The sequence below is a fragment of the Iningainema tapete BLCC-T55 genome (assembly GCF_014698965.1).
Lineage (GTDB): Bacteria > Cyanobacteriota > Cyanobacteriia > Cyanobacteriales > Nostocaceae > Iningainema > Iningainema tapete.
This window is the reverse complement of the sequence record NZ_JACXAE010000013.1, coordinates 223,311-264,967: the sequence shown is the minus strand read 5'-3', so window position 1 is coordinate 264,967 and position 41,657 is coordinate 223,311. Positions and strand designations below refer to the sequence as shown.

Here is a 41,657-nt window from a genome sequence, read left to right as displayed (position 1 = left end):
CCGTTCGACTTGCATGTGTTAAGCATACCGCCAGCGTTCATCCTGAGCCAGGATCAAACTCTCCGTTTTGATTCTGGTGTAAACACGTTCCGGAGGAACAGATCTACATTTCTTTTGCTGATTACCTCAGCAACGGTTTAATTTTTTTTACGCTAGCTACTTTACTTACTAGTAACTTTCAAACTATAATTTTGTCATGGTTCGGCGTCCTTTTGTTTGGCGCTGTGTTTTGCGCTCGCTCATCAGGCACTTTTTTATAGTAGCGAGTTCGCACAAGAGTGTCAACCCTTTTTTCCACTTTTTTGAAAAATTTTTTGAGATATTTCTAAAAGCCTGACAAAACAAGGGTTTTGGGCTAGAGTGTTTCTAGAAGTTGAGATATGACAATAAAGTTGTGAGCAATTTTGGAGTTTTGCCGCCAAAGCTAGTCTTAGATCCGATGTTGCGAGGTTGGTTGTTGGAAGATTTGGGTAGAGGCGATCGCACAACGCAAACCCTACTAAACCACAATGCAACAGATGGACTAGCCTTGTGGGTAGCCAAAGCAAACGGCGTAATTGCGGGTTTAGCAGTCGCGGCTAGAGTATTTGAGCTTTTAAATGAAAAAGTCAGCTTTGTGCCGAGGGTGCCGGAAGGTGCATGGTGTCAGCGGCAAGAGGTAGTCGCAGAAATTCATGGTTCACTAGACACGCTGCTCATGGGAGAAAGAGTTGCTCTTAATATAGTTATGCGCCTAAGTGGCATCGCTACACTGACGCGGAAATATGTGGAGCAAATTAGTGACGTATCCGCTAAATTAGTTGATACCCGTAAAACAACACCAGGGCTGAGACTTTTAGAAAAGTACGCCACCCAAGTAGGAGGAGCGATCAATCACCGCATGGGACTAGACGATGCAGTAATGATTAAGGATAATCATATTGCAGCAGCAGGGGGAATCGGCAAAGCGATCGCCCGCATTCGTGCCCAAATTCCATATCCCTTAACAATAGAAGTAGAGACAGAAAGTTTAGAGCAAGTGCAAGAAGCACTACAGCACAAAGCTGACATTATTATGTTGGACAATATGCCCCTAGACTTAATGCGCGAAGCTGTGCAAATAATCCGTCACTATGATCACCACGTCAAAATCGAAGCTTCAGGCAACATTACCTTGGAAACAATTCGGGCTGTAGCAGAAACTGGTGTGGACTATATTTCCAGTAGTGCGCCGATTACTCAGTCTACTTGGTTAGATTTGAGTATGAGAATCAGTGGGTAAAACATTAGTAACTTTGCCCTGAATTTTAGTTACACTTTTAATACTTTAAGTCAAGGGCTAAACTAACAAAGATACTGTAATTTTAAATATTACTAAATAGATAAATAGTTATGAAAGCTACACAAGAAGAACTAAGAATAAAATTTAAAAAGGCTTTAGGCGAGGCTTTTGGGGATAAGTATACCGCAATAGACCCAATTTTAGTCCCTGCTAGCAATCCTAAATTTGGTGATTATCAGTCAAACGTTGCTTTATCACTAAGCAAACAATTAAAACAGCAACCAAAAGCGATCGCACAACAAATCGTTGAAAAACTAGATTTAAGTGATATTTGCGAACCACCAGAAGTAGCAGGTGCTGGATTTATCAATCTCAAACTGAAAACAGCATACCTAGAAGCACTACTCAAGACAATTCAAGAAGATCCCAGACTAGGAGTCGCAACAGCTAAAATACCAAAGCGCGAGATTGTCGATTTCTCCAGCCCCAACATTGCGAAAGAAATGCACGTTGGACACTTGCGCTCCACCATTATAGGAGATAGTATCGCCCGGATTTTAGAATTTCTGGGTCATGACGTACTGCGACTAAATCACGTTGGTGACTGGGGTACACAATTTGGGATGTTAATTACTTACCTACGAGAAGTTTACCCAGAAGCCCTCACCACCGCTAACGCTTTAGATATTGGTGACTTAGTATCCTTTTACCGCAAAGCAAAACAGCGGTTTGACGAAGATGAAACTTTCCAAGAAACAGCGCGGCAAGAAGTAGTAAGATTACAAGCAGGTGCAGAAGATACACTTCATGCTTGGAAACTCCTTTGTGAACAATCAAGGCAAGAATTCCAAGTAATTTACAACTTGCTAGACGTTAAGTTGATAGAACGAGGCGAATCTTTCTACAACCCCTTACTACCACAAGTTGTGGAAGATTTAGAAAAAACTGGTTTACTGGTAGAAGACGCAGGAGCAAAGTGTGTTTTCTTAGAAGGGTTTACCAACAGAGAAGGTGAACCGCAACCTCTAATTGTGCAGAAATCCGATGGCGGTTACAACTATGCTACAACCGATTTAGCAGCAATCCGCTACCGGATTCAACAAGATGAAGCAAAGCGGATAATTTATGTTACAGATGCTGGACAAGCAAATCACTTTGCCCAAGTAATTCAAGTAGCACGCAAAGCAGGGTGGATTCCCGATGATGTAGAACTCGTCCATGTCCCCTTTGGCTTGGTACTAGGGGAAGACGGTAAAAAATTCAAAACTCGTTCCGGAGAAACAGTGCGGTTGCGGGATTTATTAGATGAAGCAGTTTCTCGCACCCGTGCTGATTTAGAAACCAGATTACAACAAGAAGGGCGCTCTGAAACAGAAGAATTTAAGGAACATGCTGCCCAAGTAGTTGGAATTAGTGCAGTTAAGTACGCTGACTTAAGCCAAAACCGCACCAGCAACTACATCTTTAGCTACGACAAGATGCTATCGCTTAAAGGCAATACAGCACCCTACATGCTTTATGCTTACGTCAGAACTCAAGGAATTAGTCGTGAAGGTAACATAGACTTTGACAAATTGGGAGCAAATGCCAATATTCTGCTACGAGAAGAAACAGAATTAACTTTGGCAAAGCATTTGTTACAGCTAGACGAAGTTATTAGTGATGTTGAACAAAACTTGCTACCCAATCGTTTGTGCGACTACTTGTATCAACTAAGCGATAAATTTAATAAGTTTTACGAGAATTGCCCTGTTCTCAAATCTGAGGAACCAGTGCGAACATCTCGGCTAGCACTATGCGACTTAACAGCTAGAACTCTCAAACTAGGACTCTCCTTACTAGGAATTCAGGTAATTGAGAGGATGTAGAAACAAATTTATTTCTTCGCGTCCTTTGCGTCTTGATAACTAAATGACACAATTTGATCAACAACTACAACTTGCACCTGCTACCAAATTAGAGCGAACCAGCGAGCAAATTAAGGCAGAAATTGAGGCCAAATTTGGTTTTGTCCCACCTTTTTTTGAACCTGCAGAACAAACTCCACAGGTATTGGAAAATCTTTGGCAACAGACACTAAGTGCCTACGTGAATAATCCGCTGCCAACTCTATTCAAGGAAAAACTTTCCGCGTACCTCTCGCGCTTCTGTGCTGTTCCTTACTGCATGATCTGCCATAGTTGTACCTTGCGTCCACTAGGAATGAGTGCAACAGAAGTATTAGAGATGCTTGAAGCACCTCTGCCAGCAGCAACATACGTTGAAGAACACCTCAAGTTGCTGGCTGCGGAGTCTGATTTTTTCACGGTTTGGGCAGAGTCAAACTCGAAACTTGAAGAGAGTCTGCTTTACTGTTCAATCTTTATTAGCTTAACAGATTCTTCCGAGTACTATCGTCAGGAACTACGCCGGATTCTGGGACCAGTAAATTACCAGCACCTGGTCGCATTTGTTGCTTACGTCAAAACTTGTCATGTGTGGATGGAAGCTCACCCGGAAGTGGCGTATGAAGCAGATCGGCGAGTACAGGACCATCTTGGTGCTTTACTTGAGGAAGAGCCTGGTTTGGCTGACTTCTTCTGTAACTACAGAGATAGGGTTAAGCGTGAATGCCAGAGTCGGGCAGAACAACTGGCTGAGCTAGCAGAGCGCCAACGTCAGCAGGAAGCACTGCGACAGCAAGCTGAGCGAGAGCGACTGGTGGTGGAGATGTCCCAGCGTATCCGCCAGTCTCTTAACCTTGAAGAGATTCTTTGCACTACAGTGTCTGAAGTCCGGCAGTTTCTTCAAACAGAGCGGGTATTCATTTACCGTTTTGAACCAGATTGGAGCGGTTTTGTGGCAGTAGAATCTGTAGCTCCTGAATGGTTGCCTATTTTAGGAACAAAAATCAAAGACTCTTTCTTTAAAAAAAAATCTAGTCGCAATTTATACAAAAAATATGTACTCCAAGCTGTGGAGGATATCTACACAGCTGGTTTCTCAAAATGTCACGTCGATTTACTAGCTCGGCTTCAGATCAGAGCCAACTTGGTGATACCCATTGTACAAGGGGAATTGTGGGGACTGCTAGTGGCTAACCACTGTTCGTCCCCCCGACAGTGGCAGCAGTTGGAAATCGATTTGCTCAAAAAATTGGCAACACAGGTGGAGATCGCAATTCAGCAATCTACACTTTTTGAGCAAGTTCAAACCGAACTTAATGAACGCAAGCGATCGCAAGAGAAAATCCGAGAACAGTCCGCTCTGCTTGATGTTACCACCGATGCTATTAACGTGCAAGCTTTAGACAACCAAATCGTATTTTGGAATAAAGGTGCCGAGCATTTATATGGCTGGAAGGCTATTGAAGCTCTTGATCGGAATGCCAATCAACTTCTGTACAAAGAGACATCGCCAGAGATACAAAAAGTTTGGGAAGTTGTGGTTGAAACTGGCTCATGGCAAGGTGAGTTACATCAAGTCACGAAATCCGACAAGGAAATTGTTGTCTCAAGTCGGTGGACACTTATGCGTGACAAGCAGGGGCAACCCAAATCAATTCTCGTCGTTAACACTGACATCACTGAGAAGAAACAACTCGAAGCCCAGTTTCTGCGTACCCAGCGGCTGGAAAGCATCGGCACCCTCGCCAGCGGCATTGCCCATGACTTGAATAATGTACTCGGACCAATTCTGATGGTAGCTCAACTGTTGCAGGAAACAATCCCCGATTTACCGAGTCAGCGATTGCTTGCGGAAATAGAAGCTAGCACGAAACGAGGAGCGTCTTTAGTCAAGCAGGTGCTGTCGTTTGCGCGAGGAATTGAAGGTAAACGCACTATTCTTCAAGTTAAGCACTTACTTTTAGAAATCGAGCAAATTGCCAAGCAGACATTTCCCAAATCTATCAAAATTTACACAGATGTATCGCCAAATCTTTGGACTGTCTGTGCAGACGCTACTCAACTGCATCAGGTACTAATGAACTTAGTAGTTAACGCTCGTGATGCAATGCCAATTGGTGGAACTTTAAGTATTTGTGCTGAAAATCTGTTTATTGATGAACACTACGCCCAAATGAATCTTGATGCCAAAGTAGGTCCTTACATTGCGCTAACTATTTCAGATACGGGAACTGGCATTCCACCCAAAATATTAGAAAGAATCTTTGAGCCATTTTTCACGACCAAAGAAGTTGGCAAAGGCACAGGGCTTGGTCTTTCAACAGTTATGGGTATCATCAAAAATCATGGCGGTTTCGTGAATGTGTACAGCGAGGTTGGACGAGGTACCCAATTCAAGGTGTACTTAAAAGCGGTGGAAGGCAGCCAACAGCAGCAAGCAGAAGACTTGGAACTGCCAAAAGGACACGGAGAATTAATTCTTGTTGTGGATGACGAACTTTCTATTCGGGAAATTACCAAAATATCGCTTTTAATTAATAACTATCAGGTGCTTACAGCTAGTGATGGTATTGAGGCGATCGCGCTGTACGCCCAGCATAAAGCTAAAATTAGTTTGGTATTGATGGATATGATGATGCCGGAAATGGATGGTCAAACCACCATCCGCACATTACAAAAAATCAACCCGCAGATCAAAATTATTGCCACAAGTGGACTGGCATCAAACGATAGAATAGCTCAAGCTGCTGGTGTTGGTGTCAAAGCATTTTTATCGAAGCCCTACACAGCACCGGAATTACTGAAAACTTTATCTTCGGTACTGAATTGACACAACAAAATAAATAATGTGTATGCTAAAAACTAGTAGCAATGTTTAGGTTATATCTTTTATTAACAAAGCTAATAAATTTGAATTTTACTTACCACTTTTGGCAGCAAGTGTTAGTAAATTGTTAGTTAAAAGTTAGAAGTAAATGTGAATTTAATCAATTTGATGGGATTAATAGCACATGCAAACCTAAAATAAACTATTGAGTAAGTCGGAAATCATAAAACTATTAAGATTGTCAAATTATTGTTTATAATAAACAATAAGAAATACTACAAAACATAATTGCAATGACTGATCAAGAACTGAAACAACTTGTAGAAAGTAATGCTAGAACAGATCAAGCCATTTTAGATGCAATGGTTGAAGATCGTCTGGAAAGGCAGCAACTGCGAGAAGGAATGATACGTCTGGAAAATGTAGTGGAACGATTGACTAACATACAACAGGGAGTAAACAATCTGCTAGCTTCTTTGGATAGCGATAGCCCCACCATTCTTAGGAAACTCACAGCAATTGAGAATAAAGTTGATCGGCTGTTAGAGCGAGAGCAAGAAAATTAGTGTAATTAAGTACACATGTACTATGAGGAAGCGCAAAGGATTAACAACAAATTCTTAACGAGTAAGATAGTCTTATTCCCGCATTTACATCATCGCCCTCATGAACCCAACTCCTACCTTACCCAACTATATTAACGGTCAATGGTGTGCATCTAGCGCTACAGAATACCTTGAGGTGATTAACCCCGCGACAACAGAGGTACTGGCTAGGGTACCCTTATCACCAGCAACTGAGGTAAATCAAGCAGCACAAGCAGCAGCAGAGGCTTTTGTGAGTTGGCGACGCACTCCACCTACAGAAAGAGTGCAGTATTTATTTAAACTCAAGAATTTGCTAGAAGAACATTTTGAGGATTTAGCTCGCACTATAACGTTGGAATGTGGTAAGACGTTGGCTGAGTCAAAGGGAGAGATGCGCCGCGCTGTTGAAAACGTGGAAGTAGCTTGCGGTATTCCGATGATGATGCAAGGGACAAACTTGGAAGACATTGCTAAGGGCATTGATGAAATGATGATTCGGCAACCGTTGGGAGTTGCAGCGGTAATTGCCCCATTCAACTTTCCAGGAATGATTCCCTTCTGGTTTTTGCCCTATGCCATTGCCTGTGGTAATACCTACATTGTTAAACCTTCGGAAAAAGTGCCACTGACAATGCAAAAAATCTTCCAGTTGTTTGAAAAAACTGGATTACCCAAAGGCGTTGTCAATTTAGTCAATGGTGCAAAAGAAGCTGTAGATGCCATTTTAGATCATCCAAACATCCGGGCGATTAGCTTTGTTGGCTCAACTCCTGTAGCTAGATATATATATAGTAGGGCAGCGGCAAATGGCAAGCGCGTGCAATGCCAAGGCGGTGCGAAAAATCCACTGATTGTTTTGCCAGATGCCAATTTGGAGATGACGACACGCATTGCTGCTGATAGTGCCTTTGGTTGTGCAGGGCAACGTTGTCTGGCGGCTTCGGTAGCACTAACTGTAGGGGAAGCGCGTCACAGTTTTACAGAAGCGATCGCACAAACTGCCTCCAAGCGAGTAGTAGGTAATGGTTTAGACCAAAATGTAGAAATGGGACCAGTCATTTCTACTCAAAGTAAAGCACGAATTGAGGACTTGATTCAAAAAGGCGCAGATGAAGGTGCAACGGTATTAGTAGACGGACGCAACCCGAAAATTTCCGGGTATGAAAGAGGTAGTTTTATCCGACCAACAATTCTGCAAAACGTCAATCCATCTGGAGAAATAGCCCGCACGGAAATTTTTGGTCCAGTGTTGAGTTTGATACACCTGGATACTATTGAGCAGGCGATCGCCCTGGTGAACAGTGGTCAATACGGTAACATGGCTTGTTTGTTCACTAGTAGTGGCGCGGCTGCCCGTAAATTCCGCTATGAAGCCGAGGCAGGTAATATCGGCATTAATATTGGTGTCGCCGCACCAATGGCATTTTTCCCCTTTAGCGGTTGGAAAGAAAGCTTTTTTGGTGATTTACACGGTCAAAGTAATCACGCGGTAGAGTTTTTTACCCAAACTAAAGTAGTGGTTGAACGCTGGCCCAGCGAATGGACACGTCAATTTTGAATTTTTGCAGGCACTCTTAGTCACACGCAACTGAAACCAAACCCACACAAGGCAACTCGGTAATCCCAATTTGATGTTTTGACATCATATATTTGATGCGCTAGCATCATTTTAGCGGATAGCCACGTTAACGGTGATTGAACGGAGCAAGATATGCGTACAACACTCGATCTCGAAGAAGATGTACTCCTTGCAGTGAAGGAAATTGCCCGACATCGGGGTGTTTCGATTGGCAAAGTGCTTTCGGATTTAGCACGACTTGCTCTATCTCGACAAAACCTCGGGACAGTACGCAATGGTGTGCCCCTCTTTCCAATTCAGTCTGGGGCTGGTGTCGTCACACTCGAACTCGTCAACCAACTACGAGACGAAGCGTTATGACTACCTTTCTTTTGGATGTGAATGTGTTGCTTGCCTTGAGCGATCCGATGCATATTCATCACGAAGCTGCTCATCGGTGGTTTGTCGCCAAGGGACAGTCTGCGTGGGCTACTTGTCCAATTACAGAAAATGGTTTTGTCCGTATTGCCAGCCATCCCAACTACCCGAATCGTCCAGGAGATGTCCCGGCTGTGCTGGTCATCCTGCGTCAATTCTGTGCAACAGCAGGTCATTATTTTTGGAGCGAAGATGTGAGCATTCGTGAGTTGCTTCAACCCGGTGCGCTCATTCCTCATTCCCAGATCACTGATGTTTTTCTGTTAGGTCTTGCTATTTATAAGGGAGGTAAGTTAGCTACCTTCGATCAGCGGATTTCCACCTCCGCTGTTCAGGGAGGTGCTGAAGCATTGGAGCTAATTGCTCCTAAGGTTGTAACTTGATCGGACACGTCAATTTTGAACACTATAGTTCATGGTTTGTGCTGAGAGTGTGCCACTTAATAAAGTGTACATATTTACCTGATTTATTAGCCTTATACTGGCACTTAAGTGAGGATAACTCCGTCACTTTTTGTCACACCTACAATGTGGCTCTTAACGGAGGAGAACGTGAAAACAGCAGTTATTGTAAAAACACTGGTTGCCTCAGTAAGCTTATTAACTCTATTTGCTCCACTTCGGGCTAGTGCGCAAATAGTACCCCAACCTTGGGTATCAGTCGGTAGTAATGAAGGTGATGTTACTTATTCTGTAGGGGCAAAAGCTTTAGGTTTCGGCGTTGAGTTTGGATTTGGTCCTGATAGTTCTAAAGGTGTAGATGTTCTCAAATTTATCAACTTGCCCATAATTTCACCTTATGTGGGACTTGGATATTATTCAGAAGATAAGGGTGTTGCAGTTTCAGGAGGAGTTCAGGCTGCTGCTACTAGAAATGTTTTCGTGGGTGTAGGTTATAACTCTGTACGCGGAGTCAACGGACAACTAGGAGTAAAATTCTAACCTTAATTGAACGAAGAAAATGTCGTTGGTGTAGGAGAAGAACGTGAAAACAGCAGTTACTGCAAAATCACTGATTGCGTCAGTAAGCTTATTAACTCTATTTGCTCCACTTCAGGCTAATGCGCAAAAATTACCCCAACCTTGGGTTTCTGTTGGTAGTAAAGAAGGCGAGATGACTTACTCTGTAGGCGCTAAGGCTTCGACTCTTGGCGTAGAGTATGGAGTAGGTCCTGATAAAGCTCAGGGTATAGATGTTCTGGAATTTATCAAATTGCCAATTTTTTCATCTGGTAGCATTACAGGTGGATTGATTCGGAAAATTATCAGTTTCCCTGACATTACACCTTATGTAGGGCTGGGACTGTATTCTCAAAATAAAGGTCTTGCACTTTCAGGAGGGGTGCATGTCAGCACTAGCAAGAAAGTATTTGCTGGTGTTGGTTATAACACCGTTCGCGGACTCAACGGTCAATTGGGAGTAAAATTCTAGTTTTTGCTCTGTCTTGCTGAGAAAAATTTCAACTGATACCCTCTTAATAGGTAGGAGCACAATCTCAGTAGTGCTCCTACTTTATTTGTAGCAGATAGTTACGATTAAAAATCGGGGGAAACTCTTCAACTTGAACGCAACACAAAGCGATTGTTTCGCGGTTGCACAGGTCTGGCATCAATAGATATTAAGTTAGCAAATTTTTGGATCTGATCTTGTGAGATTTCAATGGGCTGTTGCATCACAATCCAGTTCACTCCTTGAGAGCAAGGTGGTGTCGTCAAAGAGCCAAAGTAGCGGTAAAACTTTTGGTTTTTTGGTAAAAATTGCCCTGCATTTACCTTCACTGTCTTCACTACTTGCTCCGGCTCATTGCGATTTGGGAATGCGTCCCAGATTGGTTGTAGGGCAGCATTGTGTTGTCCCTGCTTCAATAACACTCCAATCACCGCTAGCGCACCAGCCTCGCTACGGTGTACTAGATGCAGTTCCATGTCAAATGGTTTTTTATTAATAGTGTGTTCGCTGGGATCGTGAAAGTGAAATTGCACCAAGTTAAAAGTTTCACCGTCCAGTTTAATTGAGCTTCCCGATTCATAGTTCACTTGGATAGTATGACCATTATTGACGATGCGTAGAGGACTATCCTGATAATCAAATTCTATCGCGGAGAGTTGGGCTGCGATCGCTCCTTGCAAATCAATTGGCGATTGCTGGAGTCCCGTTTTACAAAGTTGAAATTCGGCAGACAAGTTCCCCCAATTTTGGGAGCCGCTTTCTCCGATATAGCCCCAATGAACTTTTTGTCCAACAGCAGACGCCAATGATGGGAAACTGACACCGAACGAAATTTCCAGCGCCCCAAATCCAAAGAGTTTAAGTAAGGTTCGTCTATCCATTTCCGTTTGCCCTACCTCACAAATTATTTATTACCGAATTTACTGATTTTCACCCATGATAAAATCGGTTCCCGCCAAGGGTAACTTTGCCATAGCCGAAGCTTCCAGGGTTAATGCCACCAAGTCTTCTCGTTCCAAATTGTGGACGTTTGACTTACCGCAAGCGCGGGCTAAAGCTTGGGTTTCCATCACCATTGCTTGCAAATAATTAGCAACCGAGATGGTGGCTTGTTCTACAGGTAAGCGTGCCATCAAATCTTCATCTTGGGTAGTAATTCCCACCGGACACAACCCTGTATGGCAGTGGTGACAATGATACGGTTCTGTACCTAACTTGTGGTAGTCTTCTATGTAAATCGGCTTATTGCAACCCATTGCAATTAAACTAGCTGTACCAATACTCACTGCATCCGCTCCCAATGCCAGGGCTTTGGCAACATCCGCCCCAGAGCGAATCCCACCGGAAATAATTAGCTGTACTTCGCCATACACCCCGCTTTCTTTTAAAGCCTCTACTGCCTGTACAAGCGCCGGGAGGGTGGGTATACCGACATTTTCTTGAAAAATGCTCTGAGTTGCGGCAGTACCACCTTCCATGCCATCTAACACAATTACATCAGCACCCGCTTTGACGGCAAGTTTCACATCATCTTTAACACGGGTTGCGCCCATTTTGACGTAGATGGGGATTTCCCAATCGGTGGCTTCCCGCAATTCCTCAATTTTAATCCGCAAGTCGTCCGGACCGATCCAGTCCGGGTGACGGCAGGGCGATCGCTGATCCACTCCCTCCGGCAATGTCCGCATTCCTGCTACTGTAGAGTTAACTTTCTGACCCAATAATAAACCACCGCCACCAGGTTTTGCTCCTTGACCAACGACTATTTCAATAGCATCTGCTTTTTTCAAATCTTTGGGATTAAATCCGTAACGAGAAGGCAAACATTGATACACCAACATTTTTGAAGCTTCTCGTTCTTCTGGCAGCATACCACCATCTCCAGTTGTGGTGGATGTACCCATACTCGTAGCAGCTTGTCCCAAAGCTACTTTAGCGTTGCGTGAGAGTGCGCCAAAACTCATACCAGCGATCGTAATCGGAATCTCCAACTCCATTGGACGTTTAGCGTAGCGCTTCCCCAGTACAGTTTTGGTATCGCACTTTTCCCGGTAGCCCTCTAAGGGAAGGCGAGTTAGGGAAGCAGTTAAAAAAACTAAGTCGTCAAACCTGGGAACATGACGAAATGCACCAAAGCCCCGAATTGCATAACGTCCCAATTCTGCCCGTTCCTGAATCGCATGAATGACTTCAGGAGTAAAAGTGCTACTATTGCTTAATATGCGTCTTTCCATTTGGCAAAATCCTTGGCTTTAAAGTGATAAAGCTCTTGAGCGCAAACAATCTTTTTAAAGTCATAATCAACAGCAGCAATGCCCCACGGCTTTAACTCAGTGCTGAGAAATTGCCAATCTTCATCGGTCATCATCTCATGCCTTGCATCTGCTCCCAAAGAGCCAATTTTGCCACCGACAAAAATTGCTCCATCATACATTGAGTCACCCAAATTCGCTCCAGTATCACCGCAAATAATCAAGCGCCCTTGCTGCATCATAAAAGCGCTACTATGACCAACGTTTCCCGTCACAATCAAAGTTGCTCCCTTAAGAGCAATTCCAGCACGAGAACCAGCATTGCCCAGAATACATATCTTACCACCGTGTGCCGATGCCGCCGCATTTGCAGAAGCATTGCCACGCACTACAATCTCTCCAGACATTAAATTTTCACCCACAGACCAACCGCAGGAACCTTCAACTTCAATGTAAATTCCATCTCCTAAACCACCACAGTAGTATCCGACAGAACCATGAAAGCGAATTTTGATTGAATGCTCCAATCCCACAGCCAAATTGTGCCGTCCTGCGGGGTTGAAAACATCTATTTCCTCAATGCCATTAACAGCTAGGGCTTTTAGCTGTTGATTAATTTGACGAGTTGTTAATTCGGCACAATCTAAATGCGTATAATTATCAATCTGCTGTTGCATATGTTAATTATCATCTTTAAGTAAGTAGGTGAAATTAAACATAAAATACACGCTTATGTTCGTAGTACCGTGAGAGCGCTCAAGGCAAAGGTTTTAAGCGCTTAAGCGCTTACTACAAACTTCTATTTATTTATGCTTTGTTATTTACAACGCATCTTGTAGAGACGCGAAATTTCGCGTCTCTACATTGGTTATCTGTACAACAGACCAAATATTAATTTCTCCCGCATCTGGCTCACGAATGGTAGCAGTGGGGTCAAAATTATTTAAGTTCAATAACGCTCGGTACTCTGAAGCAATTGCGATCGTATTAGATGATTCGTAAACCACCGCCGGCTTTGCCGCAAATCGATCTCGCACTAAAGCAACTTTGTCAGGAGTCGCGACTAAAAAAGTATAAGTACCATCAACATCATTTAGTAGCTGCTTCAAAGCTGCTTCTAAAGATTTACCTTGAAATAATTGATAGTAAATATAGTGAGCGATCGCTTCACTATCATTATTAGTTACAAACACCGCCCCCATCCGTTCTAATTGATAGCGCAACCTATAATAATTAGATAATTGACCATTATGGACAATCGATAAATCCCCACTAGCAGTAAAAGGATGAGAATGGTTTGTATCCACCACCGACTCAGTAGCCATCCGAGTATGACCAATTCCATGAGTACCAGAAAAACCCAACAACTCATACTTTCGAGTTAAACTTTCCACACCTCCAACTTCCTTATAAACCTCCACTTGCCCCACTATCCCTGCCTCATTATAATTCCCATATAAAGCCACACCACAAGAATCAGGACCACGGCTACAAAGAGGCTGAATCAGCGAAAGTAAATCCCGACCAAGATTACCATATAACTCTGGTACTCGATAAACAATCCCAGCAACACCGCACATCTTCCCCTCCTCTGTTTACTTCGCGTACTTCTCTTCTCCTGTCGGAGACGCTGCGCGAACGAGACGCCTAACGGCGAACGCGTCTTTGCGGTTCATTAAATAGATATTCTTCAGATAGCAAGCAGTAAACCATTAACATCTAACAATTAACATACTGCTCAATCTCCCAAGGAGTCACAGTAGAATTATAGCTATCCCATTCCTGATACTTAAACTCCAGAAACGTCTTTGCTCCCTCCAAACCCAAAGCCCCCATCAACAAAGCATCCTGTTCCAAACACTGCAGCGCTTCTAATAAACTAGTCGGCAGTTTTTTCAAATCCGAAAACTCTTCACCCCGAACAAACATATTTTCATCAATTCGCTTACCAGGGTTGAGATGCTTCGCCATTCCTTCCAACCCAGATGCCAAAATCCCTGCTTGAGCAAGATAGAGGTTAGCAGAACCATCCACCAGACGACATTCAAAACGTCCCCCCTCCGGAATGCGAATCATGTGAGTGCGGTTATTACCCCCGTAAGACAGGTAGCGAGGACTCCAAGTACTTCCAGAATTAGTGTTGCTGGCTCCTAAACGTTTATAAGATGTTACCGTAGGACTACACAGTGCCGACAACCCACGGGCATGAGCGAGAACACCGCCCATAAATTCGTAAGCTATAGCACTTAATCCCATCTCATCCGTCCGATCCAAAAAAGCATTGCTACCATCATTCCACAGGCTCATGTGGATGTGTCCACCATTCCCAGTTAGGTGGCTAAAGGGCTTGGGCATAAAAGTGGCAGTCAAACCGCGTTGCTCTGCTAAAGTTTTCACCATATACTTAAAGAACACATGGCGATCGGCAGTTGTAAGCGCATTACTGTAAGTCCAGTTGAGTTCAAATTGACCGTTAGCGTCTTCGTGATCGCACTGGTAAGGTTCCCAGCCCAACTCTTCCATGTAGCGAACAATCGTCGAAATCAAATCAAACTGCCGCATTAAGTTCAACTGGTCGTAGCAAGGTCGGGCGGCTGTATCCATTGCATCAGCAATCTCATAACCCTGGACACCCTTCTTGAGCAAAAAAAACTCAGCTTCTACACCAGTTTTATAACCATAGCCCAGATCAGCGCACTGCTCAAGAACTTTCTTAAAAATTACACGAGGAGACGCTGCAAACAATTCTCCATCTAGGTAAACATCACTAGCTAACCAAGCGACATTTTTCTGCCAAGGTAGAACAATTAAAGAATTCGCGTCAGGAATAGCAGCAATATCGTGAGCATCTGGTCCTAAACCTAAATTACAAGCGAAAGGAGCAAAGAAAGCACCATCAGATGCTACTGTAGCAATTTTCGCTGCCGGAACTAATTTGGCACGAGTCGCTCCCAAAATATCTGTGAAGGATACTAGGAAGAACTCCAGCTTTAACTCTTTTGCCACCTCTACCAGGGATTTAGTCTGTTCAGGCACAGTTCCAACCATTGCAATTTCTCCCAAAGTGCTGCGCTGTAGTTAGTTAGTTTTTTATCATATAGCAGTCGGGATTTTTTTAAACATATAATTCCAATTTGAATGACTCATGACTGAAATAGCAGATATTGTAGTAATTGGTGGCGGGTGTATAGGGGCTTCTCTTGCTTTACACCTAGCAGAAAAAAAAGCAGGCAAAGTTATTTTACTTGAACAAAAAGACTTAGCGAATGGAGCATCAGGAAAAGGAATTGGGATTATTCGTACCCATTATACTCACCCTGTTTTAACTAAACTTGCTCAGTCATCGCTGAAGTTATTTCATAATTTTAGAGAAAGATTTGGTGGTTATGATTCCGGCTTTAATAATTGTGGATATTTTGTTTTAGTTGGGGAAGCAGATGTTCAAACTCTAAAAAGCATTGTTTTGATGCACCAACAACTTAATATTAATGTAGAGTTAGTTGAACAGGGGACAGTAAAAGCTCAAGTTCCCTTATTAAATATTAATGATATTGCTGCGGTGGCTTACGAACCAGATTCTGGTTACGGTAGCCCCCCGAAAACAACAATTGCCTTCGCCAACAGGGCTATTGATTTGGGTGTAGAGGTGCGTACTCAAACTCCAGTGTTGGAAGTTAAATTAGATGAAGGTAAGGTAAAAGCAGTCAAAACACCCACAGGTGAAATTATGACCCGCACTGTGGTAGACTGTGTAGGACCGTGGGCAAGAAAGTTTACACAACACTTGGGTTTAGATTTTCCTGTTATGGCAGTTGTCGAACATGTGGTTGTGCAGGAGCGTCCCAAGGAATTTTCTCAACCTCATCCAGTGATTTCAGACTTAGTGAATTTATGCTATTTTCGCTCTGATTTAGAGCAGCCCTATACTCGCATTGGTAACTCTAATCCCAAGTATCATTCAAAGTTTTCTTTGGCAGATGCGGATGACTTTAATGGGCAAATTTTTCCAAATATTTGTGAAGAATTACATCAAAAATTAATCAATCGCTGCCCTAGTTTAAAACAAGGTAAACTTGTAGAAACTTATTCGGGAATTTGGGGAGTTACACCAGACTATCAACCTATTATTGACCAATTATTGCCAGGATTATATTGTGCTGTCGGGTTTAGCGGACACGGTTACAAACTTAGCCCCATAATTGGTGATTTGATGAGTAGCTTGATTTTAGGAGAAACTAATGAATTGGTTGATTTGTTAAAGCTGTTTCGATTTAGTCGTTTTCAGGAAAATGATTTAGTTAAGTCTCCCTATAGTTATTCTCAAGCAAGGGGATTACGTTAGTTGTTGTTAATAGGTAATATCATGTCCGGTAGTTGTTATAATATCTTTGAGGTTGTTAATAGTTAATGGTTAATTGCAATTAACCATTAACAATCACAGTTTTGTTATTTTGTCAAGGCGTAAGTTTTGTTAACAATCTCTTTTGAGTGGATGTGTTCAAACAACTGATTGAGACTAGCGATAAACTCCGATATCTGCTTAGGCTCCATTTCGCGCCAGCCGTTTGCGCCCAGCAATGAAGTTACGATGTGTTGGCTGATGGGATAAAAATTAGCGATCGCATCTTTATCCAACCACAAACGAACTTTACCGTCAGTTGTGGGCAACGCTGACAAAATCAACAGCGATTGAGTCCGATTGAGATTATTCGCTCTTACCAACTGACGCGATGGACTGAACGTCAAGTTAGTAGGCCACGGATGAAGGGTGAAACCGTTTTCCTTGCCCGCTTGCAGGATTTGTTCAAATTCAGAGCCAATACCTTTCGATCTTGCAAGAGCTATCAGCGCTTCAACACTAAATCGTTTTTCTTTTTCTGTTTGCAATTGTCTTTCACTCGAAGGCATTAATTTTAGTTGTGTTTTCAGCTCGAGTTTAGCGTTCGCCTTCTCCTGACGGAGACGCTGCGCGAACGGCACTGCGCTCTGCGCAATCGCCTGCTCTTGTTCTAACACCCGCTGTTGCAGTAGAGTAACGCTGTCTGACAATGATTCAATTCGATTGCCATCAAGCAGTTTTAGCGATTGCAGTTGTGCTTGAGTCTGTTGAATTTCTTGCTCTAGCTGTTGGATGTATTGGGGACGTGCATATAATTGCTGTTGCACATCAGCGGTAAGAAGCTGTAATTTTTGAATCTGTTCTAATTCAGGACGTTGATTAAACTGCTCGTTTAACGCAAAAACAGAATTTTGCACTTGCTGAATCTGTTGCTCTAAATGGCTGGCATCGAAGGGCTGGATATTTGCCACCACCTGCTTTAACGCAAAAACAGAATTTTGCACTTGCTGAATCTGTTGCTCTAAATGGCTGGCATCGAAGGGCTGGATATTCGCCACCACCTGCTTTAACGCAGAAATAGAGTTTTGCACTTGCTGAATCTGTTGCTCTAAATGGCTGGCATCGAAGGGCTGGATATTTGCCACTACCTGCTTTAACTCTTCAAGCTGCTGTATATTGGGACGCTGATTCAATTGAAGAGCCTGTTCCTTAATCTGGATATGCAATTGCTGAAATCTCTGTTCTAAATCATTAGCATAAAAAGATTGAATATTTGTTGTAATTGAGTGCAATTCTTTGATTTGCTCTAATTCCGGGCGGCTTAAAAATTCCTTGCTAAGTGATGAGAGCGAACTTTTGTTAAGCTGAATTTGTTGTTCGAGATAACTTGGATCGAAGGCAGGAGGAACTGTTGAAAGTTGCTGTTGCAGATTGGCTGTCCTCAGCTTTAATTCTTCGATTTGCCTCGGTTCCGGACGGTGATTAAAATTATCTGTTAATGAAGAAAGCTTAGATTGTAGTTGTTGAAGAACCAGATCTATCTGTTCGATTTCCTGCTTTGTAGCGGTTGGCTTGGTGTCGCTTATTACAGTTTTCAGTTCTTCTATTTTTTTGTCTACCAGAGAAATGTCTGACTTAATGCCACTTAAATTAACAGGTTTACTAGCAGCAGACAACGCTTGAACATCGGCACGTACTGCTTGCATTTCCCCTAACATTTGTTGGTTGGTGACACTACCGTTAATTAAAGCCGCGCTCATATCCTCTTGCAGCTTTTGTTCTAATCGGCGACGGTTAATTAAGTTGAGCGAGAAGGCTAGACTCATGGGAGCAGCCACATAAATCAGTTGCTGGGAAAAAACTGCAGCAATTGTTCCCGCAATTGAACCAGCCACTGAGATAGACTCCGTGATTTCCCATCGATTGCTGTTCGTGGCATATTTCATAGAGCACACCTTCGATTTTTTCTACACTCTTAAGGTAAAACTATCACATCCAGTGCCACTAAGTAGTTGTAGAGTTTTTATGGATCGAATACATTTGGCTTATATTTGCTTAAGCACAGAAGATGTTACCATCTCTCGTACCTTAGCAGCGGAACCTTGTTGCAGCGCTGATGTAGCGAACGCTTGAGCTTGAGCCATTGTCAACTGTGCGACGCGAGACTTAAATGCAGGAATAGCTTGGGGATTAAGACTAACTTCATCCAGTCCTAAACCTAGTAAAATTGGTACAGCGTCACGATCAGCAGCTAGTTCACCACATAACCCAACCCATATCCCAGCTTGATGAGCAGCTTGAACAGTTTGCTCAATCATCCGCAACACTGCTGGGTGCAATGCATCAGCTAAAGAAGCCACCCTTGGGTTTGTGCGATCGCACGCCATTACATACTGGCACAGATCGTTTGTACCTATACTAAAAAAGTTAACTTCTGTTGCTAACTGTTCAGCTATCGCCACAGCCGATGGTACTTCTACCATAATACCAACGGACATTGCTTCATCAAATGGAATACCTGCTTGGCGTAATTCACCCTGTACTTCAGCTAAAATTGCCTTAGCTGTTTGTACTTCTTCCACAGTAGCAATCATGGGAAACATCACCTTAATCTGGTGTCCAAAACTAGCTCGGCAAATTGCCCGTAACTGAGTTTTGAAAATATCTGGACGAGCTAGACACATACGAATTCCCCGCCAACCCAAAAATGGGTTAGTTTCCGACTGCATATCCAGGTAAGGAAGAGGCTTGTCGCCACCAACATCCAAAGTGCGAATAATCAACGGACGAGTTTCCAAAACCGAGGCAATTTCTTGATAAATTGCCAATTGTTCTTCTTCAGAAGGTGCATTTGCTTGCTGTAGATAAAGGAATTCTGTACGGAAAAGTCCTACACCTTCTGCACCATTGTTTAAAGCCACCTTAACGTCTAATATACTGCCAATATTAGCAAATACATTGATTTGTCTACCATCACTGGTAATTGCTGGCTCATGTACTGCTGCAAACGTTTGCTGTTGCTTAACTTGCCTTGCTTCTCGCTTAGCTTCGAGTGCAGCTAAAACATCTGGTTGTGGCTCTATCCATACTTCACCCGTTTCACCATCAAGCGCTACAAGAGTACCATTTGCTAACTGTAATATCCCAGTTGGTAAGCCAACAACTTCTGGTATACCTAAAGAACGGGCAATAATAACACTGTGAGAAGTGACACTGCCAGAAGTAGTACAAATACCGAGTACTTTTGTTGGATCTAGCATAGCAGTGTTAGAAGGAGTTAGGTCAGATGCAACTAAAATCACTGGTTCACTAAAGTTCATTTGCACAGAGGCATTACTAACTAACAGTCGCAGCACTCTTTGCCCCACGTCAACTACATCAGCAACACGCTCTTGCAGGTATGAGTCTTCCAAGCTGCGGTAGTTATTTGCCAGCTCATCAATCACCTCTTGCCAAGCACCTTCCGCATTCAACTGCCGTTCTAAAATGCGCCTCTGCACCGCCTCCATCAGCACTGGATCTTCTAAAAATAGCAGATGAGCATCAAAAATTGCTGCTTCTGCGTCACCAATTTGAGTAGAAGATTGTGAGAGTAAAGCTTGAGTTTCCTGTTGAGCGGCTTGTATAGCATTTAGTAATCTTTGTAACTGTGGTTCAATATTATTTACGTGATATTGCTGAATAGGTATGGGCGAGGAGTGATACTGGAAAATAGGTGCGATCGCCACCCCGAGACATGCTGGAATTCCTTGTAAATGATCAACTGAGGAACACAAGTGCGGGAATGTATTCTTCTCCTGTGCTCCCCCACTCACAGGCTCCCCCACTTCCCTACTTCCCCACTCCCCTACTTCCCCATCTTCGCCAAAATTGTTTTCAAATAATGCTTGTAAAGCAGCTAATGCCTCATCTGCATCAGAGCCAGTAGCAGTAATAGCAAGTTGGTGTCCTTGACGCACACCCAAGGTTGTTACCTGGTTAATACTATCACCACGAACTGTTCCAGTACCTTTAGTTAAATTGCGTACTTTAATTTGGGATTGAAACCGGGCTGCTGTGGCTACAAACTGAGCAGATGGACGAGCGTGTAGTCCTAGCCGATTACTGACGAAAAGACGAATTTCTTTTGTCGTCTGTGTTTTTTGTCCTTCACCAATCACAAATGACGGATCACCAATAACTATACCTAATTGGGTAGCTTTTGCTACTAACGCTCCTCTTGCTTCAGCTATCACCTGCTCAATATTACTGCCAGATGCGGCGGCAACTGTGGCTGCCATAGTACCTTCTACTAGAGGTGCTTCACACAAATGCACTTTGTCTCGCTGTTCTTGTGCGAGAAATTCTAGCGCCATTTCTGCACTCAGCAAAGCGCTACCAAGATCCATTAAGACGAGAACACCATCATCGCTGTAAACGGAGGCGATCGCCTGATAAACTTGCATAGCATCAGTACCCAGGGGATTGTCTGGATCATCAATTCCAGCTGCAACGGCTAAGGAGACTTTACCCTGAACCATTTGCACTGCAAGTTCCCGCACTCCTTGGGCTAATTGAAAGCTGTGAGAGACAATGACAATTCCAACCACGGCACACCGTCCACTTTGTTAAGAAGCTTCTACTCACTCACTTACTTTATGCTGTGATTTGCTCCTCAATTACTTGGGAGTTTATAGTTAATTGAGAAGCAAGTTATTCTTGTAGCGCTTCGCCTTGAGGCTCATCAGAGGTAGCATCTGTTTCAGGTTCTACGACTTTAGGTTGAGACTTAACAGGTTTTGGTCCACGCGCTAGGGCAGGATTCACCTGTTGCCTGGATTCGTCCACAACTGCGGCTTTTTTGCCTCTACCCGATGAGTTGTCATCACGTTTTTTGATGATTTTTGGGGTGGATTCAACAGGAGGCGTCGAATCGACGTTTTCGGGATTATTGTCAGTAGCAATTTTTGCCTGACGATCAGATTTCTTGATTGGGCGTTCTACCATTGTTAAGGTCCATTAATTTATTTATATGGTAAACCGCTTTGGTGCTGACCCTACTATAGAGTCAGCATTTTTTAGGGCAGTTCAGTCCACATAATTGAATTTATAGCACAAGCCTTAACCAGAAAGGCTTGCGACAAGCGCTAAGGGTACTGTACCTCAATTTTAGGTTGCAGTAAGCAGCTGTATATAATATAGTCCAGAAAAAATTTACTTGTGGAAAAAAAGCCAGTAAAAATACAACCAGGCAAAAATACCTGGAAATCATCCGGAATGGTGTAACCGGATTTTGAAGTAAAAAGTGTTCCTAAAGACAAAGGAACAAACAAAAATTGCATAAGTCAGTAAGAATCAACCGTATATATAAAGTGAAAGTTCAACCTCAAACATTACAGGAGAGCGATTATGACTTCCTTTACTCAAATCCAGCGACAAAACGATATCCTGCAACCAATCCGCCAGTGGATGGAATCTATGGAAATCCATAACGCCAAACTAGCTCATTTCTTGTGCAAGCTCATTCCAGCCCAATGTCCTTTTGAGCGTGATATTGTAGTCTTTGGTCGCAAGCTATTTCACATTCCGCCAATGTGTAAGCTCAATCCTCTCTACGAAGAAGTAGTGAGTCTGCGTTTCAAAGCTTTATGTTATCTTGCTGATCAATGCGGTGAAGATGTCACTGTCTATTGCTAAGAACAGGCAGCCATAGGTAATCGCACGCTTACCGTAGTTCCTTCCGTTTGATTTGATCGAATCAACAATTCTCCATCATGAGCCTCAACAATACGTTTCACAATGGCTAATCCCAGCCCAGTTCCAGAGGATTTTGTAGAATAGAAAGGCTGAGTTAGCTTAGGTATCATTGCTAGAGGAATTGGTTCACCGCCATTGTGAATATCAAGGCATACTTGATTGAGATTAACGTCCCTACAAAGTTGCAACTTAACTGGATCTAATTCTGGACTTGCTTCACAAGCATTGCGCACCAGATTAATCAATACTTGTTTCAATTTATCTTTGTCGCCTAGTACTCTAACCGCAGTTATTACTGGATAGAAAATAATCTGGTGTCCTACTGCTTCTGGCATATATTGTAATGATGGCAGTATTTCGGTAATTAATTCGTTAAAATCTATCAACTCTTGCTGTAATGACTGCGGTTTGGCATAAAGCAATATTTCTTTTAACAATCTTTCTAATCGTTTAGCTTCGTCTATTGCCAAAGATAACCGTTCTTGTGCTGAAGCAGGTAAATCAAGTTTTTGAAAAAAGTTCAACCCCATTTTCATAGTTGTCAAAGGGTTGCGTATTTCGTGGATAATACCAGCAGCAAATTCACCAATTGCTGCTAAACGTTCTTGTTCCACAAGTTTAGCTTGTGCTGCCCGCAATTCTTCTGTTCTTCGCGCTACCTCTGCTTCTAATGTTTGATTAAATTTTAGTTGTTGCTGGTAAAGAAAATAATTATCAATAGCTGTGGCTGCACGTTCAGCAAATAACTCAGCAATGTTAACTTCTTCAAGACTAAACTGACGCGGTTGTTTGTGAAACGAACAAATTGTCCCTACCACTTCTCCCTCAGGAGTGCGTAAAGGTACACCCAAGTAAGCTTCATATCCTTGTGGCGGCTTGTCATAGTCATTACAGGTTTTGATATCTGGTACGACAAGACTTCTTCCAGTCTCCACTACCGTGCCAGTTAAAGTACCATGTAATAAGTAAGCTTGCTCCCCGCCATCACCCAAGTCTATACTACTAGCTAGTACCCTCTCATAACCGTTCTGGCATAAAGTGACGACTGACCAATCTAGCCCTAGTAATTGAGACACTCCCAAGGTTATTTCTTGTAAATAACCTCTGAGTTCGCCTCTACGGTAACTTAGAGAAGATAAAACTTCTAGCGCTTGTCTTTCTCTGTGCCAATCCCCTGATTTAAAGGACATATGATTCTCCTTACTGATAAAAAATTTCTAATTGTACCGCAGAAGCTATAATTACTTGTATGGTCGAATTAACATACAAAAAGTAGTAACAATTCTTATCAGTATTTTATAAGCATTATTTGTATAATATAAGCACAAAAATATCTACAGAAAAAATAAGTTATTGTAAACAAACATGACTTAAATGACATCGCACATTTTACTAGTAGAAGATGAAGTCAAACTAGCTCGCTTTGTAGAATTGGAGCTAAGTTATGAAGGGTATAAAGTTAGTGTGGCAAACGATGGATTATCCGGACTAACCGCAGCACGGGAGTCTCATCCTGATTTATTAATTGTAGACTGGATGTTGCCCGGTTTATCAGGGTTGGAAATTTGCCGTCGCTTGCGCAGTACTGGCGATCAAGTGCCTATTATACTTTTAACCGCGAAAGATGAAGTGAGCGATCGCGTAGCCGGATTAGACGCAGGAGCAGATGATTACGTAGTCAAACCCTTCAGCATTGAAGAATTACTAGCAAGAATCCGCGCCCACTTACGCCGAAACCAAGAACCCGACACAGATAGCTTACAATTTGAAGACCTAAATTTAAATCGGCGCACGCGGGAAGTATTTCGAGGTGGGCGCTTAATAGAGTTAACCGCCAAAGAATTTGATTTACTAGAATACCTACTCAACCATCCACGACAAGTAATTACACGCGATCGCATCTTAGAACAAGTTTGGGGCTACGACTTCATGGGCGACTCCAACATCATCGAAGTTTACATCCGCTACCTGCGCCTCAAACTCGAAGCCAACAACGAAAAGCGCCTCATCCAAACAGTACGCGGTGTCGGCTACGTGCTGCGGGAATAAATTCAGTAACGCACCTTAAATCTCACGCAAGACGCAAAATAATTATCGTGCAATATACCATAGGAGGTGCGTTACACTTCGTTAAAGCACCCTACACTTAAAACGGTAGACAACCAAACAGGAGTGCAATGACTTACCTCGAAACAGCAGCGCAATTTTACAGCGAAGTCGCCCAAACACCAGAAGTTGGACTTTGTTGCGTGCAAAGCGCACCCCTGCAATTCCCTGGATTGAAAATTCCTCTCCAAATGCAGGAAATGAACTACGGTTGCGGCACTACCGTTCACCCGAATGAACTCGTCAACCAACCCACTGTACTGTACGTTGGTGTAGGTGGTGGCTTAGAAGCCTTGCAATTTGCTTACTTTTCCCGTCGCCCTGGTGCTGTAATTGCCGTCGATCCCGTCGCCAAGATGCGCGAAGCAGCTGCACGTAACCTAGAAATTGCGGCTCGTGAAAATTCTTGGTTTGACACCAGCTTTGTGGAAATTAGAGAAGGTGACGCTTTCAACTTACCAATTGCTGACGCTTCTGTTGATATTGTCGCACAGAATTGCCTGTTCAACATATTTGAACCAGAGGATTTAACTCGCGCCTTAAAAGAAGCCTATCGAGTATTAAAACCAGGTGGACGTTTGCAGATGAGCGATCCAATTGCTACTCGTCCTATTCCCCAACATCTACAACAAGATGAGCGACTACGTGCCATGTGTTTATCTGGCGCTCTCACCTATGAGGAGTATATTCAACGTATCATCAATGCTGGCTTTGGGCAAGTAGAAATTCGCGCTCGTCGCCCCTACCGATTGCTAGATGCTCATACCTACAAATTAGAAACACATCTACTTTTAGAAAGTCTAGATTCTGTAGCTTTCAAAGTTCCCATTCCAGAAGATGGTGCTTGTGTTTTTACTGGAAAGACAGCAATTTATGCAGGTGCTGAACCATATTTTGATGATAACGCAGGTCACATTCTTCAACAGGGTATACCAGCAGCAGTATGTGATAAAACTGCTAATAAATTAGCGACTTTCTCGCCAGATAAAATTATCGTGACAGATTCAACATGGCACTATGATGGCGGTGGTTGTTGTTAATTTTTACTCGTTTAGCACAGAAATATTATTTATGAATGAACCGCATAGCCTGGGGTTTAAACCCCTCTTAAACGCAGAGGAAATGAGAGCGGAGAGTTCGTAGGTTGGGCTTACACACACGGTAAGCCCAACCATTCATCCGGTTTACTGGCAAGTTGGGTTGAGTAACGAACACCCAACTTTCATGCTTTATAGAACATTTAAAATAAGTTATGATTCAAACAGCGACAATACCTTTTCAACAAAAACTCAATTCACCTTTAACTAAAAAGGGAATTAGTGTATTGCAAATTAATCTGGGTAAACGCTGCAACCTTGCTTGCACTCATTGCCATGTAGAAGCAGGACCAAAACGTACAGAAGAACTTTCTTTTGAAATTTGCCAACAGTTGATAGAATTAATCTACAGATTCCCTCAAATTCAAATTGTAGATTTGACTGGTGGCGCACCAGAAATGAATTATGGATTTAAGGCTTTGGTAGAGGCGGCAAGAGCTACTGGTAAACAGGTAATTGTCCGTTCTAATTTGACAATTTATTTTGTAGATGGGTTTGGTGATTTACCAGAATATTTTGCTCAACACAAAGTTAGGGTTGTTGCCTCTTTGCCTTGCTACTTGGCAGATAATGTGGATAAAATGCGGGGTACTGGTGTCTTTGACGATTCCATTAAGGCGTTGCAACTGCTCAATCAACAAGGTTACGGAAAAGAACCAGATTTAATTGTCGATTTAGTGTATAATCCGCAACTACCTCAAAGTGAAAAATTTTCTTTAACACCAGAACAAAGCAAACTAGAACGAGATTACAAAGTGTTTTTGCAAGAAAATTTTGGTATTGTTTTTAACAACTTATTCACCATCACTAACATACCAGTTGGTAGAACTAAAATGTACTTGGAGCGAAAGAAACTGTACGCTCCTTATTTACAGTTTTTAGAGTCGCATTTCAATTCCGGTACAGTTGAAAATTTGATGTGTCGCGATGAGCTTTCGATTGATTACTTGGGTAATGTGTATGATTGCGACTTTAACCAAATGATGAATTTACCCGCAAAAACTCGCGACGGGCAAAACCTTACAGTAGCTAAGTTGCTAGAAGCTGGTAGTTTAGATTTGATTGATGAGGTACAAACTGCAGCTTATTGTTATGGTTGTACTGCTGGTTGTGGTTCGAGTTGTGGGGGCGCTTTGGTGTAAACAGCGGTAGAATGCATTTGTGTAGCGTTTTGGTAAAGCTGTTACAGAAATTGTTACGAGCGCCTTACTAATAATGAGATGAGTTTATGATGTAAGTAAGTTAAGTCTCCTCACACTATTTTAAAAACCGTGGTAGCTCAGCAGAGTCCACGGTTTTTATTTTCTATTAATAGAAACATAGTACAATACGATTACCAGCCTTCTACCTGTGGTGTCGAGCAGTACCCGACACTTGCGTAAATTCAAAAGTAAGTATAGACGAGATGCCCAATCAAGCGAACAAACTCTTTCGTGAAGAAGCGCTAGAACAACTGTCCTCACCAGAACAGCTAGATAGACTGGTGCAGCTAACAAGCCGCCAAGCTTGGATGCCCTTGGTTTCTATGGGCTTGTTAGTAGTTGTGGCTGCCATCTGGAGTGTAGTTGGGCGAATTCCACTTACTGTCACAGGTTCTGGCGTATTAATCCGACCTCGTCATGTGGTACAATTCCAATCTGTTGGTGGTGGTCAATTGTTGACCTTGAATATCAAGCCAGGAGATGTAGTTAGTCAAGGTCAAGTACTCGCTACAATCGACCAATCTAAAATCAGGCAACAATTGCAACAACAGAACGCAAAATTAATCCAGTTGCAAGAGCAAAACCAAAATACTGATAGATTGCAAAAGCAGCAAATAGTACTGCAAGAAAGAGCGCTTTCTCAGCAGCAAAAAGATTTTGAAGAAACCCTACGTCGAGAGTCAGTAGCACCAGTACTGCACGCGGAAAGACTTAAGGCGTTAGAGCAAAAACGCCAAAGTCTTGAGCAAAGCCTGTTCAGAGAAAAAGTAGTACCTACTTTGTATAACCAAACTCTCACCGCGCTAGCAGAAAAACGTAAAAGTCTTGAACAACGTTCAGCACAAATTACCTCATTGCAGCAAACTTTGCAACAACGAGTAGAAACTCGTCGCGATTTGTTAAACCAAAAGGTTATTAGCCAAGATGTGTTACTGCAATCCCAGCAGGAATTATTGAACGCGCAGACGCAAGTGTCAGATATTCAAACACAACTCAAAGATTTAGATGTGCAAAAAACATCTAGCGATCGCGAATATCTACAAAACCTCAATAGACTTGATGATATTAAGAACAATATTCAAGACATTAAAGTTCAAAAAACCAATGCAGAACGAGACTACTTACAAAATCTAAATAAACTAGATGAAATCAAAACCAAAATTAAAGATATTGAAGCGCAAAAAACCAAACTTATTCAACAAGATTTAGAAAGATCAATCAACAAATTAAATCAAATTCAGGAAGTTAAACGCCAGATTGCCCAGTTAAAACTGCAATTATCTCAATCGAGCCAAATTATCAGCAAATTTGATGGTCGTATTTTAGAAGTTGGTGTCCTTCCCGGTCAAGTTATTAGTGCTGGCACTCGGATTGGGACTATCGAAACTGAAGATCGTAATACCAAACTAGAAAGTCTTGTTTACTTTGCTGACGCAGATGGCAAGCAAATTAAACCAGGCATGATTGTACAGGTTACACCCAGCGTTGTCAAGCGCGATCGCTTCGGTGGAATTGTTGGAGTGGTAACAAAAGTTTCTCCCTTCCCTGTGACAACTCAAGACATCACAGCACAAGTAGGCAACGAAGACGTAGCTCGTAGCCTTGCCAATAGTAGCGCAACTCGCGTGCAAGTTTTTGTCGAACTACAAAAAGACTCAAACACTGTCAGTGGTTATAAATGGTCTTCTTCTAATGGACCTGCGCTAAACATCTCATCTGGTACGACTGCGCAAGTCCGGGTCAAAGTAGGAGAAGTTGCTCCTATCTCTTATATTATTCCAATATTTCGCTCTTGGACAGGTGTATATTGATATAAAATATGCTCACCTTCATTAAAAATATTCTACAGCGATCGCAAACTAGTCGCGTCCGTACCCCCACGCTGCTGCAAATCGAAGCAACCGAATGCGGCGCTGCTGCTTTGGGAATTATTCTCGGTTATTACAGTCGCATTGTCCCCTTAGCAGAATTACGGCGTGAATGTGGTGTCTCACGAGATGGTAGCAGCGCCTTTAATATCATCAAAGCAGCTCGCAACTATGGCTTAAATGCCAAAGGTTTCAAACCGTCTCTGGAAAACCTCAAAATCCTTCCTCCCCCCTACATTGTCTTTTGGAAGTTCAACCACTTTCTTGTGGTGGAAGGGTTTGCCAAAAACCAAGTCTACCTCAACGATCCTGCCACAGGACGTCGGACAGTTTCCCTAGAAGAGTTTAACCGCGCCTACACTGGAGTCGTTCTGGCTATGCAGCCAGGAGCGGAATTTCAAAAAAAAGGTAAAAAAAATAACATTGTTTCTGCCTTAGCCTCACGCTTGCAACACTCGCAAAGCACCATTTTATTCTGTCTCCTAGCAGGACTGTTACTGACTTTTCCCAGGTTAGCGGTGCCAGCTTTTACTCAGGTGTTTGTTGATGAAATTCTCGTCACTGAGCGTTCTGACTGGATACGTCCCTTGGTATTAGGAATGGTTCTTACCGCTGTAGCTAGGAGCTTCCTTGCGTGGCTGCGGCTCACCTACTTGCGGAAGCTGATGCTGAAGTTGTCGGTGACAATGTCGGCGCAGTTTCTTTGGCACATTCTTCGCTTACCAGTTGATTTTTATGCTCAACGCTTTGCAGGTGAAATTAGCAGCCGGGTGCAACTGAATAACAAAGTTGCTAATCTACTTTCAGGTACGCTAGCCACCACGGTTATTGACGCGGTGATGATGGTGTTTTACTTTCTGATTATGCTCCAGTACGATTGGGTGCTGACAAGTGTTGCTCTCAGTTTTGCTGGTATAAATTTTTTCGCTCTACAGTTTTTAGCGCGAACAAGAGTGGATGCCAACATGAAGTTGGCACAGGAATATGGTAAGGTCAATGGAGTGACGATCGCGGGTATTCAAACAATCGAAACAATCAAAGCCAACGGGCTTGAGTCTGACTCATTTGCTAAATTTGCCGGAAACTATGCTCAAGCCCTCAACGCATACCGGGAATTAGCTCTACAAACTCAAATTCTGGCAGTATTACCCACATTTTTGACGAACCTCACAACCACCTCTATTTTATTTCTCGGCGGTTATCGGGTAATGAACGGTAACTTGAGTATTGGGATGTTGGTTGCTTACCAAAGTTTGACGGCTAGCTTCCTTGAGCCAATCAACAGTTTGATTAATTTTGGCAGTTTGTTGCAAGATTTAGAAGCTGACTTGAATCGCCTTGATGATGTCCTGCAAAACTCCGTCGATGTAGAAGCTCAGAGGAGCATGGGGAGCAGGGGAGCAGGGGGAGTAGGGGGAGCTCTTGAGAATTACCAATTACCAATATCCTTTCGGTTACAGGGCTATGTTGAGTTACGAAATATCACCTTTGGCTATAGCCGAGTGGACAACCCTTTAATTGAGAACTTTAGCTTAATTTTGCAGCCGGGACAACGAGTGGCGATCATTGGGGGGAGTGGTTCTGGTAAGTCTACAATAGCCAAGCTAGTTTGCGGTTTATATGAACCTTGGGCAGGAGAAATTTGCTTTGATGGCGTACCTAGAACTCAGATTCATCGTTCTATACTGGCGAACTCTGTGGCAATGGTAGAACAGGATATTTTTCTGTTTGCTGGGACAGTGAGAGAAAATCTTACCCTCTGGGATTCGACAGTACCACAAACTGACTTAGTGCGGGCTTGCTCTGATGCAGCCATTCACGATTTAATTGTCTCTTTGCCTGGGGGATATGATGCCAAGTTGATTGAAGGAGGAATGAACTTAAGTGGTGGGCAGCGCCAGCGTTTAGAAATTGCCCGCGCTTTGGTTAGAAATCCGGCAGTGTTGGTAATGGATGAAGCGACTTCTGCACTGGATGCTCAAACAGAATTGATGATTGATCGGAATTTGCGGCGACGCGGTTGCTCTTGTATTGTCATCGCTCACCGACTCAGTACAATTCGCGATTGTGATGAAATTATCGTGCTGGAGCAAGGTAAAGTCGTGCAAAGAGGTACTCATGAACAGTTGTGGCACTCAGGGGGAAATTATGTTAGATTGCTGCGCTCTGAAGAATGATTTTATATTTGCCTAAGTAAGTAGGTAAAATTAAATATAAAATACACTAGCATAACACAATCAGCGCTCTTTCTAGCTAGTATTGAATAAAGTTCAATATATTAAGGAAATACTGATAGTGTATGACACTTGAAATTGAAATAACTCCGGAACTCGAACAGCAGTTACAGCAGGCTGCAGAGAAAGCAGGTGTTACGCCAGATGCTTATATCGTTCGCCTTTTGCAGCAAAACCTCAAACCAACTCACTCCCTGCCAGAAAACGAGGTAGAATTGCTTCAAAGAATTGATCGCAGCCTGTCTCACATTGAGTGGCAACGCTATAGTGATTTACTCTCAAAACGAGACGCCCAGACATTGACCCCAACTGAACATAACGAATTAATAGCTGTATCCGAGCAAATTGAACTTGCTAATGCTCACCGCATAGAAGCATTGGGGGAGCTATCTCGAATTCGCAACACAAGCATCAACGACCTGATCGCAGAACTGGGTTTGGGACAAATAGTCTATGCCTGAAGCCCGTGTCACACTCAAACAGCGAGCAGCTGTAGCCGAACGGGCACGCCACTGTTGTGAGTATTGTCGCTCTCAAGAGCGATACTCTCCCGATTCATTCAGTGTTGAACACATCATACCATTAGCTAAAGAAGGAATAAGTAATCTAGATAATCTTGCTTTTTCTTGTCAGGGTTGCAACAACCGAAAGTACATCAGTGTTGAAGCACTTGATCCAGTAACGCAAGTAAAAGTTTCTCTCTACCATCCACGCCAAGAACTATGGATTGCTCATTTTGCTTGGAATAAAGATTGTAGTTTAGTGATTGGACTAACACCTACCGGACGTGCAACAATCCAGAAATTACAACTTAACCGCATGGGTTTAGTCAACCTTCGGCGGGTTCTGTTTGAATTTGGCGAACACCCACCTAATTTCTAATTTCAGAGCGACTGACGCTCGATACGATAGTGACTAGTAGTATTACTGAGGATGGGCAGGGGATCTCCGTCTCGAAGCAAGTCAATCTCTACTAAATGAGTTAAACTGTCTAACACCTGCTGCCGTTTAGATTCGTACTTTTGCCGCCCATACCCCCTTTTGTTGGCTGGGGAGAGAATTTCAATTGCTGTCACTACTTCCTTTGTCGCTGCATCTTTCACCTCAATATAAGATTGTCGTACTCCTTCAAGTAGGGGAATGCCAACTTTAATCGGCAGTTGCAGATCTGAGGTAGTGACAGTAGTAGTGACTGGTTCGCATGTTCGACGCTGCTGAACGGTTAAGTCAGGTATGCCTATGGCGCTCGCCAAATCGCTGCTCACTTTATACACCCACTTATCCGTTACCACCCGATATTTTTGCAGCAGTTTGGGAACCAAGTCAAGAGCTAGCGCCGCAATTAGGTGATTGTGGAAGTCCGACCAGTAATCTGACTGTTCGAGATAGGGATTCATGCCGGTCCAGGGGTTAGGCATATCTAAACGCGACAGGTATAGAGAGCAAATAGTTAGGTCGTATTGTCTTTCTTTGAAGCTTCTTTTTATGTTAACAACATCCCCACTGCATTGCCATCGGCGTGGCAATAACAATCCCTGTGTTTGTTTAATCACAAGCCTTTAAGGGTCATTCGCTAGATTTGCACGGGGTAAGTTAAGCTCTCACAACCAAAAATTTGAAAATTTCCTCCTCCTATGGATAGTTTTTATCTCAGTATTACTTAGTTATTATATTTTTTGTCAGCGGTGGATTTACTTAAGTGTATGAAGTCGTTATACCTAAGCCAAACCAACATCAAGCGTTGTTATAAGGGTTGTAAACAACGCACAATTCAATTCTGTTGATGTTTATTAATGTGAATGATCGTGGAATTAATAGTAGCAGTAAAAGTAGCAATAGAACATCAACATAGCTGATAAAGGTTTTGGTCGGGACAAAATACTGAACCACGTAATTTTGAGGCAAAATTAGTTCGCTTCATATTATTTAGTTTTGCTATTTGCAATTCAATCATTATTACTGAATCACTGATTAAGTTATTCATTAAGCCCCTAGCTTGAATAGGGGCTTATCTATTTGTTGACAGTGAATAATCACTTTAGAAATTACGCATTAAGTACTACCTCAAGTTTATCCCTTTTCTCCTATAACCTTTCCCCTAGCTTATTTTGAACATTCAATAAAAGTAGGAAAAGTAGGTAAATTTAGTCCTATAAATAATAAAAAGTAGGAAAAGTAGGAAAAGTATGTTCAGGCAATTTACCAGACAAAATCCAGATTAATAAGTAGATCTTTACTTATAGAAAAAATAAATTTAGTAACCTAATTCCGCCAGAAGGATGATACAATTTTCTGGAAAGGTTATGCTATATTTCTATTAAAGAAACACAATGTTTCGGATTCAAAAAAATAAGAGGTAAATTTATGTCTAACACCAAAATTGCTGGCTTCCAATCTAACCTTTTTGAAGAATTGGATGATGCCGATTTACAGACAGTCAGAGGTGGTCAACTTGTTGGGGATTTGCTAGGTACTGTTACTAGTACTAATTCAGCTCTTGGTAACGGAGGCAGACCAACATCAGGCGGTGCTTTATTAGTAGGAACAACACTGGTGAATACTGGACTCTACGTTATTCAGGTTAGTCAAGGAGCAGAGTCTGGTCTTCAGGCTGTAAACGGAGGACTGGCAAATACTTTGGGCAATGTATAGGGGATAAATTCCAGTGAGCCATTAGACATCTCCGGAAAATAATGTAGAGACGTTCCATGGAACGTCTCTACAAGGATTGGTTGTGCACGTTTAAATTCGGTCGATGTCTATTAGACATAGCAGTGAAAAACAATTTTCACTTATATTAAGTTATTCATCAAGCCCCTAGTTTGAACAGGGGCTTATCTGTTTATTAGCAAAGAATAATCACTTTAGAAATTACGCATTGAGTAATATCACAAAGCCATTAATAAATGTGTGGCATTTAGCGGTTGATGAGAACATCATGAAATTATTGACGCCGAAATATATCTTCTCTACCTCAGTTCCTCAATTCTTTAGGTTTGAACAATTAGCTACTACTTACCGAACAGAGGTTCTCGCAGGTGTCACAACGTTTATGACTATGGCTTATATTTTGGTTGTGAATCCCAGAATATTATCCAATGCTATATTTATCGAGCAGCCCGGTGATTTGTTCAATCAGCTTGTAACTGCCACAGCCATTTCTTCGGCGATCGCAACTGCTCTAATGGGACTGTTATCTAATTATCCCTTTGCTGTAGCTCCCGCAATGGGTCTAAACGCTTTTTTTGCTTTCTCAGTTGTGTTGGACTTGCAGATGAATTGGCGGTTGGCGCTCACATCTGTCCTCATCCAAAGCTTAATTTTTATAGGCTTGATTTTATCCAATATCCATATCCAAATTATCAAAGCAATTCCAGCTTCCCTCAAACATGCCACCGTAGCAGGTATTGGTTTATTCATCGCCTATATTGGTCTTTCTGGTGTTCCTGAACCTCCCACTCTCGGAGCAGGTATTATTGTTGCCAGTAAAACGACCTTAACAACTATTGGCTCCTTCAGGGAACCAGCTACTTTACTCTCAGCTTTTGGTTTATTGCTTACCGCCACTTTGGTAGCACGTCATATTAAAGGAGCGATATTATGGGGCATCTTCGCTACAGCGCTGTTAGGTTGGATACTAAATATTGCTCCTTGTCCTGAAAAAATTATTGCCCTACCTGAATGGTCACAAAACTTAACAAACCAAGCATTCACTGGCTTGAGTTATCTTACACCGAATCAAATCTGGAACTTTGTATCTGTCACACTTACCTTTTTATTTGTAACTTCCTTCGACACCATTGGCGCACTTACTGGATTGGGACAACAGGCTGGTTACATTAATAAAAATGGTGAATTACCTCACGCTACCAAATCTTTGTTAGCAAGTGCTATGGGTATAACCTTTGGGGCATTGATGGGCACTTCCCCTAGCGCAACTTATCTGGAATCTGCCTCTGGCATATCCGAGGGGGGACGGAGTGGTTTCACATCTGTAGTAGTAGCAGCGCTGTTTCTGCTTTCTGTGTTATTTACTCCCTTATTTGCAGCAGTGCCTGCTTTCGCGACAGCTCCTGCATTGATTATGGTGGGTTTTTTGATGATTGGTAGCGTGCGAAACATTAATTGGAACGATCCAGCAGAAGCAATTGCCGCATTCTTAATTCTTCTCACCATGCCTCTTACTTACTCGATTGCGGAGGCATTGGCAATTGGTTTCATTATTTACCCTGTGATTAAAGTTTCCCAAGGATTTGCTCATAAAGTGAATAAAACTGTATATTTTCTAGCAGCTATCTGTGTATGTCACTTTTTACTCAAGAGTTAATACCGTTTCTCCAAAAACTGGCTACATAAGATCCCCACCCCCCCTTGCCCCCCCTTATTAAGGGGGGGTTGGGGGGGTGGGGTTGGGGGGATCGGATTTGTTGCCCCAATAAGGAGAATGGTATAAAAAGACTTGCGCTCACATGCTGCTAGTGGTGTACTCTATGGAAATTCTGTATCGTATCAAACGAAATGAATCATTAGTGCTGGATGACCCGGAAAAGGTTTGGGTTATACAAACAGGTGATGTATCATTATTTACAACTAAAGTCAAGAATATTACGCTACACGGGGATGAGCTTGGCGCTCAGCCAGAGGCGGAAAGCTTGACAGCACCGACTCTAAAGCACGATCGCCGTTATCTATTCAGTGTCGGTGCTCTTGAGGCGTTGTTTGGTGCAGCAACCAATCATCCAGATTCTTTGATAGTAGCAGTAGCAATTGACGCAACAGAATTATCCCAAATTTCAATTGCAGATTTGGTGAGGTTAGTAGCGACGCGTGAAACAAGAGCGATCGCTTTAGTGAATGGTTGGATAAATCACTTAAGTGAGACATTCAGCACCGAAGGCTATTCAGTAAATTTTTCCCACTATTTATCATTAATTAAACCAGAAAATGCTACTTCACTGCCAATTATTTTAGCTGATTTACATTCTGAATTCTTCAACAATTTAAATTTGCTCCAACAGCAAGAAATAGAGATAGCCTTTCTTCAATTTCAACAACGAGAGCAACTCAATCGTACTGTAGTCAATTCTGCACTTTCTAAATTAGCTTCTGTGTTGCAACAGGAGCAAGAAACTGTATCTAGTCAACAAGGAACACCGTTGTTGGTGGCGGCGGGAGCAGTAGGACGAGCAATGGGGATAACGATAACTCCTCCGGCACAGTCATTTGACATCAGTCGAGTCAAAGATCCAGTGGAGGCTATTGCTCGCTCTTCCCAATTTCGCACCCGTCGTGTCGTGCTAGAGTATGGCTGGTGGCAGCGTGAGTATGGTCCACTTTTAGCTTATACCCAAGCAGAACAGCGTCCGATCGCTTTGTTGCCAGCCGGAAAACATTACATTTTATTTGACCCATTAGCACAAACTCGTACATTTGTCAATCAGGCAGTAGCGGCAACACTAGCACCGCAAGCATACCAGTTTTACCGATCTTTACCCAAAGTTAATAATGCACTTGGGTTGTTCCAATTTGGCATTAAGGGTTATGAAAAAGACATCATTCTCGTTCTGGTAACTGGGATTGTTGGCTCCCTATTGGGGATGGTTGTGCCGCAAGCAACAGCGCTTTTGGTAGATAATGCAATTCCAGATAGCGATCAAAGTCTATTATGGCAAATAGGACTGGCACTTTTGGCGATCGCCTTTGGAAGATCGGCTTTTGACATGTCCCAAGGGATTATGTCATTGCGAGTCGAAAACGCCGCTGATGGCGCCTTGCAGCCTGCAATTTGGGATCGACTCCTCAGACTAAGTCCCGCATTTTTTCGCAACTATTCCTCTGGCGACTTACTAAACCGGACTTTATCAGTAAACCAAATTCGTCGGATACTATCGGGAGCAACACAACGCACCCTATTAAGCGGACTATTTGCTCTACTCAATGGAGTGCTGATGTTTGTTTACAGTTGGCAACTTGCCTTAGTTGGGGTGGGGATAGCCTTGCTAGCAAGCGCAGTTACTGCTGTCTGTGGGTGGCTATTAGTTCGCTATTCACGACGGCTGCAAGAACTGGATGGCGAAATTAACGGGTTAACGGTACAACTTATTAATGGAGTCGCCAAGTTGCGGGTGGCGCGTGCCGAAGAACGAGCGTTTGCAGCTTGGGCAGAGCAGTATAGCCAGAGAACTAAACTGACAGCAACTTTGCAACAAATTCAAGATAGTGTTTCCGTATTGAACGAGATACTATCTTTGCTAACTTCGGCACTGTTGTTTGGGTTGGCAGTGCTGTTTCTGCAAAGGGATCAAGCCAGTGGCAGCGGCGGATTCACAACGGGAACATTTTTGGCGTTTAATTCAGCGTTGGGAATTTTTATCGGGGGAGTGAGCAATCTTAGTAATACTCTAATTGATATTTTGGCAATTGTACCACTGTGGGAGCGGGCAAAGCCGATTTTACAGCAAGAATTAGAGTATGATTCTCACAAGGTTGATCCAGGACGCTTGATGGGTCGTGTCATTTTAGACCATGTTACCTTTCGTTACCGTGAGGATGGTCCACCGATTCTTAATGATATCAGTCTTCATGCAGAACCTGGGGAATTTGTGGCAATTGTGGGACCATCGGGAAGTGGGAAGTCAACGATACTGAGGTTGTTATTGGGGTTTGAAACTCCACTCTCCGGAAAGGTGTACTACGATCGCTTTGATTTGGCACAATTAGATCTTGTGGCGGTGCGAAGGCAGTTTGGGGTGGTGCTGCAAAATGGTAGGATAGGAGCTGGGTCAATTTTTCAGAATATATCTGCCTCTGCATTGATATCGCACAATGAAGCTTGGGAAGCAGCGCAGATGGCGGGGTTTGCTGCTGATATTGAGCTTTTTCCCATGAAGATGCACACGGTTGTTAGTGAAGGCGGTACCAATCTTTCCGGAGGACAACGCCAACGATTATTGATTGCTAGAGCACTTGTCAATAAGCCGAAAATTATCTTAATGGATGAAGCAACCAGTTCTTTGGATAACCAGACACAAGCGATCATTACTAAGAGTTTAGAAGAATTGAAAGCGACTCGCATAGTGATTGCTCACCGCCTCAGCACGATTCGCAATGCTGACCGAATTTATGTTATTGAAGAGGGGCGGGTGGTGCAAGTAGGCACATTTGCGGTACTGATGAAACTTGAAGGGCTATTTGCTCAACTGGTAGCCCGACAAATGGAATGAACTAACGCCAAAACTACTCTGAACGTAGAGCTTTAACTGGATCGATTTGGCTAGCTCGCAAGGCGGGGGTAAAACTTGCTCCCACCCCAACCAGTAGTGCCGATCCTAAAGCCACTGTTGCGATCGCCCCATCAAATTGGTACGGTAATTTAAAGGTATCGGTAACGACAACAGTTAAACCGTGTACTACCCCAAGACCTACTACTCCTCCGATCAGACTCAAAAGCAAAGCCTCTAGAATAAACTGCAGCATGATTTCCTGTTGAGTAGCCCCCACTGCACGTCTCAAACCAATTTCAGCAGTTCGTTCTGTTACCGAGGCAATCATAATATTCGCAATTCCAACACCGCCAACTAATAGTGCCATCGCCCCCACCACCGTCAGTCCCTGCGAAGCCATCTCCAGGGTTTTCTGCTGCTGTATAATGTCTGACACATTGTTCCAAAACAAAAATTTTCCACCTGTAAATTTTTCTGTGATGGGCACTTTTGGCATCAATATGAGCTAGATGAGCAAGTAATACACAGAGGCAGTGTTGGGTAAGTTGTCGTTTGTCAGAAAAACTGCTAAAACTGTAATATTTTTAAGTGTTAGCACACAACCGCGCAATTTCCTTACCCCCAGAACAGAAATATGGCTTCGATCGAATTGACCATCCGAGATGATAATGGCAACATCTTACAATGTAACACTACCACGACATATACTTTGAACTTAGGTGGGCAGACGTTCTCTGAAATAGAAGGAGCGGTAGAAAATTGGAAACAGACTGTACGAACGGATGTTGAGCGAAAGCATCTTGTTGCGGCTCAAGCACAGTTTACTCAAGAGAAAAAAAACCAATCAAATAATATGTAATGGTACAACACCAGTAAATATCAAAACATTGCATGGAAAATTTACATTTGAGTTGCAACGCTATAAGTATCAGGGAAATAATGTTAATTATTTTGAGCTAACCAATCAATTTTCCTCTGGCTATATTAGTAATAGACTTCAGGAGTTTACTGCCTATTACAGCAATCGATTGAGTTACACAGAGGTGGAGAATTTAATCATCAGAACAACGGGTGATAAACTACTAACAGAAAGGCAGTCGCCTACGGAGGGAAACCCGGATACAGCGCTGCCTCCCAAACCTGTCGTCAAATAGTCATTAACAAAGCCACTGACATCAGTGAACAGCTAACCAGAGGAGTGGAAACTACGCTCGCATCTGTTGAACAGCCACTAATTGTTAACCCAAATGTAGAAATTTACCAACCCGACTCCCCGGAAATTCTGTTATTTGATGATGCTATTCAAGTCAAGGCGCAGAAATTAAAACGTGAGAAACATACTACTAAACTTGACAATCAAGATGGTCAAAAGCTAGGGAAAGCATCGACTTCAGCAGTTAGTACTGATGTGGTGATTCTACAAACATCTAAGGATGAATTTGAATATATTACTGCTCCTCTACCACTAGACGACCAAGAAAGTTTGAACAAGCGCCTTGGTAGTTAAAGCCAAGATAATTCAAGAATACGGGCAGCAAAACACACCATTAAATCTGGTGGCAATTACTGATGGAGCGAAGGTAATTCGACAAAGATTATTGAGTTTATTTTCACAACCTATAATGATTATTTTGGACTGGTATCATTTGGGAAAAAAGCTCCGAGAACTCATGTCGATGATTGCTAGAAATAAACAAGAGAAATCAGAACACTTGCAGTTTTTATTTTCAAGGGTTTTGGCGCGGTCAAACAACTCAAGCAATTGAATATCTCCGCTTCGGAAGTTGTCGCCAGAAACCAAAATAAGTTACTTGAATTGATTGGTTATCTCGAAAAGCATCAGTCGGAAATTATAAACTATGAACGACGTGCGGCAGCTAGCAAGACAATTGGTAGCGGTCGTGTCGAAAAAGGTGTTGATTTAATTGTCGGACATCGCCAGAAGAAAAAGGGTATGAGTTGGCAGACAGTCGGCAGTAAGGCTTTGGCTATTTTAAAGGTGGCGCTCGCTTAATGGTCAATGGCCGCTTCTTTGGGGGGTAGAGTCTGTGATTGCTTAATCACAGAAAAATTTACAGGTGGAAAATTTTTGCTCTCCAACAAAGAAAAATTAGCCTTTTACTGTAACTGCCGTATCTGCAAGCGGTGCTCTTATGCAGCCAGAAGATGCCATCAGGTTCTGCAAAATACCCCCCCACAATGAAAATGCAAATTCGTTCCCTAGTAACGAGTCACGTCTAGTCGCAACACCTGCTCTCGAGTGCAATGGAAACAACACAATTCGTTGAATCAAAAAACAGTGTGTAACCTGCGTGTTTGCGATCGCGTTTTGGAAAATGTATAATTTAGCGTATAACTTTGTAAACAAACGCGGCACTCAGAGCCATCACAGCAGAAAATCCTGTAACACCACAACAGCGTGGAAAAGACATATATATTTTTTGTCGGTAGAAGAGGCTAGTCTTTCCGCGACTTGTCCGTTGCAGCTTGAGATGATTGAGGCAAAAGTAGAAAGGAAAGACTCACAATGGTTGCAAACATGGGCTAATCTTTTCAGATTACATAAATTGTGTTAATAGCAGTTAGAACAGTAATGCTGAAGCTATGATTTTAATAGATGAGTGGAGTCCGAACTTTATGGAAAGCAAAACTTTAGCAACATCACAGACTACAAATTTAAAGGTCAATTTTTTGCTGGAAACTAGAGAGGATGGTAGCGCGTAGACGCGGAGCGGCTTGCCGTAAGGCATCGTATCTATTCTAGAACTTCCACAGTATCGCGTGGAAGCAGCAACACGCGAACAGGCACTTACAATGTTAGAAGAGCTTTTGACTCAGCGTATGAATAAAGTCGAAGTCATTCCGAGGGAAATTAAATTACCATCCGCTGAACAATCCCAAAGACCTTGGATGAAATTTGCAGGCGTATTCAAAGACGATCCAGACTTTGACGCAGTTCAGCAATATATTCAAGAGTATCGTCAAGAATTGGATGCTGCCGAAAATGAAGCAGATTCTAGCATACAGAGGGACGCAAGTTGAGTCTTTGGATTCTTGATACGGATCACGTTTCTCTTTTTCAAAGAGGAATTTAGAAATTGCTCGTCGCCTAAACAGCGTTGATAAGAGCGAAATCGCGATTACAATTATTACCGTTGAGGAACAAATTCGTGGACGATTTTAAGCCATTCGACGAGCAGATCCTGATGAGTTAGTTTCGGCTTATCAGAAGCTACAGGTGACTTTTGATAGCTTGAAGAGCTTCAATGTATTGGGATTCACGGCTGAAGCACAGGGCATATATACGAATCTAATTCGTCAAAAGATCAAAGTTGGTCGGTAGGATTTACGGATTGCGGCGATCACTCTTTCCGTAAATGGAATTTTGGTCACACGGAATGATCGAGACTTTTCTCAAGTACCTAATTTGATTTTGGAAAATTGGACTTTGTAAAGGGGCTTGGATCTGATCATTAAGCAACCGGAGCCAATGCCCTTTGTCAACTGTTTGCTGCGGGCGCACGCGATCGCGCTTCTTGCGAGTGTGAATCAGTTTGGTGATGTAAAACTTTTCCTCACAAAACACCAAATTCA

At 42.7% G+C, this 41,657-nt stretch carries 37 protein-coding genes, 1 rRNA gene and 1 pseudogene; 27 read left to right on the top strand and 12 right to left on the bottom strand.

Features of this window, described 5'->3' with window-relative positions:
* Nucleotides 1–69, bottom strand: a 16S ribosomal RNA gene (locus ICL16_RS03910); the annotation flags it as partial.
* A gap of 325 nt (nt 70–394) precedes the next feature.
* Between ICL16_RS03910 and nadC the strand changes: the two genes are divergently transcribed.
* From nadC to ICL16_RS03865, 9 genes are all read left to right on the top strand, one after another.
* Entirely contained in the window at nt 395–1,261 is an 867-nt protein-coding gene (gene nadC, locus ICL16_RS03905; protein WP_190825575.1) for a carboxylating nicotinate-nucleotide diphosphorylase, read from the top strand.
* Nucleotides 1,262–1,371: 110 nt separating this feature from the next.
* On the top strand, nt 1,372–3,129 hold the full coding sequence (gene argS / locus ICL16_RS03900) for an arginine--tRNA ligase (protein WP_190825574.1): 1,758 nt from the start codon (nt 1,372–1,374) through the stop codon (nt 3,127–3,129).
* 763 nt (nt 3,130–3,892) lie between these two features.
* Nucleotides 3,893–5,977 (top strand): hybrid sensor histidine kinase/response regulator, encoded by a 2,085-nt coding sequence (locus tag ICL16_RS03895; RefSeq protein ID WP_238360588.1) that lies wholly within the window; start codon nt 3,893–3,895, stop codon nt 5,975–5,977.
* Nucleotides 5,978–6,267: 290 nt separating this feature from the next.
* A complete protein-coding gene (locus ICL16_RS03890; protein ID WP_190825572.1) occupies nt 6,268–6,540 on the top strand; it encodes a hypothetical protein in 273 nt (90 codons plus the stop codon).
* Nucleotides 6,541–6,640: 100 nt separating this feature from the next.
* The gene (locus tag ICL16_RS03885; protein ID WP_190825571.1) at nt 6,641–8,119 is read left to right on the top strand and encodes a CoA-acylating methylmalonate-semialdehyde dehydrogenase; all 1,479 of its coding nucleotides are present in this window, start codon (nt 6,641–6,643) and stop codon (nt 8,117–8,119) included.
* Between the two features lie 153 nt (nt 8,120–8,272).
* Nucleotides 8,273–8,500: a ribbon-helix-helix domain-containing protein gene (locus ICL16_RS03880; protein ID WP_190825570.1), complete on the top strand. Its 228-nt coding sequence runs from the start codon at nt 8,273–8,275 to the stop codon at nt 8,498–8,500.
* A complete protein-coding gene (locus ICL16_RS03875) occupies nt 8,497–8,940 on the top strand; it encodes a TA system VapC family ribonuclease toxin (protein WP_190825569.1) in 444 nt (147 codons plus the stop codon). The genes ICL16_RS03880 and ICL16_RS03875 overlap by 4 nt, the downstream gene beginning before the upstream one ends.
* Nucleotides 8,941–9,108: 168 nt before the next feature.
* On the top strand, nt 9,109–9,498 hold the full coding sequence (locus tag ICL16_RS03870; RefSeq protein WP_190825568.1) for a hypothetical protein: 390 nt from the start codon (nt 9,109–9,111) through the stop codon (nt 9,496–9,498).
* Nucleotides 9,499–9,541: 43 nt separating this feature from the next.
* The gene (locus ICL16_RS03865; RefSeq protein WP_190825567.1) at nt 9,542–9,988 is read left to right on the top strand and encodes a hypothetical protein; all 447 of its coding nucleotides are present in this window, start codon (nt 9,542–9,544) and stop codon (nt 9,986–9,988) included.
* Between the two features lie 125 nt (nt 9,989–10,113).
* Here ICL16_RS03865 and ICL16_RS03860 read toward each other — a convergent pair whose 3' ends face one another.
* The 5 genes from ICL16_RS03860 to glnT all read right to left on the bottom strand — a co-directional run bounded on the left by ICL16_RS03860 (nt 10,114) and on the right by glnT (nt 15,306).
* Entirely contained in the window at nt 10,114–10,887 is a 774-nt protein-coding gene (locus tag ICL16_RS03860) for a carbonic anhydrase (protein ID WP_190825566.1), read from the bottom strand.
* Between the two features lie 39 nt (nt 10,888–10,926).
* Nucleotides 10,927–12,240: an FMN-binding glutamate synthase family protein gene (locus ICL16_RS03855; protein WP_190825565.1), complete on the bottom strand. Its 1,314-nt coding sequence runs from the start codon at nt 12,238–12,240 to the stop codon at nt 10,927–10,929.
* The gene (locus ICL16_RS03850; protein WP_190825564.1) at nt 12,222–12,935 is read right to left on the bottom strand and encodes a GltB/FmdC/FwdC-like GXGXG domain-containing protein; all 714 of its coding nucleotides are present in this window, start codon (nt 12,933–12,935) and stop codon (nt 12,222–12,224) included. Before ICL16_RS03850 ends, ICL16_RS03855 begins: the two co-directional genes overlap by 19 nt.
* A 144-nt stretch (nt 12,936–13,079) precedes the next feature.
* Nucleotides 13,080–13,838, bottom strand: coding sequence for a class II glutamine amidotransferase domain-containing protein (locus ICL16_RS03845; protein ID WP_190825563.1), 759 nt, complete (start codon nt 13,836–13,838; stop codon nt 13,080–13,082).
* 139 nt (nt 13,839–13,977) lie between these two features.
* Nucleotides 13,978–15,306 carry a type III glutamate--ammonia ligase gene (gene glnT / locus ICL16_RS03840; protein ID WP_190825562.1) on the bottom strand — a complete coding sequence of 443 codons (1,329 nt, stop codon included), beginning with the start codon at nt 15,304–15,306 and terminating at the stop codon, nt 13,978–13,980.
* Nucleotides 15,307–15,403: 97 nt separating this feature from the next.
* On the opposite strand from glnT, the gene ICL16_RS03835 reads away from it, so the two are divergent.
* Nucleotides 15,404–16,600 carry an NAD(P)/FAD-dependent oxidoreductase gene (locus ICL16_RS03835; RefSeq protein ID WP_190825561.1) on the top strand — a complete coding sequence of 399 codons (1,197 nt, stop codon included), beginning with the start codon at nt 15,404–15,406 and terminating at the stop codon, nt 16,598–16,600.
* Nucleotides 16,601–16,704: 104 nt separating this feature from the next.
* Here the strand turns inward: ICL16_RS03835 and ICL16_RS03830 are convergent, their stop codons facing one another.
* From ICL16_RS03830 to ICL16_RS03820, 3 genes are all read right to left on the bottom strand, one after another.
* The gene (locus tag ICL16_RS03830; RefSeq protein WP_190825560.1) at nt 16,705–18,543 is read right to left on the bottom strand and encodes a hypothetical protein; all 1,839 of its coding nucleotides are present in this window, start codon (nt 18,541–18,543) and stop codon (nt 16,705–16,707) included.
* 99 nt (nt 18,544–18,642) lie between these two features.
* On the bottom strand, nt 18,643–21,186 hold the full coding sequence (gene ptsP, locus ICL16_RS03825) for a phosphoenolpyruvate--protein phosphotransferase (protein ID WP_190825559.1): 2,544 nt from the start codon (nt 21,184–21,186) through the stop codon (nt 18,643–18,645).
* Nucleotides 21,187–21,289: 103 nt separating this feature from the next.
* Nucleotides 21,290–21,583: a hypothetical protein gene (locus tag ICL16_RS03820; protein ID WP_190825558.1), complete on the bottom strand. Its 294-nt coding sequence runs from the start codon at nt 21,581–21,583 to the stop codon at nt 21,290–21,292.
* 402 nt (nt 21,584–21,985) lie between these two features.
* On the opposite strand from ICL16_RS03820, the gene ICL16_RS03815 reads away from it, so the two are divergent.
* On the top strand, nt 21,986–22,273 hold the full coding sequence (locus tag ICL16_RS03815; protein ID WP_190825557.1) for a Mo-dependent nitrogenase C-terminal domain-containing protein: 288 nt from the start codon (nt 21,986–21,988) through the stop codon (nt 22,271–22,273).
* On the opposite strand, the gene ICL16_RS03810 is transcribed toward ICL16_RS03815, so the two are convergent.
* Nucleotides 22,270–23,523 (bottom strand): GAF domain-containing sensor histidine kinase, encoded by a 1,254-nt coding sequence (locus ICL16_RS03810; RefSeq protein ID WP_190825556.1) that lies wholly within the window; start codon nt 23,521–23,523, stop codon nt 22,270–22,272. The genes ICL16_RS03815 and ICL16_RS03810 overlap by 4 nt on opposite strands.
* A gap of 184 nt (nt 23,524–23,707) precedes the next feature.
* On the opposite strand from ICL16_RS03810, the gene ICL16_RS03805 reads away from it, so the two are divergent.
* The 7 genes from ICL16_RS03805 (at nt 23,708) to ICL16_RS03775 (ending at nt 31,722) form a co-directional block, all read left to right on the top strand.
* Nucleotides 23,708–24,382 (top strand): response regulator transcription factor, encoded by a 675-nt coding sequence (locus ICL16_RS03805; RefSeq protein ID WP_190825555.1) that lies wholly within the window; start codon nt 23,708–23,710, stop codon nt 24,380–24,382.
* Between the two features lie 128 nt (nt 24,383–24,510).
* Nucleotides 24,511–25,479 (top strand): arsenosugar biosynthesis arsenite methyltransferase ArsM, encoded by a 969-nt coding sequence (gene arsM / locus ICL16_RS03800; RefSeq protein ID WP_190825554.1) that lies wholly within the window; start codon nt 24,511–24,513, stop codon nt 25,477–25,479.
* A gap of 212 nt (nt 25,480–25,691) precedes the next feature.
* Nucleotides 25,692–26,678: an arsenosugar biosynthesis radical SAM (seleno)protein ArsS gene (gene arsS, locus ICL16_RS03795; protein WP_190825553.1), complete on the top strand. Its 987-nt coding sequence runs from the start codon at nt 25,692–25,694 to the stop codon at nt 26,676–26,678.
* 263 nt (nt 26,679–26,941) lie between these two features.
* The gene (locus ICL16_RS03790; protein WP_190825552.1) at nt 26,942–28,549 is read left to right on the top strand and encodes an NHLP bacteriocin system secretion protein; all 1,608 of its coding nucleotides are present in this window, start codon (nt 26,942–26,944) and stop codon (nt 28,547–28,549) included.
* Between the two features lie 8 nt (nt 28,550–28,557).
* On the top strand, nt 28,558–30,783 hold the full coding sequence (locus ICL16_RS03785) for an NHLP family bacteriocin export ABC transporter peptidase/permease/ATPase subunit (protein ID WP_190825551.1): 2,226 nt from the start codon (nt 28,558–28,560) through the stop codon (nt 30,781–30,783).
* 122 nt (nt 30,784–30,905) lie between these two features.
* Nucleotides 30,906–31,301, top strand: coding sequence for a hypothetical protein (locus tag ICL16_RS03780; RefSeq protein ID WP_190825550.1), 396 nt, complete (start codon nt 30,906–30,908; stop codon nt 31,299–31,301).
* Nucleotides 31,294–31,722 carry an HNH endonuclease gene (locus ICL16_RS03775; RefSeq protein WP_190825549.1) on the top strand — a complete coding sequence of 143 codons (429 nt, stop codon included), beginning with the start codon at nt 31,294–31,296 and terminating at the stop codon, nt 31,720–31,722. The genes ICL16_RS03780 and ICL16_RS03775 overlap by 8 nt, the downstream gene beginning before the upstream one ends.
* A 2-nt stretch (nt 31,723–31,724) precedes the next feature.
* Here ICL16_RS03775 and ICL16_RS03770 read toward each other — a convergent pair whose 3' ends face one another.
* Complete coding sequence (locus ICL16_RS03770; protein WP_337906898.1) at nt 31,725–32,393, bottom strand: DUF4058 family protein; 669 nt, start codon at nt 32,391–32,393, stop codon at nt 31,725–31,727.
* 811 nt (nt 32,394–33,204) lie between these two features.
* Between ICL16_RS03770 and ICL16_RS03765 the strand changes: the two genes are divergently transcribed.
* The 3 genes from ICL16_RS03765 to ICL16_RS03755 all read left to right on the top strand — a co-directional run bounded on the left by ICL16_RS03765 (nt 33,205) and on the right by ICL16_RS03755 (nt 38,063).
* Complete coding sequence (locus tag ICL16_RS03765) at nt 33,205–33,492, top strand: hypothetical protein (RefSeq protein WP_190825547.1); 288 nt, start codon at nt 33,205–33,207, stop codon at nt 33,490–33,492.
* Nucleotides 33,493–33,778: 286 nt separating this feature from the next.
* A complete protein-coding gene (locus ICL16_RS03760; protein WP_190825546.1) occupies nt 33,779–35,167 on the top strand; it encodes an NCS2 family permease in 1,389 nt (462 codons plus the stop codon).
* Between the two features lie 163 nt (nt 35,168–35,330).
* Entirely contained in the window at nt 35,331–38,063 is a 2,733-nt protein-coding gene (locus ICL16_RS03755) for an NHLP bacteriocin export ABC transporter permease/ATPase subunit (RefSeq protein WP_190825545.1), read from the top strand.
* A 13-nt stretch (nt 38,064–38,076) separates the two neighbouring features.
* Here ICL16_RS03755 and ICL16_RS03750 read toward each other — a convergent pair.
* Nucleotides 38,077–38,427: pseudogene (locus ICL16_RS03750) on the bottom strand (ABC transporter permease); the annotation flags it as partial.
* A 270-nt stretch (nt 38,428–38,697) separates the two neighbouring features.
* On the opposite strand from ICL16_RS03750, the gene ICL16_RS03745 reads away from it, so the two are divergent.
* From ICL16_RS03745 to ICL16_RS03725, 6 genes are all read left to right on the top strand, one after another.
* On the top strand, nt 38,698–38,922 hold the full coding sequence (locus tag ICL16_RS03745; RefSeq protein WP_190825544.1) for a hypothetical protein: 225 nt from the start codon (nt 38,698–38,700) through the stop codon (nt 38,920–38,922).
* A 28-nt stretch (nt 38,923–38,950) separates the two neighbouring features.
* Complete coding sequence (locus ICL16_RS03740; protein ID WP_190825543.1) at nt 38,951–39,217, top strand: hypothetical protein; 267 nt, start codon at nt 38,951–38,953, stop codon at nt 39,215–39,217.
* A gap of 44 nt (nt 39,218–39,261) precedes the next feature.
* A complete protein-coding gene (locus ICL16_RS03735) occupies nt 39,262–39,570 on the top strand; it encodes a hypothetical protein (protein ID WP_190825542.1) in 309 nt (102 codons plus the stop codon).
* Nucleotides 39,560–39,829, top strand: coding sequence for a hypothetical protein (locus ICL16_RS45280; protein WP_238360581.1), 270 nt, complete (start codon nt 39,560–39,562; stop codon nt 39,827–39,829). Before ICL16_RS03735 ends, ICL16_RS45280 begins: the two co-directional genes overlap by 11 nt.
* Complete coding sequence (locus tag ICL16_RS03730; protein ID WP_190825541.1) at nt 39,826–40,077, top strand: hypothetical protein; 252 nt, start codon at nt 39,826–39,828, stop codon at nt 40,075–40,077. Before ICL16_RS45280 ends, ICL16_RS03730 begins: the two co-directional genes overlap by 4 nt.
* Before the next feature lie 767 nt (nt 40,078–40,844).
* Nucleotides 40,845–41,105, top strand: a complete 261-nt coding sequence (locus ICL16_RS03725; protein WP_238360580.1) for a hypothetical protein — start codon at nt 40,845–40,847, stop codon at nt 41,103–41,105.
* Nucleotides 41,106–41,657 lie beyond the last annotated feature (552 nt).

What these genes read in the sequence shown, in the direction of transcription:
- argS (WP_190825574.1), top strand. Translation starts at nt 1,372, where the DNA reads ATGAAAGCTACACAAGAAGAACTAAGAATAAAATTTAAAAAGGCTTTA.
- ICL16_RS03890 (WP_190825572.1), top strand. Translation starts at nt 6,268, where the DNA reads ATGACTGATCAAGAACTGAAACAACTTGTAGAAAGTAATGCTAGAACA.
- ICL16_RS03885 (WP_190825571.1), top strand. Translation starts at nt 6,641, where the DNA reads ATGAACCCAACTCCTACCTTACCCAACTATATTAACGGTCAATGGTGT.
- ICL16_RS03880 (WP_190825570.1), top strand. Translation starts at nt 8,273, where the DNA reads ATGCGTACAACACTCGATCTCGAAGAAGATGTACTCCTTGCAGTGAAG.
- ICL16_RS03875 (WP_190825569.1), top strand. Translation starts at nt 8,497, where the DNA reads ATGACTACCTTTCTTTTGGATGTGAATGTGTTGCTTGCCTTGAGCGAT.
- ICL16_RS03860 (WP_190825566.1), bottom strand. Translation starts at nt 10,887, where the DNA reads ATGGATAGACGAACCTTACTTAAACTCTTTGGATTTGGGGCGCTGGAA.
- ICL16_RS03855 (WP_190825565.1), bottom strand. Translation starts at nt 12,240, where the DNA reads ATGGAAAGACGCATATTAAGCAATAGTAGCACTTTTACTCCTGAAGTC.
- ICL16_RS03850 (WP_190825564.1), bottom strand. Translation starts at nt 12,935, where the DNA reads ATGCAACAGCAGATTGATAATTATACGCATTTAGATTGTGCCGAATTA.
- ICL16_RS03845 (WP_190825563.1), bottom strand. Translation starts at nt 13,838, where the DNA reads ATGTGCGGTGTTGCTGGGATTGTTTATCGAGTACCAGAGTTATATGGT.
- glnT (WP_190825562.1), bottom strand. Translation starts at nt 15,306, where the DNA reads ATGGTTGGAACTGTGCCTGAACAGACTAAATCCCTGGTAGAGGTGGCA.
- ICL16_RS03835 (WP_190825561.1), top strand. Translation starts at nt 15,404, where the DNA reads ATGACTGAAATAGCAGATATTGTAGTAATTGGTGGCGGGTGTATAGGG.
- ICL16_RS03830 (WP_190825560.1), bottom strand. Translation starts at nt 18,543, where the DNA reads ATGAAATATGCCACGAACAGCAATCGATGGGAAATCACGGAGTCTATC.
- ICL16_RS03820 (WP_190825558.1), bottom strand. Translation starts at nt 21,583, where the DNA reads ATGGTAGAACGCCCAATCAAGAAATCTGATCGTCAGGCAAAAATTGCT.
- ICL16_RS03815 (WP_190825557.1), top strand. Translation starts at nt 21,986, where the DNA reads ATGACTTCCTTTACTCAAATCCAGCGACAAAACGATATCCTGCAACCA.
- ICL16_RS03810 (WP_190825556.1), bottom strand. Translation starts at nt 23,523, where the DNA reads ATGTCCTTTAAATCAGGGGATTGGCACAGAGAAAGACAAGCGCTAGAA.
- ICL16_RS03805 (WP_190825555.1), top strand. Translation starts at nt 23,708, where the DNA reads ATGACATCGCACATTTTACTAGTAGAAGATGAAGTCAAACTAGCTCGC.
- arsM (WP_190825554.1), top strand. Translation starts at nt 24,511, where the DNA reads ATGACTTACCTCGAAACAGCAGCGCAATTTTACAGCGAAGTCGCCCAA.
- arsS (WP_190825553.1), top strand. Translation starts at nt 25,692, where the DNA reads ATGATTCAAACAGCGACAATACCTTTTCAACAAAAACTCAATTCACCT.
- ICL16_RS03790 (WP_190825552.1), top strand. Translation starts at nt 26,942, where the DNA reads ATGCCCAATCAAGCGAACAAACTCTTTCGTGAAGAAGCGCTAGAACAA.
- ICL16_RS03785 (WP_190825551.1), top strand. Translation starts at nt 28,558, where the DNA reads ATGCTCACCTTCATTAAAAATATTCTACAGCGATCGCAAACTAGTCGC.
- ICL16_RS03780 (WP_190825550.1), top strand. Translation starts at nt 30,906, where the DNA reads ATGACACTTGAAATTGAAATAACTCCGGAACTCGAACAGCAGTTACAG.
- ICL16_RS03775 (WP_190825549.1), top strand. Translation starts at nt 31,294, where the DNA reads ATGCCTGAAGCCCGTGTCACACTCAAACAGCGAGCAGCTGTAGCCGAA.
- ICL16_RS03765 (WP_190825547.1), top strand. Translation starts at nt 33,205, where the DNA reads ATGTCTAACACCAAAATTGCTGGCTTCCAATCTAACCTTTTTGAAGAA.
- ICL16_RS03760 (WP_190825546.1), top strand. Translation starts at nt 33,779, where the DNA reads ATGAAATTATTGACGCCGAAATATATCTTCTCTACCTCAGTTCCTCAA.
- ICL16_RS03755 (WP_190825545.1), top strand. Translation starts at nt 35,331, where the DNA reads ATGGAAATTCTGTATCGTATCAAACGAAATGAATCATTAGTGCTGGAT.
- ICL16_RS03745 (WP_190825544.1), top strand. Translation starts at nt 38,698, where the DNA reads ATGGCTTCGATCGAATTGACCATCCGAGATGATAATGGCAACATCTTA.